This is a genomic window from Halopolyspora algeriensis (genome assembly GCF_003337235.1).
Classification (GTDB): Bacteria; Actinomycetota; Actinomycetes; order Mycobacteriales; family Pseudonocardiaceae; genus Haloactinomyces; species Haloactinomyces algeriensis.
In genome coordinates, this window is sequence record NZ_QPJC01000002.1 from 229,465 (window position 1) to 286,183 (window position 56,719).

Annotated in this window: 54 protein-coding genes (2 of these 54 running past the window's edge); 35 read left to right on the plus strand and 19 right to left on the minus strand. The window is 68.7% G+C overall.

Features of this window, described 5'->3' with window-relative positions:
• Window positions 1-14: the final stretch of a thioesterase family protein gene (locus tag DFQ14_RS04335; RefSeq protein WP_114451754.1), read on the plus strand. Its footprint begins 856 nt before the window's first position; 14 of the gene's 870 nt are visible here — the last part of the coding sequence; its start codon lies off the left edge, out of view; its stop codon occupies window positions 12-14.
• Window positions 15-110: 96 nt separating this feature from the next.
• Here DFQ14_RS04335 and DFQ14_RS04340 read toward each other — a convergent pair whose 3' ends face one another.
• Both DFQ14_RS04340 and DFQ14_RS04345 read right to left on the minus strand, forming a co-directional pair.
• On the minus strand, window positions 111-1,022 hold the full coding sequence (locus tag DFQ14_RS04340) for an exonuclease domain-containing protein (protein ID WP_114451755.1): 912 nt from the start codon (window positions 1,020-1,022) through the stop codon (window positions 111-113).
• Window positions 1,023-1,198: 176 nt separating this feature from the next.
• The gene (locus DFQ14_RS04345) at window positions 1,199-3,298 is read right to left on the minus strand and encodes a sensor domain-containing protein (RefSeq protein WP_246195306.1); all 2,100 of its coding nucleotides are present in this window, start codon (window positions 3,296-3,298) and stop codon (window positions 1,199-1,201) included.
• Between the two features lie 357 nt (window positions 3,299-3,655).
• Between DFQ14_RS04345 and DFQ14_RS21780 the strand changes: the two genes are divergently transcribed.
• The 13 genes from DFQ14_RS21780 to DFQ14_RS04405 all read left to right on the plus strand — a co-directional run bounded on the left by DFQ14_RS21780 (window position 3,656) and on the right by DFQ14_RS04405 (window position 17,888).
• Complete coding sequence (locus DFQ14_RS21780) at window positions 3,656-4,033, plus strand: response regulator (RefSeq protein ID WP_158546654.1); 378 nt, start codon at window positions 3,656-3,658, stop codon at window positions 4,031-4,033.
• A gap of 2 nt (window positions 4,034-4,035) precedes the next feature.
• Window positions 4,036-5,433 (plus strand): ATPase domain-containing protein, encoded by a 1,398-nt coding sequence (locus tag DFQ14_RS04355; protein WP_114451758.1) that lies wholly within the window; start codon window positions 4,036-4,038, stop codon window positions 5,431-5,433.
• Window positions 5,434-5,576: 143 nt separating this feature from the next.
• Window positions 5,577-5,720, plus strand: coding sequence for a hypothetical protein (locus DFQ14_RS21785; RefSeq protein ID WP_158546655.1), 144 nt, complete (start codon window positions 5,577-5,579; stop codon window positions 5,718-5,720).
• A complete protein-coding gene (locus DFQ14_RS04360) occupies window positions 5,717-6,214 on the plus strand; it encodes a hypothetical protein (protein ID WP_114451759.1) in 498 nt (165 codons plus the stop codon). The genes DFQ14_RS21785 and DFQ14_RS04360 overlap by 4 nt, the downstream gene beginning before the upstream one ends.
• 105 nt (window positions 6,215-6,319) lie before the next feature.
• Window positions 6,320-8,146, plus strand: a complete 1,827-nt coding sequence (locus tag DFQ14_RS04365) for an AMP-dependent synthetase/ligase (protein ID WP_246195308.1) — start codon at window positions 6,320-6,322, stop codon at window positions 8,144-8,146.
• 132 nt (window positions 8,147-8,278) lie between these two features.
• Entirely contained in the window at window positions 8,279-9,103 is an 825-nt protein-coding gene (locus DFQ14_RS04370; protein WP_114451760.1) for a TIGR03084 family metal-binding protein, read from the plus strand.
• Complete coding sequence (locus DFQ14_RS04375; RefSeq protein WP_114451761.1) at window positions 9,100-10,815, plus strand: acyclic terpene utilization AtuA family protein; 1,716 nt, start codon at window positions 9,100-9,102, stop codon at window positions 10,813-10,815. The genes DFQ14_RS04370 and DFQ14_RS04375 overlap by 4 nt, the downstream gene beginning before the upstream one ends.
• Complete coding sequence (locus tag DFQ14_RS04380) at window positions 10,812-11,960, plus strand: acyl-CoA dehydrogenase family protein (protein ID WP_114451762.1); 1,149 nt, start codon at window positions 10,812-10,814, stop codon at window positions 11,958-11,960. The genes DFQ14_RS04375 and DFQ14_RS04380 overlap by 4 nt, the downstream gene beginning before the upstream one ends.
• On the plus strand, window positions 11,957-13,555 hold the full coding sequence (locus DFQ14_RS04385; protein WP_114451763.1) for an acyl-CoA carboxylase subunit beta: 1,599 nt from the start codon (window positions 11,957-11,959) through the stop codon (window positions 13,553-13,555). Before DFQ14_RS04380 ends, DFQ14_RS04385 begins: the two co-directional genes overlap by 4 nt.
• Window positions 13,556-13,566: 11 nt before the next feature.
• Window positions 13,567-15,570 carry an acetyl/propionyl/methylcrotonyl-CoA carboxylase subunit alpha gene (locus DFQ14_RS04390; protein WP_246195311.1) on the plus strand — a complete coding sequence of 668 codons (2,004 nt, stop codon included), beginning with the start codon at window positions 13,567-13,569 and terminating at the stop codon, window positions 15,568-15,570.
• 22 nt (window positions 15,571-15,592) lie between these two features.
• Window positions 15,593-16,750 (plus strand): acyl-CoA dehydrogenase family protein, encoded by a 1,158-nt coding sequence (locus DFQ14_RS04395; protein ID WP_114451764.1) that lies wholly within the window; start codon window positions 15,593-15,595, stop codon window positions 16,748-16,750.
• A 93-nt stretch (window positions 16,751-16,843) separates the two neighbouring features.
• A complete protein-coding gene (locus DFQ14_RS04400; protein ID WP_114451765.1) occupies window positions 16,844-17,464 on the plus strand; it encodes a TetR/AcrR family transcriptional regulator in 621 nt (206 codons plus the stop codon).
• A gap of 22 nt (window positions 17,465-17,486) precedes the next feature.
• Window positions 17,487-17,888, plus strand: a complete 402-nt coding sequence (locus tag DFQ14_RS04405) for an MFS transporter (protein WP_179951492.1) — start codon at window positions 17,487-17,489, stop codon at window positions 17,886-17,888.
• 54 nt (window positions 17,889-17,942) lie between these two features.
• Here the strand turns inward: DFQ14_RS04405 and DFQ14_RS04410 are convergent, their stop codons facing one another.
• The gene (locus DFQ14_RS04410) at window positions 17,943-18,641 is read right to left on the minus strand and encodes an IclR family transcriptional regulator (RefSeq protein ID WP_114451766.1); all 699 of its coding nucleotides are present in this window, start codon (window positions 18,639-18,641) and stop codon (window positions 17,943-17,945) included.
• Window positions 18,642-18,773: 132 nt separating this feature from the next.
• On the opposite strand from DFQ14_RS04410, the gene DFQ14_RS04415 reads away from it, so the two are divergent.
• Genes DFQ14_RS04415 through fahA form a run of 5 tightly spaced genes read left to right on the plus strand, consistent with a single transcriptional unit; the run spans window position 18,774 to window position 24,012 of the window.
• Window positions 18,774-20,474, plus strand: coding sequence for an FAD-dependent monooxygenase (locus DFQ14_RS04415; protein ID WP_114451767.1), 1,701 nt, complete (start codon window positions 18,774-18,776; stop codon window positions 20,472-20,474).
• Complete coding sequence (locus DFQ14_RS04420) at window positions 20,471-20,677, plus strand: hypothetical protein (RefSeq protein WP_114451768.1); 207 nt, start codon at window positions 20,471-20,473, stop codon at window positions 20,675-20,677. The genes DFQ14_RS04415 and DFQ14_RS04420 overlap by 4 nt, the downstream gene beginning before the upstream one ends.
• A 52-nt stretch (window positions 20,678-20,729) precedes the next feature.
• On the plus strand, window positions 20,730-21,929 hold the full coding sequence (locus DFQ14_RS04425; protein ID WP_114451769.1) for a homogentisate 1,2-dioxygenase: 1,200 nt from the start codon (window positions 20,730-20,732) through the stop codon (window positions 21,927-21,929).
• Window positions 21,930-21,931: 2 nt separating this feature from the next.
• On the plus strand, window positions 21,932-22,807 hold the full coding sequence (locus tag DFQ14_RS04430; RefSeq protein ID WP_114452116.1) for a hypothetical protein: 876 nt from the start codon (window positions 21,932-21,934) through the stop codon (window positions 22,805-22,807).
• Complete coding sequence (gene fahA, locus DFQ14_RS04435) at window positions 22,804-24,012, plus strand: fumarylacetoacetase (RefSeq protein WP_114451770.1); 1,209 nt, start codon at window positions 22,804-22,806, stop codon at window positions 24,010-24,012. Before DFQ14_RS04430 ends, fahA begins: the two co-directional genes overlap by 4 nt.
• A gap of 141 nt (window positions 24,013-24,153) precedes the next feature.
• Here the strand turns inward: fahA and DFQ14_RS04440 are convergent, their stop codons facing one another.
• On the minus strand, window positions 24,154-24,588 hold the full coding sequence (locus DFQ14_RS04440) for a hypothetical protein (protein WP_114451771.1): 435 nt from the start codon (window positions 24,586-24,588) through the stop codon (window positions 24,154-24,156).
• Window positions 24,589-25,170: 582 nt separating this feature from the next.
• Between DFQ14_RS04440 and DFQ14_RS04445 the strand changes: the two genes are divergently transcribed.
• Entirely contained in the window at window positions 25,171-25,626 is a 456-nt protein-coding gene (locus DFQ14_RS04445) for a universal stress protein (RefSeq protein WP_114451772.1), read from the plus strand.
• Between the two features lie 394 nt (window positions 25,627-26,020).
• Entirely contained in the window at window positions 26,021-26,851 is an 831-nt protein-coding gene (locus DFQ14_RS04455) for a universal stress protein (RefSeq protein WP_114451774.1), read from the plus strand.
• Window positions 26,852-26,929: 78 nt separating this feature from the next.
• Here the strand turns inward: DFQ14_RS04455 and DFQ14_RS04460 are convergent, their stop codons facing one another.
• The gene (locus tag DFQ14_RS04460) at window positions 26,930-27,712 is read right to left on the minus strand and encodes an HAD family hydrolase (protein ID WP_114451775.1); all 783 of its coding nucleotides are present in this window, start codon (window positions 27,710-27,712) and stop codon (window positions 26,930-26,932) included.
• 465 nt (window positions 27,713-28,177) lie between these two features.
• On the opposite strand from DFQ14_RS04460, the gene DFQ14_RS04465 reads away from it, so the two are divergent.
• Entirely contained in the window at window positions 28,178-29,068 is an 891-nt protein-coding gene (locus tag DFQ14_RS04465) for a universal stress protein (RefSeq protein WP_114451776.1), read from the plus strand.
• Between the two features lie 72 nt (window positions 29,069-29,140).
• Here DFQ14_RS04465 and DFQ14_RS04470 read toward each other — a convergent pair whose 3' ends face one another.
• The 4 genes from DFQ14_RS04470 to DFQ14_RS04485 form a co-directional block, all read right to left on the minus strand.
• Window positions 29,141-29,719 (minus strand): universal stress protein, encoded by a 579-nt coding sequence (locus DFQ14_RS04470; protein WP_114451777.1) that lies wholly within the window; start codon window positions 29,717-29,719, stop codon window positions 29,141-29,143.
• Window positions 29,720-29,827: 108 nt separating this feature from the next.
• Window positions 29,828-32,248 (minus strand): glycoside hydrolase family 65 protein, encoded by a 2,421-nt coding sequence (locus tag DFQ14_RS04475; protein ID WP_114451778.1) that lies wholly within the window; start codon window positions 32,246-32,248, stop codon window positions 29,828-29,830.
• A 268-nt stretch (window positions 32,249-32,516) separates the two neighbouring features.
• A complete protein-coding gene (locus DFQ14_RS04480) occupies window positions 32,517-33,764 on the minus strand; it encodes an MBL fold metallo-hydrolase (protein WP_114451779.1) in 1,248 nt (415 codons plus the stop codon).
• A 194-nt stretch (window positions 33,765-33,958) separates the two neighbouring features.
• Window positions 33,959-34,795, minus strand: coding sequence for an SDR family NAD(P)-dependent oxidoreductase (locus DFQ14_RS04485; RefSeq protein ID WP_246195313.1), 837 nt, complete (start codon window positions 34,793-34,795; stop codon window positions 33,959-33,961).
• A gap of 220 nt (window positions 34,796-35,015) precedes the next feature.
• Here DFQ14_RS04485 and DFQ14_RS04490 point away from each other — a divergent pair, with 220 nt between their 5' ends.
• Together DFQ14_RS04490 and DFQ14_RS04495 are read left to right on the plus strand one after the other, a co-directional pair.
• Entirely contained in the window at window positions 35,016-35,933 is a 918-nt protein-coding gene (locus tag DFQ14_RS04490) for an AurF N-oxygenase family protein (protein WP_114451780.1), read from the plus strand.
• Between the two features lie 5 nt (window positions 35,934-35,938).
• Window positions 35,939-37,486, plus strand: coding sequence for an FAD-dependent oxidoreductase (locus tag DFQ14_RS04495; protein ID WP_114451781.1), 1,548 nt, complete (start codon window positions 35,939-35,941; stop codon window positions 37,484-37,486).
• A gap of 294 nt (window positions 37,487-37,780) precedes the next feature.
• On the opposite strand, the gene DFQ14_RS04500 is transcribed toward DFQ14_RS04495, so the two are convergent.
• From DFQ14_RS04500 to DFQ14_RS04505, 3 genes are all read right to left on the minus strand, one after another.
• Window positions 37,781-37,975: a DUF4236 domain-containing protein gene (locus DFQ14_RS04500; RefSeq protein ID WP_114451782.1), complete on the minus strand. Its 195-nt coding sequence runs from the start codon at window positions 37,973-37,975 to the stop codon at window positions 37,781-37,783.
• Window positions 37,976-37,986: 11 nt separating this feature from the next.
• Complete coding sequence (locus tag DFQ14_RS21790) at window positions 37,987-38,157, minus strand: hypothetical protein (protein WP_158546656.1); 171 nt, start codon at window positions 38,155-38,157, stop codon at window positions 37,987-37,989.
• A 141-nt stretch (window positions 38,158-38,298) separates the two neighbouring features.
• On the minus strand, window positions 38,299-39,303 hold the full coding sequence (locus tag DFQ14_RS04505; protein WP_114451783.1) for a LacI family DNA-binding transcriptional regulator: 1,005 nt from the start codon (window positions 39,301-39,303) through the stop codon (window positions 38,299-38,301).
• 190 nt (window positions 39,304-39,493) lie between these two features.
• On the opposite strand from DFQ14_RS04505, the gene DFQ14_RS04510 reads away from it, so the two are divergent.
• The 3 genes from DFQ14_RS04510 to DFQ14_RS04520 all read left to right on the plus strand — a co-directional run bounded on the left by DFQ14_RS04510 (window position 39,494) and on the right by DFQ14_RS04520 (window position 43,100).
• Complete coding sequence (locus DFQ14_RS04510) at window positions 39,494-40,555, plus strand: adenosine deaminase family protein (protein WP_114451784.1); 1,062 nt, start codon at window positions 39,494-39,496, stop codon at window positions 40,553-40,555.
• A 139-nt stretch (window positions 40,556-40,694) separates the two neighbouring features.
• On the plus strand, window positions 40,695-41,375 hold the full coding sequence (locus DFQ14_RS04515) for an HAD family hydrolase (RefSeq protein WP_114451785.1): 681 nt from the start codon (window positions 40,695-40,697) through the stop codon (window positions 41,373-41,375).
• A 429-nt stretch (window positions 41,376-41,804) separates the two neighbouring features.
• A complete protein-coding gene (locus DFQ14_RS04520) occupies window positions 41,805-43,100 on the plus strand; it encodes a YncE family protein (RefSeq protein ID WP_114451786.1) in 1,296 nt (431 codons plus the stop codon).
• 69 nt (window positions 43,101-43,169) lie between these two features.
• On the opposite strand, the gene DFQ14_RS04525 is transcribed toward DFQ14_RS04520, so the two are convergent.
• From DFQ14_RS04525 to DFQ14_RS04540, 4 genes are all read right to left on the minus strand, one after another.
• Window positions 43,170-44,144, minus strand: coding sequence for an aldo/keto reductase (locus tag DFQ14_RS04525; RefSeq protein WP_114451787.1), 975 nt, complete (start codon window positions 44,142-44,144; stop codon window positions 43,170-43,172).
• A 139-nt stretch (window positions 44,145-44,283) separates the two neighbouring features.
• A complete protein-coding gene (locus tag DFQ14_RS04530) occupies window positions 44,284-44,745 on the minus strand; it encodes a hypothetical protein (protein ID WP_114451788.1) in 462 nt (153 codons plus the stop codon).
• A complete protein-coding gene (locus DFQ14_RS04535; protein WP_114451789.1) occupies window positions 44,742-47,222 on the minus strand; it encodes a molybdopterin oxidoreductase family protein in 2,481 nt (826 codons plus the stop codon). Before DFQ14_RS04535 ends, DFQ14_RS04530 begins: the two co-directional genes overlap by 4 nt.
• 175 nt (window positions 47,223-47,397) lie before the next feature.
• Complete coding sequence (locus DFQ14_RS04540; RefSeq protein ID WP_114451790.1) at window positions 47,398-47,799, minus strand: four-helix bundle copper-binding protein; 402 nt, start codon at window positions 47,797-47,799, stop codon at window positions 47,398-47,400.
• Between the two features lie 278 nt (window positions 47,800-48,077).
• Between DFQ14_RS04540 and DFQ14_RS04545 the strand changes: the two genes are divergently transcribed.
• The 3 genes from DFQ14_RS04545 (at window position 48,078) to DFQ14_RS21995 (ending at window position 48,943) form a co-directional block, all read left to right on the plus strand.
• Complete coding sequence (locus tag DFQ14_RS04545) at window positions 48,078-48,350, plus strand: hypothetical protein (RefSeq protein WP_114451791.1); 273 nt, start codon at window positions 48,078-48,080, stop codon at window positions 48,348-48,350.
• A 67-nt stretch (window positions 48,351-48,417) separates the two neighbouring features.
• On the plus strand, window positions 48,418-48,603 hold the full coding sequence (locus DFQ14_RS04550; protein ID WP_114452118.1) for a hypothetical protein: 186 nt from the start codon (window positions 48,418-48,420) through the stop codon (window positions 48,601-48,603).
• A gap of 100 nt (window positions 48,604-48,703) precedes the next feature.
• On the plus strand, window positions 48,704-48,943 hold the full coding sequence (locus DFQ14_RS21995) for a hypothetical protein (protein ID WP_170206297.1): 240 nt from the start codon (window positions 48,704-48,706) through the stop codon (window positions 48,941-48,943).
• A 48-nt stretch (window positions 48,944-48,991) separates the two neighbouring features.
• Here DFQ14_RS21995 and DFQ14_RS04560 read toward each other — a convergent pair whose 3' ends face one another.
• The 3 genes from DFQ14_RS04560 to DFQ14_RS04570 are packed head-to-tail and all read right to left on the minus strand — an operon-like array spanning window position 48,992 to window position 51,313.
• Window positions 48,992-49,903 (minus strand): sucrase ferredoxin, encoded by a 912-nt coding sequence (locus tag DFQ14_RS04560; protein ID WP_114451793.1) that lies wholly within the window; start codon window positions 49,901-49,903, stop codon window positions 48,992-48,994.
• On the minus strand, window positions 49,896-51,116 hold the full coding sequence (locus DFQ14_RS04565) for a cupin domain-containing protein (RefSeq protein ID WP_246195315.1): 1,221 nt from the start codon (window positions 51,114-51,116) through the stop codon (window positions 49,896-49,898). The genes DFQ14_RS04560 and DFQ14_RS04565 overlap by 8 nt, the downstream gene beginning before the upstream one ends.
• A complete protein-coding gene (locus DFQ14_RS04570; RefSeq protein ID WP_114452120.1) occupies window positions 51,113-51,313 on the minus strand; it encodes a hypothetical protein in 201 nt (66 codons plus the stop codon). The genes DFQ14_RS04565 and DFQ14_RS04570 overlap by 4 nt, the downstream gene beginning before the upstream one ends.
• A gap of 310 nt (window positions 51,314-51,623) precedes the next feature.
• Here DFQ14_RS04570 and DFQ14_RS04575 point away from each other — a divergent pair, with 310 nt between their 5' ends.
• From DFQ14_RS04575 to DFQ14_RS04595, 5 genes are all read left to right on the plus strand, one after another.
• Window positions 51,624-52,664, plus strand: a complete 1,041-nt coding sequence (locus DFQ14_RS04575) for a sigma-70 family RNA polymerase sigma factor (RefSeq protein ID WP_114451794.1) — start codon at window positions 51,624-51,626, stop codon at window positions 52,662-52,664.
• Window positions 52,665-52,677: 13 nt separating this feature from the next.
• Window positions 52,678-53,265: a TIGR03086 family metal-binding protein gene (locus tag DFQ14_RS04580; RefSeq protein WP_114451795.1), complete on the plus strand. Its 588-nt coding sequence runs from the start codon at window positions 52,678-52,680 to the stop codon at window positions 53,263-53,265.
• Between the two features lie 117 nt (window positions 53,266-53,382).
• A complete protein-coding gene (locus DFQ14_RS04585) occupies window positions 53,383-54,375 on the plus strand; it encodes an asparaginase domain-containing protein (RefSeq protein WP_114451796.1) in 993 nt (330 codons plus the stop codon).
• 50 nt (window positions 54,376-54,425) lie between these two features.
• Complete coding sequence (locus tag DFQ14_RS04590) at window positions 54,426-55,304, plus strand: polysaccharide deacetylase family protein (protein WP_114451797.1); 879 nt, start codon at window positions 54,426-54,428, stop codon at window positions 55,302-55,304.
• Window positions 55,305-55,538: 234 nt separating this feature from the next.
• A protein-coding gene (locus DFQ14_RS04595) for an acyl-CoA dehydrogenase family protein (RefSeq protein WP_114451798.1) crosses the window boundary here: on the plus strand, window positions 55,539-56,719 show its 5' portion. It continues 769 nt past the right edge of the window; 1,181 of the gene's 1,950 nt are visible here — the first part of the coding sequence; its start codon is at window positions 55,539-55,541; its stop codon lies beyond the right edge, outside the window.

Consider the following 56,719-nt stretch of genomic DNA (forward strand, 5'->3'; position numbering starts at 1 on the left):
CGCAGTCGTCCTGACGCCCCTGAGGTTTTGAGTGAACGGAACTTTCGTTACTTCTACACGGGCGAGAGTTCCGTTCACTCCTCACGGGCGGTGCTGTCTGTCCGCCGCGCTCACGCGGGTTCCGGGGCCGTTCGGCCGAGCAGCCGGGCGAAGGCGTCCTCGGTGACGATCGGGATGCCGTAGTCGCGGGCCTTGCGGGCCTTGACGGACAGCGAGTCGGGGTCGGCGGCGACCACCAGACGGGTTTTCCGCGTGACATATCCCTGGACGGCGAGCCCGGCCGCTCGGGCTCGCTGTTCCCACATCTCGCGGGGTTCGCGGGTTTCTCCGGTGAAGGCCACGAGGTCCCCGGTGGCCGGACACGGAACCTCCCGCGCCGTGGGCGCGATCTCCGCCGGGGCAGAAGGCGCGGGGGCGATGTCGCGACGCAGCACCCGGCTCGTGCCCGCGGGCACCAGTGGCCAGTGGGTGCGGGAGGCGCGGGAGAGGAGATCCGCCCAGGGTGGTGCCGGCCGCGTCCGGCCGAGGAAGCATGTCAGCAACCCGGCAGCGGCGCGAGCGTCGTGCAGCGCCGAGTGCGCCCTGGTCAGCGCGACACCGGCCGCTCGGCAGCACGCGGCCAGCGAGCGGGCCGTGGCGGTCAGGTACCGCTCGGACAGGTCCATGGTGCACAGGCCGGAGTCCGTCGACAGCGGGACGTCGAGACCCAGCCGCGCGTATTCCGCGGCCAGGAAGCTCAGGTCGAAAGGCAGGTTGTGGGCGACCAGGACCCGCCCGGCCAGCTGCGCGGCGAGCTCGGCTGCGATGTCGGCGAACAGCGGGGCCTGTCGTGCCTGCGCGGCCGTGATGCCGTGAATGTGCTGCGGTCCCAGATCCCGTTGCGGATTCACCACGGTGCACCACTCGCCGGTGACCGTCCCCGCCGGGTCGAGCTGGACGACGGCGACCTCGACGATCCGGTCGTGCCCACCCGCGCGGAAACCGGTGGTCTCCACGTCGACAACCGCATACCCGGCCGTCATCACCGATCCTCTCGCCACGCACTGCAGGACACCTGCCTGCGATCATCGTACTGGCGAGCGCGGACGATCGAGGAGCCGCCGAGGTGGTGACCAGCGCGACACGGTCTGCGCACGAGTGCGCGGCAGGAAATCCTCTTCGACAGAACCCGAGGACCACGGTTCGGTGCCGGACTGCTTCAGCTCTCCTCCGGGACAGGAACCGATCCCTGCTCGAGAAGGGCGCGAAAGTCGGCGGCCGGGATCGAGGCCGAGAAGAGAAAACCCTGGAATGCGTCCACACCCAGACTCTTCAGCATGCGGAACTGCTCGGCGGTTTCCACGCCTTCGGCGACGCAGTGGCGCTTCATCCCGAGACTCATCTCCACCACGGCCCGCACGATCGCGAAGTCGGCGGGATCGTGCTCGACGCCGGAGACGAACGCGCGATCGATTTTGAGGACGTGCGTCGGCAGGTCCCGCAGTCGCTTCAACGAGGAGTAGCCGGTGCCGAAATCGTCCACGGCGAACCACACACCCTGCTCGGCCAGCTCGGCCATGTCCGCACGAGGCCGTTCGGTGAGATCTCCCAGGGAGCTTTCCACCACCTCCAGCACGACCCGACTCCCGTCGATGCCGCTTTCCTCGAGGATGCCGGAAACCTCGCTCAGGAAGTGCTCGTCGTCCGGCAACAACCTACTCAGGTTGACCGCGACCCGGACGGGCCTGCCGGACACCGTGGGCCAGTTCGCTGCCTCGCGCAGTGCTGTGCTCAGGACCCAGCGGTCGAGTTGGCCCAGCAGGTTGCCTTGCTCGGCCACGGGCATGATGATGCCCGGGCTGAGGAGCCCGCGGTGGGGGTGTGGCCACCGGACCAGCGCTTCGGCCATGAGCACGGATCCGTCGCAGTCCACGATCGGTTGGTACTGCAATGTCAACCGATCGTTGTGAATCGCGTCGCGCAGTTGCCCCTCCAGCTGCACTTGCTGGCCGAGTGAGTCGATCAGCTCCCGATTGGCGATCGAGACGGAACCGGGGCTGTGGCTTTTGGCCGTGAACATCGCCGCGTCGGCGAACCGCAGCAGGTCCTCGCCGGTCGTGCCCGGGGCCGTGATGACCGCGGCCCCGACCGAGGCCGAGGCAGTGACCAGCTGACCTCGGACCGGGACCACTGTGTGCAGCAGGTTCAACGTCAGCGTGGTGAGCTTTTCGAGTCCGCCGACAGCATCGAGATCGGAGCAGATGATCAGATACTCGTCACCGAAGAGCCGCGCGGCTGTGCACGCGGGCGGCAATCCCGTGGTCAGGCGCCGAGCCAGTGCCACGAGCAGCTCATCGCCGGCCTCGTGCCCGAGTGAGTCGTTGACTCGCTTGAAGTTGTCCAGATCGCAGAACAGCACGGCGATCTGGTCGAGATCACCGTGGCCGAGCAGCTCGTCGAGCCGTTCGCTGATGCCCGATCGGTTGGGTAGCCCGGTCAGCTCGTCGTGCGTGGCCCGGTGCTGCAGCATGTCGGTATGGCGGCGCTGCTCGGTGACATCCTGGAACACCACCTGCCAGAAGGGGTTGCCGTTGTCCTCTGTCGACACTGCGCTGTGTACTTCGCAGGTCAGCTGCCTGCCATCCGAGCGAATCAGCCTTCGTTGGGACACCGGCGCGTGTTCGTGCGGGGAGAGCGATGTGGGTGACTTCGGGATGATGCCTTCCGCGGGATCCTCCGACAGCAGCAGCTCGGAGCCGCTCATCCCGTGGAGCTCGTCCAGTCCGTAGCCCAGCAGCTCGCACAGGGCGTTGTTGGCGTGCAACAGGCGATCGGACTCGTCGAACAAGCCGATGCCCACCGGAGCGAGATCGAACAGGTCGGTGAACCGCCGGGTCGATCGCTGATGGCGAGCTCGCTTCTCGCTCTCGTCCCGAATCACCGTGATGAAGCCGTACAGACTGCCGTCATTCGACCGTTGCGTCGTGATCGCGATATGTGCCCAGAACCGGGATCCGTCCTTGCGCAGGCGCCAACCCTGATCCAGGTAGAAGCCTGCTCGAATGGCTTGGGTCAACTCCCACTCCGGGCGTCCCGCGGCGACCTGGTCCTGCGGGGAGAACACGGAGAAATGCTGCCCGATGACCTCCTCGCCGCTGTACCCCTCGATCTTCGCGGCTTGGTCGTTCCAACTGCGCACGAGCCCCTGCGGGTCCAGCGAGAAGACCGCCTGCTCCGATGTCGCCGCGATCGGGTTCTCGGTGTCCGGAAGCGAGGAGCCGTTGCCCTCTCCGACACCGGACGGGTTCCTGCGGTCCATGTGATCCGACATTGTTCCCCGGGTGTGAACGTAAGTGAAAGTTGCTCACTGACTTCTGCCGCGCTGGACGGAGACGAGCACGGCAGCCTGCATGGTCGCCGGCTGTACGGGACGAGGCGTGGCCTGCGGGGAGGGTGGGGCTCTTGTGTTGCCCGGGCGGCGTGTCCGAGCTTTTGCGCTCATCGTAGCAGCGATGGCCCGTGTCGGGATGCTCGTCGCTGCGGGCCCGCCTGTGGTTGCGCGCTCGTGCCGTGTCGTCAACCCTGGTGGCGGAGTGGTTGGCTTCGGGGTGTGGCAGCAGGCGCGTATCCGCAGGGCGAGCACCTCGCCGGAAGGCGGGGTCGGAGGGTGATGCCCGTGGAAGGCAAGGTGTTGATCCTGTTGGCGGAGCGCGATCCCTACTCTGCAGAGCTCACCGAGCACTTCCTGCGGACCGAGGGCTACGAGGTGGAGGTGGTGTTCAGCGCGGAGGAAGCGCTCGATGCCGCGATCGAGCGCACACCGGACCTGGCGATCGTGGATCTGCTCATCTCCGGGGTGCGGGGTCAACGGTTGTGCTCGCAACTGCTCGAACGCACCGAAACAGCGGTGGTGGCGATCTCCTCGCTGGCCTCGGCCGAGACCGCGTTCGCGGTGGGCGCTTCGGCTTTCCTGCAAAAACCCATCGAGCCGCTACAGCTGGTCAGCACGGTTCAACAGCTGCTGGAACGCGGCGCGTCCCCTGGGACAGAGTGACGATGATAGACCGGATTTCGACTGGCAACGCGCGGCTGGACCAAGTGACCGGCGGCGGCCTTCCCTCGAACGCGATCAACCTCGTCATGGGGCTGCCCGGAACGGGCAAAACGTTGCTGGCTCAGCAGTGCGTGTTCAGCAACGCCGATCCGCAGCGCCCGGCGCTGTACCTGTCCACGGCCTCCGAACCGTTCGAGAAGATCCTGCGCTATGTCCAGGGCCTCTCGTTCTTCGACCCCGCACTCGTCGGCAACGGCGTCGTCTACGACGAGCTCGGTTCGACGCTGCTCTCCCACGGAGTGACCGGCGTGGGAGAGCGCGTCAGCGCATTCATCCGCGAGTACCGCCCGGGGATCCTCGTCATCGACAGCTTCAAAGCGCTGAGCTCCTACGCGACGAGCAGCATCGAATTCCGCAACTTTCTGCACGAGCTGGCCGCGACGCAGAGCGTCTTTCCCGTCACGACGCTCTGGCTCGGTGAGTACGAGGAAGGCGAAATGGCCACCGCCCCCGAGTTCGCCGTCGCCGACAGCATCCTCGAACTGAGCAGCCATCGTTTTCAGAAACGCTCCTCCCGCTCCATGCAGGTGCACAAGCTGCGTGGTGGGGACTTCTTCTCGGGCCGCCACACCTACGGCCTTTCCCGCGAGGGCCTGGAGGTCTACCCTCGTTTCACCGATGTCGGTGATCACCATGCCTACCTGCGTGAACGGGAGCGTGCCTCGTCCGGGATCCAGGCTCTCGACGACATGCTCAACGAGGGGTATCGCGTCGGTTCGTCGACACTCATGGCAGGACCGACCGGTATCGGCAAGACCCTGATGGGCCTGCACTTCCTCTTCGGGGGCGTTCGCCAGGGCGACCACGGGGTGATGGCGACCTTCCAGGAAGACCCCACACAACTCGAGCAGGTCCTGCACGGTTTCGGGTGGTCGTTCAACACCGAGGGAATCACCCTCAAGTACCGGCCTCCTGTCGAAATCAACCTCGACGAGTGGGTGTACGACATTCTGGACACCCTCGAGCGGACCGGGGCGCGGCGATTGTTCATCGACTCCCTCAACGACTTGGAAAGTGTCGCCGAGGATCCCAGCAGGTTCGACGAGTCGCTGTACTCCCTGCTGCACCGGTGTTCCCGGAACAATGTCAGCGTCATGATGAGTTACGAAGTTCGTCACCTGTTCGGGGTGACCAGCCTGACGGACAGGGCTGCCTCCAATCTCGCCGACAACGTGGTGCTCCTGCAGTACGTTCCCACCGAATCCGCCATGTATCGCAGCGTGACCGTTCTCAAAACCCGCGGCAGTACCCACGATCTCCGGGTCCGCTTCTTCGAGGTCGCCTCACGCGGCATCGTGCTCACGGACGATCCCTCTGATCCCGGCAGCACCCCGTCCTGAGCAGGGCAGTGCGGGCACTGCTCGGTGAAGACGCTCTCAAGTTTTCCCGGACAGCCGCCGAAGACTCCGGTGTGCGGTGTGTGCGGGCCCCTGCCGGGGTCCGGGTACCGGCACGGCAGTGACCAGCAGTAACGGAGCGTGGCATGGAATTACTGACCTTCCTGGGCGGTATCGCGGTCCTGACTGGGATCGGGATGTTTCTGGCCTGGCCCCGCGAGGAGGAGCTGGATTCGGCTGAATACCGGGCGGAGTCCGCGCGGGGGCTGCGGCGGAGGGAACGAGTATGAGCGCCCCGGAAGTCGGTTCGTCGCGGGAGCACGCGTGGATGGCCGGGGCCGGTGAATCCGGCTGGCATGCCGTGGCGGTTTCGGCCGGGGGCAGCGCACCGGCGGCGGTCTGCGGGTACCGGCTGGCCGGGCCGGTGCACCGCAGGCTCGGCCAGCGCCCGCCGCAGGACGGCGTTCGCGAGGTCTGTGTGTCGTGCACTCGAGCCATCGGCAACGGCGAGCACCACCGCAGCTTCGCAGACACCGGTTGCCTCCCAGCGGACCCGGACATCCAGTGGCCGACCACCGACCCGGACAGCACGGAAGGCCCCACCCGGCGGCGCCCCACCCTGGATGCGGCCATGGCGGTTCTGCTGACTCCCGACGTGCCCGAGCCCCGCGCGGTCACCGTGAGCGCGGCGAGTGCCGGCGCGGTAGCGCGCAACGTGCCGAGGTTCGTCGCGGAGCCGGGCCGGCCGCGGACCCGCTCCGGCCGGATCCCGGCCGGCCGGTGAGGACACGACAGCGCCATGACCGGGGATGATGCCTTCACTCGACGCTGCCGACCGCCATGAGAGTGAGACTTGTGCCACGAATTTACCCTCCGGTAGTTTTACCGTATGAAGGCCGAGATCACCTCCCCTTACCGGTCCGTGTCGGAGATGCTGCAGCGCCGCGTCGAGGAGTCCGCGGACCGTGAGGCATACCGTTACCCGGCGGGGACCGGGTGGCAGTCGCTGACATGGGCGCAGACGTTCGAGCGCGTCCGCGCGATCGCGCTGGGGCTGCACGCCGTCGGTATCGAAAGTCAGCAGCGGTGCGCCATCCTGGCGAGCACCCGTTTCGAGTGGATCCTCGCCGACCTCGGGATCCTGAGCGCCGGCGCGGCGACGACGACGATCTACCCGTCGAGCACGCCGGAGGAGTGCGCCTACATCATTGCCGACTCCCAGTCGCAGGTCGTCTTCGCCGAGGACGACGAGCAGGTGGACAAGCTGCGCGGGCAGCGGGCGGAACTGCCGGACCTGCACACGGTGATCACCTTCGACGGCACCTCCGACGGCGACTGGGTCCTGCGGCTCGACGAGGTGGAGGAGCGGGGCCGCACGCTGGCCGCACAACAGCCGGAGCTGTTCGACGAACTCCTCGGCGGTATCGAGCCGGAACACCTGGCCACGCTGGTCTACACCTCCGGCACGACCGGCAGGCCGAAGGGCGTGCGCCTGACCCACGCGAACTGGCTGTACGTGGCCGAGTCGATGGACGCCCTCGACGAGAGCATGCTCACCGAGCAGGACCTGCAGTACCTGTGGCTGCCGCTGTCCCACGTGTTCGGCAAGGTCATGGAAATGGGCCAGCTCCGCAAGGGTTTCCCCACGGCGGTGGACGGCAACGTCGACCGGCTCATCGACAACCTGCCGGTGGTGCAGCCGACCATCATGGCCGCAGCCCCACGCATCTTCGAAAAGGTCTACAACAAGGTCGTCACGCAAGCCAAGGAAGGCGGCGCCCTCAAGTACCGGATCTTCCGCTGGGCGTGCGGCGTCGGCGCTCGGGTGTCGCGGCTGAACCAGCGGCACCAGCCGATCGACCTGCGGACCAGGATCCAGTACGCCATCGCCGACCGACTGGTGTTCCAGAAGTTGCGCGCCCGGTTCGGCGGCAGGCTGCGCTACTTCATCTCCGGCAGTGCCCCGCTGTCGCCGGAGATCGCCGAGTTCTTCGACGCCGCCGGGGTGCGCATCCTCGAAGGCTACGGTCTCACCGAGACCTGCGCGGCGACCTTCGTCAACCTGCCCACCGACTACCGCATCGGCACCGTCGGCCGCCCGTTCCCCGGTACGGAGATCTCGTTCGCCGAAGACGGCGAGATCCTCATCCGCAACGGCGCGGTCATGCACGGCTATCACCGGATGCCGGAGGAGACCGCCGCCGCGCTCGACGAGGACGGGTGGTTCCACACCGGCGACATCGGTGCCATGGAGGACGGGTTCCTGCGGATCACCGACCGCAAGAAGGACTTGATCAAGACTTCGGGCGGCAAGTACGTGGCGCCGCAGAGCGTGGAGGGACGCTTCAAGGCGGTGTGCCCCTACGTCGGCAACGTCATCGTCCACGGTGACGAGCGTCCGTACTGCACCGCCCTGGTGACCCTCGACGAGGAGGCGATCGCGCAGTGGGCTCGGGACAACGGTCTCGGTGACCGCTCGTACGAGCAACTCGCCGCCGAGGAGCCGGTCCGGGCGCTGATCGAGTCGTATGTGGACGAGGTCAACGCGGGCCTGGCCCGGCACGAGACGATCAAGTCGTTCGCGATCCTGCCCCGCGACCTGACCATCGAAAACGGCGAGATCACGCCCAGCCTCAAGGTCAAGCGCAAGGTCGTCGAGAACAACTACACCGACCTGCTCGAGGGGCTGTACCCCAACGTCCGGCAGGCGCTGTAGAGCGCCGTTCGGCGGGCAACGGCCGCACCGCTTGCCGAAGTGGTGCGGCCGTTGCCGTGTCCGGAGTGATGCCATAAAAAAAGCAAGCACGATTGCTTGATTATCGTGACGGGCGCTGCCACGATGACGTGCATGGGTGGTGCGCAGCGAGAAGGAACGCACTCCGCAGTGGACCTGACAGGACTGTTGGGGGACCTGCGGGCGGAGAGCGAAGAGCTGGACGGCCTGGTCGCCGACCTCGATGAGCACGACTGGAGGCGCGAGACCCCCGCGCCGGGATGGACGGTCGCGCACCAGATCGCGCACCTCGCCTGGACGGATGAGAAGGCCCTGCTGGCAGCGACCGACCAGGAGGGATTCCGGGCCGAGGCCGAGGCGGCGCCGGCGAACACCCGGGGATATGTGGAAAGAGGTGCCGAGCGAGGTGCTCGGGAAGCATCCGCCGAGCTGCTCGAGCGATGGCGGGAAGGCCGGAAGCGACTGTCGACCGCCCTCGCCGCCACCCCGGAAAGTACTCGCCTGCCGTGGTTCGGCCCGTCGATGAGCGTGGCGTCGATGGTGACCGCGCGGCTGATGGAGACCTGGGCACACGGCCAGGACGTCGCCGACGCTCTCGGGGTGACGCGCACACCCTCGCCCCGGCTGCGTCACATCGCCCGGATCGGCGTGCGCACGCGGGACTTCGCCTACGGGGTCCACGGACTGCAACCACCACCGGAGGAGTTCCGCGTGGAACTCACCGGGCCGGACGGTGACGCGTGGCACTGGGGTCCACCGCACGCGCAGCAGCGGGTGACCGGGCCGGCGCTGGACTTCTGCCTGCTCGTCACCCAGCGCAGGCATCTCGAGGACACCGCGCTGCGCGCTGTCGGGTCCGACGCGCTGCAGTGGGTCCGGATCGCACAGGCCTTCGCCGGGCCGCCCGGGCAAGGTCGCGCACCGGGGCAGTTCGCATGACGGGCGACGAGCCGTTGCGGATCGGCAACGCGTCGGGGTTCTACGGCGATCGACGCTCGGCCGTGCACGAGATGCTCACCGAAGGACCGCTGGATGTCCTCACCGGCGACTATCTGGCAGAGCTGACGATGCTCATCCTCGGCCGGGACCGGATGAAGGATCCCACTCGGGGATACGCGAAGACGTTCCTGCGCCAGATGGAGGAGAACCTGGGCGTGGCGCTCGATCGGGGCGTCAAGATCGTCGTCAACGCGGGGGGACTCAACCCCGCCGGGCTGGCCCGAGCGTTGCGGGACCTGGCCGAGCGTGTGCAGCTCGACGCCGCCGTCGCGCACGTCGCGGGCGACGACCTGCTCGATCGCGCCGCCGAGCTCGGTTTCGGCGAGCCGTTGACCGCCAACGCCTACCTCGGTGCGTGGGGCATCGCCGAATGCCTCCGCGGTGGAGCCGACGTGGTCGTCACCGGCCGGGTCACCGACGCCTCGCTCGTGGTCGGACCTGCCGCGGCGCACTTCGGTTGGGCCCGCGACGACTACGATGCCCTGGCCGGTGCCGTGGCCGCCGGACACGTCGTGGAGTGCGGCGCGCAAGCCACCGGCGGCAACTACTCGTTTTTCACCGAACTCACCGAGGCCGGTCACGACCTCGGCAGGCCCGGCTTCCCGATCGCCGAGGTCCACGCCGACGGGTCCAGCGTCATCACCAAGCACGAGGGGACCGGCGGAGCGGTCACGGTCGGCACGGTGACCGCGCAGTTGCTGTACGAGATCGCAGGTGGGCGCTATGCCGGTCCGGATGTGACCGCTCGTTTCGACGAGATCGAGCTCTCCCGGCTCGGCCCGGACCGGGTGCGGATCAGCGGAACGCGGGGTGAACCGCCACCTCCGGCGCTGAAGGTGGGGCTCAACAGCCTCGGCGGGTTCCGCAACCAGGTCGAGTTCGTGCTGACCGGCTTGGACATCGAGGCCAAGGCCGCACTCGTCCGCGGGCAGATGGACTCGGCCCTGGCGGACACGCCGCCGGCCGAGGTGCGGTGGTCGCTGGCTCGGACCGATCGTGCCGATGCGGAGGTCGAAGAGGAAGCCAGCGCGGTGCTGCGGTGCGTGGCCAAGGATCCCGACTCGGCGGTCGTCGGCCGCGCGTTCAGCGGCGCGGCCGTGGAGCTCGCCCTGGCCGGCTACCCCGGCTTCCACATGACGGCGCCACCGGCCGATGCGGCTCCGTACGGGGTGTTCACCTCCTCCTGGGTGGATGCCGCTGCGGTGGAGCACCTCGCCGTGCTGCCCGACGGTGAACGGATTCCGGTCCCGCCGGCGCCAGAGACCCGAGAGCTGCGGCCGGTGGAAGAGCCGCCGCTGCCCGAGCCGCTGCCGGACGGGCCCACGCGCACGGCACCGCTGGGACGGATCGCCGGCGCGCGCAGCGGTGACAAGGGCGGCAGCGCCAACATCGGTGTGTGGGTCCGCACGGACGAGGCGTGGCGGTGGCTGGCGCACACGCTCACCGTCGCCGAATTCCGCCGAATGCTGCCGGAAACCGCCGACCTGGAGGTCACGCGGTACCTGCTGCCCCGCCTGCGTGCGGTGAACTTCGTGGTGGACGGCCTGCTCGGCGAGGGTGTGGCAGCCCAGGTGCGGTTCGACCCGCAGGCGAAAGCCGTCGGCGAGTGGCTGCGAGCCCGCTGTGTGGACATTCCGGAGGTGCTGCTGTGAGCGATCCGTTCCGCACTCCCGAGCGCGACGAACTGCGCCGGACCGTGCGCCGATTCGTGGAAGCGGAGGTACTGCCGCATCTGGACGGTTGGGAGCGCGACGGCGAACTGCCGCGTGCGCTGCACCGCAAGGCCGCCGAGATCGGATTGCTCGGAGCGGCGTTTCCGGACAGCGTCGGCGGTGGTGGCGGGAACGTCCTCGACATGGTCACGGTGACCGAGGAGATGCACTACGCCGGTGCCTCCGGCGGAGTGATCGCCTCGTTGATGACCTGCGGCATCGCGCTGCCCCATCTCGTCGACGCCGCCGATCCCGCCCAGATCGCCCGGTGGGTCCGGCCGACCCTGGACGGCGAGATGATCGGATCGCTGGCGATCACAGAGCCCGACGGAGGCTCGGACGTGGCCTCGTTGCGGACCACCGCCGAGCGCGACGGGGATCACTACGTGGTCAACGGTGCCAAGACGTTCATCACCTCCGGCTGCCGTGCGGACTTCGTCACCACGGCCGTGCGCACCGGCGAGTCCGGAGCCCACGGTGTTTCCCTGCTCGTCGTCGAGCGAGGCACGCCGGGCTTCGAGGTCTCGAACAAGCTGGAGAAGATGGGATGGCTGTGCTCGGACACCGCGGAGTTGTCCTTCACCGACTGCCGCGTCCCGGCCGCGAACCTGGTCGGTGCGGAAAACACCGGATTCATCCAGGTGGCGCAGCACTTCCTGACCGAGCGGCTCATGCTCGCCGTCCAGGCCTACGCCGGTGCCCAGCGCGCGCTCGACCTGACCGTGGAATGGTGCCGCAACCGCGAGACGTTCGGGCGCCCTCTGATGTCTCGTCAACTCGTCCGGCACACGCTCGTGGAGATGGCCCGCAGGGTCGACGTGGCGCGCAGCTACGTGCGCGCCGTGGCTCGGCGCTCCCTCGAGGAGGACGACCTGGTCGCGGAGGTCTGCTTCGCCAAGAACACGGCGGTCGAAACCGGCATGTGGGTCGTGGACCAAGCCGTGCAGCTGCACGGTGGTGCGGGCTACATGCGTGACTCCGAGGTCGAACGGCAGTACCGGGACATGAAGATCCTGGGAATCGGCGGCGGCACCTCGGAGATCCTCGCCGAGCTGGCCGCGAAGCAAATGGGGTATGTGGCATGACGACCTTGGCATCCACGGTGGACACGAATGCCGACGGGTTCGCGGGCAACCGTGCGGCGATGCTGGACAAGCTCTCGGAGCTGGAGGCAGAGCACGCGAAAGCGGTGGCCGGCGGCGGGCCGAAGTACACCGAGCGCCATCACTCGCGGGGCAAGTTGCTGGTCCGCGAACGGATCGAGCTGCTGCTCGACGAGGACGCGCCGTTCCTGGAGCTTTCCCCGCTGGCGGCGTGGGGATCGGAGTACCAGGTCGGTGCCAGCGTCGTCACGGGCATCGGCGTGGTCGAAGGCGTCGAATGCGTGCTCGTCGGCAATGACCCGACGGTGCGTGGCGGTTCGAGCAATCCCTGGACGACCAAGAAGATTTTCCGGGCCGGCGAGATCGCTCGGAAGAACCGGCTGCCCCTGATCAACCTGGTCGAGTCCGGGGGTGCGGATCTGCCGAGTCAGAAGGAGATCTTCGTCCCCGGTGGCCGCATGTTCCGCGACCTGACGCAGCTGTCGGCGGCAGGCATTCCCACGATCGCGCTGGTGTTCGGCAATTCCACGGCCGGTGGCGCCTACGTGCCCGGCATGTCGGATCACGTCGTGATGATCTCCGAGCAGTCCAAGGTGTTCCTGGGCGGGCCTCCGCTGGTGAAGATGGCCACCGGCGAGGAGTCCGACGACGAGTCGCTCGGCGGGGCGCAGATGCACGCGCGCACCTCGGGTCTGGCGGACTACTTCGCGGTCGACGAGCTCGATGCCCTCCGGATCGGCCGGGACATCGTCGCACGGCTCAACTGGCGCAAGCAGGGGACCGCGCCGAAGCAGGAGGTCACGCCGCCGCGTTTCGACGACGAGGAGCTGCTCGGCATCGTCCCGGCCGAGCTGAAGATGCCGTTCGATCCGCGCGAGGTGATCGCCCGCGTGGTCGACGGTTCGGACTTCGACGAGTTCAAGGCCTCGTACGGGTCGAGCCTGGTGACCGGGTGGGCCTCGGTGCACGGCTACCCGGTCGGCATCCTGGCCAATGCCCAGGGCGTGCTGTTCAGTGAGGAGTCCCAGAAAGCCACGCAATTCATCCAGTTGGCCAACCAGGCCGACACGCCGCTGTTGTTCCTGCACAACACGACCGGCTACATGGTCGGCGCCTCCTACGAGCAGGGCGGCATCATCAAGCACGGCGCGATGATGATCAACGCCATGTCCAACTCGACGGTGCCGCACATCTCGATTCTGATGGGTGCCTCCTACGGTGCGGGGCACTACGGCATGTGCGGGCGGGCCTACGAGCCGCGGTTCCTGTTCGCCTGGCCCAGTGCGAAGTCGGCCGTCATGGGCCCGCAGCAGCTGGCGGGGGTGCTGTCGATCGTGGCCCGGCAGAGTGCGGCCGCGGCGGGCAAGGACTACAGCGAGGAGGACGACGCCGCCATGCGCGAGGCGGTGGAGGCCCAGATCGAGGAGGAGTCGCTGCCGATGTTCCTGTCCGGACGGCTCTACGACGACGGCGTGATCGATCCGCGCGACACCCGCACCGTTGTCGGCCTGTGCCTGTCGGCGATCCACAGTGCCCCGGTCGAAGGCGCCTCCGGCTACGGCGTCTTCCGGATGTGAGGGGAGTTGCAGTGACCAGCAACCCGGCAACGGTGCGCCTCGAGCGGCAGATCTCCTGCCTGCTCGTGGCCAACCGCGGCGAGATCGCACGTCGCGTGCTGCGCACGTGTCGCACGCTCGGGATCGCCACGGTCGCGGTGTTCTCCGACGCGGACGCCGACGCCCCGCACGTCGCGGAGGCGGACGTCGCCGTGCGGTTGCCCGGTGACACGCCGGCCGAGACGTACCTGCGTGGGGACACGGTGATCGAAGCGGCCGTGGAGGCCGGCGCGGACGCCGTGCATCCCGGATACGGATTCCTCTCCGAGAGTGCCGAGTTCGCCCGGGCGGTGCAGCACGCGGGCCTGACCTGGGTGGGACCGCCGCCGGAGGCCATCGCCTCGATGGGGTCGAAGACCGCGTCGAAGCGGATCATGGCCGAGGCCGGTGTCCCCCTGCTGGACGTCATCGATGCCGACGAGGTCTCCGAAGGAGATCTTCCGGTCCTGGTGAAGGCCTCCGCCGGGGGTGGTGGGCGCGGAATGCGCGTGGTGCGCTCCCTGCCGGACCTGCAGGACCGGATCCGGTCGGCGAGCACCGAGGCCGCCTCCGCGTTCGGTGATGCGACCGTGTTCTGCGAACCCTACGTGGAGTCCGGCAGGCACATCGAAGTGCAGGTGATGGCCGACGAGCACGGCTCGGTGTGGGCGGTCGGCGAGCGTGAGTGCTCGATCCAGCGGCGGCACCAGAAGGTCGTGGAGGAAGCACCCTCCCCGCTGGTGGACGCCGGGATGCGCGAGCGGCTTTTCGACGCGGCGTGCACGGCGGCGACGGCGATCGGATATGTGGGCGCGGGAACCGTGGAATTCCTGGCCACCGCAGACGGCCGGTTCTTCTTCCTGGAGATGAACACGCGACTGCAGGTCGAGCACCCCGTCACCGAGTGCGTCACGGGACTGGACCTCGTCGCGCTGCAGGTACGTGTCGCCGAGGGCCGTCGGTTGCCCGACGACCGGCCCGAGCCGCACGGCCACGCCATCGAAGTCCGTCTCTACGCCGAGGACCCGGCCGCGGGCTGGCAGCCGCAGAGCGGAACCCTGCGCCGACTCGAGTCCCGTGACGTGGACGCGGAGTTCGCCGTTCCGGCGAACTACGGGATCCGGCTGGACAGTGGTGTGCGCAGCGGCTCGTTGGTGAGCATGCACTACGACCCGATGCTGGCCAAGGTCGTCTCCTGGGCACCGAGTCGGGAGGAGGCCGCACGTCGGCTGGCCCGTGCCCTGGCCGGAATGAAGATCCACGGGTTGCGTACCAACCGCGACCTGCTGGTGCGCGTGCTCGGCCATCCCGCGTTCCTGTCCGGAGACACCGACACGGCCTTCTTCGACCGGCACGGCCTGGAGGCGCTGTCGACACCACTGGCGGATGCCGATTCCGAGGCGCTGTCGGCGCTGGCAGCCGCCCTGGCTCAGGCCGCGGACAACCGGTGCGGCGCCCGGGTGGCCGGTGGCCTGCCGAGCGGCTGGCGCAATGTGGTCTCGGCGCCGCAACGCAAGCGGTTCACCGGTGTCTCGGGAACCCATGAGGTCACCTACCGGTTGGGCAGGTCGGGGCTGGTCGCCGACGGCCACGACACCGCCTCGCTGGTGCTCGCCGAACCGGAGCGCGTCGTCCTGGACGTCGGACGCGTGCGCAGAACTTTCGCCGTGGCCCGCTACGGGGACCTCGTCTCCGTGGATTCCGCGCTGGGGTCGGTCGAACTGACCCGGTGCGAGCGCTTCCCGGACCCGTCGGCGCAGACCGCTCCGGGATCGTTGCTGGCGCCGATGCCCGGCACCGTCACCCGGGTCGCCGTCGAGCAGGGCGAGGAGGTCGAGGCCGGTCAGCCGCTGCTGTGGATGGAGGCCATGAAAATGGAGCACCAGGTCGTCGCCCCCGTCGACGGTGTGGTCGGCGCACTGCCTGCGGCGGCCGGGCACCAGGTGGCCACGGGCGCGGTGCTCGCCGTTGTCCGCGCCGCGGATTCCGAAGAATAGCCGGGTTCGAGAGGGAGGCACCGTGAGTTTCCGGGAAAGCGAAGAACGGCAGGCACTGCGCACCGCCGCGGCCGAACTGGGCCGCCGCTACGGCTACGAGTACTACGTGCAGCAAGCCCGATCCGGCGGCCACACCACCGAGTTGTGGCAGGAAGCGGGCAAGCTCGGCTACCTCGGGGTCAACCTCCCCGAGGAGTACGGAGGCGGCGGCGCGGGCATCGGCGAATTGTCGACGGTGCTCGAAGAGCTCGGCGCGGCCGGGTGTCCGCTGCTGATGATGGTGGTCTCGCCCGCGATCTGCGGAACGGTCATCGCCCGGTTCGGCACCGACGAGCAGAAGCAGCGCTGGCTGCCCGGTCTCGCGGACGGATCGCTGACGATGGCCTTCGCGATCACCGAACCCGACGCGGGCTCCAATGCGCACAAGCTCACGACCACCGCACGCCGCGACGGCGACGACTGGGTCCTGTCCGGACGCAAGGTGTTCATCTCCGGAATCGATGTCGCCGACGCCGTGATGGTCGTGGGCCGCACCGAGGACGCCCGGACCGGCAAGCTCAAACCCGCGCTGTTCGTCGTGCCCACGGAGGCGCCGGGGTTCGAATGGCAGGGTATCGACATGGAGCTGGTCAGTCCGGACCGGCAGTTCTCGCTGTTCTTCGACGAGGTCCGGCTGCCTGCGGACGCGCTCGTCGGCAGCGAGGACGCCGGCCTGCTGCAGCTGTTCGCCGGCCTGAACCCGGAGCGCATCATGGCTTCGGCGATGGCCACCGGCACTGCGCGCCACGCGCTGGACAAGGCGGTCGCCTACGTCAAGGAACGGTCCGTGTGGAGCACTCCCATCGGCGCCCACCAGGGGCTGTCCCACCCGCTCGCCCAGATCAAGATCGAACTCGAGCTGGCGCGGTTGATGACGCAGAAGGCCGCGTTCCTCTACGACAGCGGTGACGACACCGGAGCGGGAGAGGCCGCCAACATGGCCAAGTACGCCGCGGCGGAAGTGTCGACCCGAGCGGTCGACCAAGCGGTGCAATCGTTGGGTGGCAACGGACTGACCACCGAGTACGGGGTGGCCTCGATGGTCGCGGCGGCACGGTTGGCGCGGGTCGCCCCGGTCAGCCGGGAAATGATCCTCAACTTCGTGGCCCAGAACGCGCTGGGCCTGCCCAAGTCGTACTGAATTCCCGCGGTCCTTGTCGGGCACCGCCGAGTCGCGGTGTCGCGGACACGACATTCTAGGCTGGTCGGGACGGAACCGGAGCGAAGGAGAGTCGTGACCGAGACCGCAGCGCGGGAGCCGCAGCAGGACCGCAGCCGTGCGACGCGACGCCGCTTGCTGGAGGCCGCTGTCGAGTGCCTGGCCGAGCACGGCTGGACGAGCACCACGGTCTCGGTCGTGGCAGAACGTGCCGGGGTGTCGCGCGGTGCGGCTCAACACCACTTTCCGACCCGCGAGGACCTGGTCGCCGCGGCCGTGGATCACGTCACCGATGTCCGGCTCGGAGAGATCCGCCGGGAGGCCGCGGAGCTCCCCGAAGGGGGTGCACGGACCGAGGCGATCGTCGACATGCTGGTCCGCCACTACACCGGCCCGCTGTTCCGTGCCGCCCTGCAGCTGTGGACGGCCGCTTCCTCGGACGAGTCGCTGCGCGCTCAGGTGGTGCCCGTGGAGGCGAAGGTCGGTCGCGAGGCGCACAGGGTCGCCGTCGAACTCCTCGGCGTCGACGAGTCCGTACCGGGAGTTCGCGAGACCGTCCAGGCCACGCTGGACATGGCGCGTGGCCTGGGGCTGGCCAACGTCCTGACCGACGACAGCAAGCGGCGCCGCCCCATCGTGCGGCAGTGGGCCACAACGCTCGATGCCGTGCTCGAGGGCTCGAAGGAGTGTCGATGACTCGCTCGGGGTGCGGACAGCGGTGCGGGGCCGTTCGCTGTCGACCGTCCGGCAGTCGGTGCTGGTCCCGGCCGTGATCGGGGTCGGCATCGGACTGGCCTGCGGGGCCATGCCCGCGCTGATCACGGCGGCCGTGCCCGTGTCCGAGACCGCCGCCAACAGACTCAACACCCTCATGCGCTCCATCGATACCTCGACCTCCAGTGCGGTGGCCGGGGTCGTCCTCGCGCAGATGACCGCCGCGGTCGGCTCCGTGACCCTCCCTTCGCAGAACGACTTCCGCGTGACCATGGCCATCGACGCCTGCGCCGCCCCGGCCGCTCTGGCAATCGCGGCTTTCTTGCCCTGCCACCGCCCGGCGGGCACCACGACGGATTCGCAGACAGCCACCGCGACGTCCGCCGAAGCGCCCGCCACCGGCTGACAACGGCATGTCCGTAGGGAGAAGGTTCAAGTCGTATGCCGCTGCACGGCCGGGTCAGCTCCCGGCGGGTCCCTGCAGGGATCGCGTGATGCGTTCGGTGGCTCGGGTGACCAGGGGGATGGCGCGGTCGGCGATGTCTTGGCGGTGCGTGATGATGTTGACGGCCGCGGTGCGCTCGCCGGGGGGTGTACGGATGGGCGCGGCGATGCCGTAAGTGCCGGACACGACCTCGTTGTGGGTCACGATGTGGCCCGTCCGTCGCGTGTCGCCGACACGCTCGGGTTCGCCCTCCTGCGGTGGTCCCGCGGCGAGCAGAGCGATTCCGGCAGCTCCCCGATCGAGCGGGTCGCGATTGCCGATGCCGTAGGAGAAGCGCGGCCCGGATCCGGGAGGCTCGACGACGGCGATCGCGACGGCGAAGTCGTTCTCGGCGACGACGAGGCAGGCGGTGGCGTCGAGCTCGGCCGTGACCTCGTGCAGGACAGGTTGGGCGATGTCGAGCAGCCTGGGGCGCACCTGCTCGGCCAGGGTGAAGAAGGCCAGCCCGGCGTGGTAGCGGTTCTCCCCGTCCCGGGTGGCGAAGTCCTGGCGCGTGAGCGCCGTCAGTAGCCGGTAGGCGATCGACCGGTGCAGACCCAGGCGCGTGGCGATCTCGCCGGCTGTGAGGCCCTCGGGATTCTCGGCGAGCATGCGCAGCACGAGCAGGCCGCGCTCCAATGTTTGTGAGCCGTCGGCCTTGCGCGCCTCGGCCATGCGTCCTCCGGGGGATATCGGCGGGTTCGCCCGGGCCGAATCGGCTCACGGTATTGACATGAGTCACATCACGGCCCGATAGTGATGCAACATTCGTAACACACCAGCTCGATAATTGCAACAGAGGTTGATGTGTACTTCACTCCGCGCCGCTACGCCTTCACTCCGTTTCCCTCGTCACCGCCGGATGCCGAGCCCGAGACCGCCGTGGTCGTGGGGGCGGGCCCGGTCGGGCTCGCCCTGGCACTGGGGCTGTCCCGGCGCGGTGTGCCGGTGACCGTGCTCGAAGCCGGCGACTCGGTGGTCTACGGCAGCCGCGCGATCTGCCTGTCCCGGCACTCGTTGGAGGTGCTGGAACGCCTCGGCGTCGGCGAGGAGTTCGCCGAGCGCTCGCTGCCGTGGACCTCCGGGCGCAGCTTCCACCGGGACGCCGAGGTGCTGTCGTTCGAGATGCCGCACGTCGACGGTGACGTCCGGACACCGATGGTCAACCTCTCGCAGTCGGTGGCCGAGCAGATCCTGGTCGACGAGATCGGGAGAACCGACAGCTGCACCGTGCGGTGGCAGTGCCGCGTGCTCGACTGCACCGAGCAGGACGGTGTCGTGACCGTCCGGATCGCCACGCCGGAGGGGCAGCGGGAGCTGCGCACCCGATGGCTGATCGCAGCCGACGGTGCCCGCAGCACCGTGCGGGAGTCGCTGGGGTTGCATCTGAACGGGACGAGCTACGAGGGGCGCTACGTCATCGCCGACATCCACTGGCGCAGCCCGCTGCCGACCGAGCGCCGGGTGTGGTTCGACCCGCCCAGCAATCCCGGCTCCACGATCATCCTGCACCGCCAGCCCGACGACATCTGGCGGGTGGACTACCAGCTCGGCCCCGACGACGATCCCGAGGCCGAGATCGCCGAGCAGCGCATCCGCGACCGGATCACCCGGCATCTGGACTGGTTGTTGGGCAACACCGAGCCGTGGACGCTGGAGTGGTCCAGCCTCTACCGGGCGCACTCGCTGTCGCTGGATTCCTACCGGCACGGCCGGGTCCTGTTCGCCGGCGACGCCGCGCATCTGGTGCCGATCTTCGGGGTGCGGGGGCTGAACTCCGGACTGGAGGATGCCGACACGCTCGCGTGGACGCTGGCTTCGGTGGTCGGCGGCACGGCCGACCCCGCCCTGCTGGACACCTACGCGGCCGAACGTCGTGAGGCCTGGCGCCAGAACGTCGAGCAGGCCGAGAAGAGCACGCTGTTCATGACGCCGGGTACGCACGGCTACGCCATGACCCGTGATGCCGTGCTCACCCTGGCCCATCGCCGCCCCGTGCTGCGGCACCTGATCAACCCGCGCCAGTCCAGCGCCACCCACAGCCGGGCCTCGCCGCTGACGTGCGCCGCGACCCGGGACGAATCTCCGGACCCGGTTCCGGGGGACCCGATTCCGGACCGAGCAGTACTCGCCGAATCCGCACCCGGACAGGTGCCGTCCAGTGTGAACATCGAACGCGGTTCGGACTTCACCGTGCTGGGCGTGCGCACCGCGCCGGGCGCGCTCACCGACTTCGCGCAGAGCCTGCGCAAGCGACTCGCCCCGGCCGTGGGAGTCCGCGCGCTGGTGACGCACCACGGCAACGGCCACGAGCGGGCCATCCCGTGTCCGGAGGAGCGGCTGCTCGACGACTCCGCCGGAAACCTGGAAAGCGCCTTCGGTGCCGAGCCCGGTGAGGTGTTCGTCATCCGCCCCGACGGACTGCTGCTGGGACGTTTCCCCGGCCCCGACCACCTCGGTGCTCCCGAGGAGTTGGCCGACCACATCCTGCAGGGAGGGAGTCGATGACCACCGTTGGATCCGCGCACGGGCTCGAGCAGTCCGTCGCCCATGCCGAGTTCGTCTGGCGCACCGTCAGCGAGGCGATCGACACGGTTCCCGAGTCCGACCGGGAAGCCTTTCTGACCCGGTTCGTTCTGCTGGCCGCGCTCGACCACCTCGACGCCGACGAACTCACCGCCCTCATCGCCGAAGCCCGCGAGTCCCGCTGACGGAGTCCGCGAGCGAAAAACACCGTCGGAAACGAGCAGAAGGGAGAGGATCATGGCGTACTACCGCCAGGTGGGGCAGGTGCCGGGCAAGCGGCACACTCAGCACCGCAAGCCCGACGGAGGGCTGTATTACGAGGAGTTGATGGGTGAGGAGGGGTTCTCCTCGGACTCGTCGTTGCTGTATCACCGCAACATCCCCTCGGCGATCGTGGACTCGGCGGTCTGGGAGCTGCCGGAGATGGACACGCAGCCGAATCACCCGCTCAAGCCGCGGCATCTGAAGTTGCACGAGTTGTTTTCCGGTCAGGAGCACAAGAGCCGGGACGTGGTCACCGGTCGCCGGCTGGTGCTGGGCAACGGTGATGTGCGGATCTCGTACGTGGCCGCGGGAGAGACCTCGCCGCTGTATCGCAACGCCGTCGGCGACGAGTGTGTGTATGTCGAGTCCGGCGAGGCCACCGTGGAGACGGTGTTCGGGGTGCTGGCCGCTCGTGCGGGGGACTACGTGCTGCTGCCACGGGGCACGACGCACCGCTGGATCCCGCAGGGCCAGGAGCCGGTGCGGGCGTACTGCATCGAGGCGGGCAGCCACATCACCCCGCCGCGGCGGTACCTGTCGCGGTTCGGGCAGCTGCTGGAACACGCCCCCTACTGCGAGCGGGACCTGCACGGACCGGACGAGCCGCTGCTGGCCGAAGGCACCGACGTGGAGGTCCTGGTCAAGCACCGCGGCTCCCGGGGGATCGTGGGCACCCGGTTCGTGTACCCGCAGCACCCGTTCGACGTGGTCGGCTGGGACGGGTGCCTGTACCCGTACACGTTCAACATCGACGACTTCGAACCGATCACCGGACGGGTGCACCAGCCGCCGCCGGTGCACCAGGTCTTCGAGGGCGACAATTTCGTGATCTGCAATTTCGTGCCGCGCAAGGTGGACTATCACCCGCTGTCGATCCCGGTGCCCTACTATCACTCCAATGTGGATTCCGATGAGGTGATGTTCTACTGCGGCGGCGACTACGATGCCCGCAAGGGATCGGGCATCGGCCAGGGCTCGATCTCGCTGCACCCCGGTGGGCACAGCCATGGCCCGCAGCCGGGCGCGTACGAGCGCAGCATCGGCGCGGAGTCCTTCGACGAGCTGGCGGTCATGGTCGACACCTTCCGTCCGCTGGAACTCGGTGAGGGCGGACTGGCTGCCGAGGACCCGGCCTACGCGTGGTCCTGGTCCGGAAGGGGGCCTGCGTCGTGAGCATGGCGGATCTGTTGCACGGGTTGGTCGACGACGCCGGGTTGTTCCCGCCCACGGCGCTGGACATGCCCGCCGCCGTCGAGCGGCACCGGGCCGATCAGCAGGCCGGTGAACCGATGCTGACCCACCGGTTCCTGTGCCCGGCAAGCCGGCTCGACGAGCTGCGCGGGCAGCTGACCGGCTCCGATCGCTTCCGCCTCGGACTCATCGCCGACCAGGGTGCCGACGGGCTGAGCGAGGTGCTGGACGCGGTGATCCTGGATCATCGACTGTCGCTGGCACTGCTGGAGATCCCGCTGGCGGCCTTCCGGGATCAGCACAGCTCCTCGGGAGTTTCGGCGGCGCTGCGGGAGCTGGAGCGCATCTCGGTCGAGGTGGCGGCCTACTTCGAGCCGGCCACGCTCGACGACGTCGACGAGGTGATCGCCGAGCTGGCCGCCTCGGCCGGCGGTCGGCGCCGTGTGGGCGGCAAGCTGCGCTGCGGCGGGGTGCGCGCCGAGCTGTTCCCCGGCCCGCAGCAGGTAGCGCACTTCCTGCTCACGTGTGTGGGCGCCGGGCTGCCGTTGAAGGCCACGGCCGGGCTGCACCAGGCGGTGCGCCACCAGGATCCCGAAACCGGGTTCACCCACCACGGCTACCTGAACCTGCTGCTGGCCGCCGCCGTCGCAGCGGGTGGGGCCGGGCAGGACGAGGTGCGCACGGTGTTGGAGATCGAGGATTCCGGCGAGCTGGCACGGCGTATCGGTGCCCTCGACCGGGATGCGGCGTTGCGCGCGCGATCGGTGCTGGTCAGCTACGGCTCGTGCAGCACGGGCACTCCGCCGCAGCAGGCACGCGACATACTGGAATCGACACGGGAAAGGAAGGGCGCACAGTGACGGTGACAAGCTGGGTTCCGGTGCCTGCCGGTTCGGATTTTCCGGTGACCAATCTGCCCTACGGGGTGTTCGAACCCGCGGGCGGGCCCGCGCGGGTGGGGGTGGCCATCGGCGAGCACGTCCTCGACCTCGCCGCGGTCCTGGACGAGGAAACTTTCGCGCAGCCGAGCCTGAACACGTTCATGGCCCAAGGCCGCGAGCGGTGGCAGCAGACCCGGGCGCGGGTCACCGATCTGCTCACCGACGAGGCCCATCGCAGCGAGGTGGAACCGGCGCTGTACCGCCTCGGTGACGTTCGGCTGCTGCTGCCGTTTTCGGTGGCCGACTACGTCGACTTCTACGCCTCCGAACAGCACGCGAGCAACATCGGGCGGATGTTCCGGCCGGACTCGCCGCCGCTGATGCCGAACTGGAAGCACCTGCCGGTGGGCTATCACGGCCGGGCGGGCACCGTGGTCGCCTCGGACACGCCGATCGTGCGCCCCAGTGGGCAGCGCAAGCCGCCCCAGGCCGAGGCACCGATGTTCGGCCCGTCGCAGCGGCTGGACATCGAGGCCGAGGTCGGTTTCGTCGTCGGCGCGGGCAGTGACCTGGGCACTGCGGTGTCCACCGAGGATTTCGCCGAGCACGTGTTCGGGGTGTGCCTGGTCAACGACTGGAGTGCCCGCGACATCCAGGCCTGGGAGTACGTGCCGCTGGGCCCGTTTCTGGGCAAGTCGTTCGCCACGTCGGTCTCGCCGTGGATCGTGCCGCTGGAGGCACTGCAGCAGGCTCGGGTGTCCACACCGGAGCAGGATCCCCAGCCGTTGCCGTACTTGCGGGAGAAGCAGCCGTGGGGGCTGGACCTGGACTTGGAGGTCAGCCTCAACGACGAGGTCATCGCCCGGCCGCCGTTCGACGCGCTGTACTGGTCACCGGCCCAGCAGTTGGCGCACATGACCATCAACGGCGCCTGCCTGCGTACCGGTGACTTCTACGCCTCGGGCACCGTGTCCGGTTCGGAGCCCGATCAGCGGGGTTCGCTGATCGAGCTGAGCTGGAACGGCGAGAACCCGCTGACTCTCAAGGACGGCTCCCAGCGGGTCTTCCTCGCCGACGGAGACACGGTGACCATCCGCGCCACCGCCCCCGGGGCCGAGGGCACCCGCATCGGATTCGGCGAGGTCACCGGCACCATCCACCCCGCGCGGGAGGAGCTGTCGTGAGGGACAAGACTCTGGCCACGGCCACCGAGGCGGTCGCAGTCCCGAGGTGAGCAGGCCACGGCGACAGTGCAGTGCGGCCTCTCCACCTGTAGCAGGTGGAGAGGCCGCACTGGATGTTCGGGGCGTGGACCCCTGGGAGCCTCAGAGGGCGAGGTCGGCCTCGCCGGCGAGGTCGGCGCCGGTGCTGCCGCCTGCGGCCTCGAGGTCGGCGTTGCCGAAGCCGGTGTCCGCACCGAGGTCGACGTTGGCATCGAGCGGGGCCTCGACCTCGACCTGGCCGCTGCCCTGGCCACCGACGGCGGTCCCGGAGTTACCGGCGGCGTAGGTCTCACCGACGGCGTCGACACCGGCCCCGGCGGAGCCGGTGCTCGCACCGAAGTCGGCCTCGACGGATCCGGTGTCGGCCTCCAGGCCTGCACTCGTCCCGCCCGTGGCGGCGAGGTCGGCACTGCTCTCGGCGACATAGGCAGCGTTGCCGTTGCCTGCGGCGCTGAAAGCGGCGTCGGCGTCGATGTCGGTGTCGGCACCGAAGCCGCCGCCGGCACTGCCGGAGGCGTTGAGACCGGCTGTGGTCATCGCGTGTACTCCCGTGTGTGCTGTGCGAAACCGGCAAGTCGGGCCGGTGCCTCCCCGCGGACAGCGCGGAGCCCGCTCGCCGAAACTGATCGTTCCGGGCGAAGTCTACACACGTGATGCGCTTGGCATCCACGGCGAAGCCGGCGGAGACGAATGGTGCTCGCGCCGCCGCGATCGGCCACCCTCCCGCACCGAGCACGGCATGTCCCGGCGCGCAAGAGACTCCGGAGGCTCGAGGCGTGTCAGCGGCCGGGATTGCCGGTACGGTGACGTGCTGCTGGATCGGCCCACCTGAGCTGGGCTGATGATTCCCGCATCGGGAGAGGACGCGCAGACCGTCCGTTTTGCTCACGCAGCGTTGTTGTGATCCGTCGTCGTGACTCGAGGGGACGAAGACGCTCAGGTCGGCGACGCGCCGAAGGGCGCTCCGAGCGGCGGTTCGGTCGAGGACGTTGCCGCCCGGCATCGACGTGCGATCTCGGTGGGGGAGGAGTACATGTCGAGTCGTCGTGACCGGTTCTGCGGCGGGCCGTGCCGTGTCTCGAAGAGGTGCTCGGCGTCCGTGCATGTGCAGGGGGAGACATGAGCGAGCAGGAACAACGGATCGTCGTCGGGATCGACGGGTCGGCAGGGTCACGAGCTGCGTTGCGGTGGGCGCTGCGGTACGCGGACAAGACCGGGGAGGAAGTCACAGCTCTGATCGCATGGGCACATCCGACCTACTACGGGGTGGGGGCACCGATGCCCGAAGAGGATCCTGACAAAGACGCCGAACGTGCACTGCGGAAGGCGGTCGAGGAGACCACCTCGCTGCTGGGGTCGCAGGTGTCCGTCCGGCAAGAGGTCGTGCGGGGGCATCCGGCCGAGACCTTGGTGAACGCGGTCCGCAGCAACGACCTGCTCGTGGTGGGAAGCCGGGGACACGGTGGATTCGTGGGAGTGCTGCTAGGGTCGGTGAGTCAGCACTGCGTACACCACTCCCCGTGTCCGGTGCTCGTCGTCCGTCACGAGGAAGAGCCGGAAGGCGGACCCGCGTGAGGGCGTGGAAAACGTCCACGGGGGCGTCATGAGTGGCCGCAGCGAGCCGACGCAGGAACCCGCACCGGGATCGTTCCCGGCTGTTGCCCGTGCTGGATCCGACAGGGCGCGAACTCGTGATGCGTTGTGGTGCGGCGGCCGAGGCCGAGCCCGTCGCGACAACCTTCGCTCGTGAGGAGGGGCCGGGCGGGAACTCGGCATCGCGTTCGGGGCATGGGTGGTTTCCGGTGGGGAGGTGGCTGCCGGTCGTGTCACAGTGCGTCGTGCTGTTCCTCCTGGGCAGCGTGGCGATCGGACGGGCGGTGTAACTCGCTCATGCCTTCGTGGGGTGCTTCCCGTTCGCGAGACCCGGTCGCCGTGCTCCGGGGGCACAGCAGTGAACAGGAGTGGCGATATGGCAACAGCAGTACAGGCGATCACTGCCGGGATCGACGGATCGAACGGGTCCTTCCACGCTGTTTCTTGGGCGGCTGCAGAGGCCTCCCGTCGGCATGCACGCTTGCATCTCGTGGTCGTCGACGACGACCCGCAGCGTGCGGGACACGCCGAGGACGTGATGCGGTACGCCCTCGAGCAGTGCCGCGCGCGGGAACCCGAGGTGGTCGTCACCGATGAGGTCGTCAGCGGTCACCCGGTCGAACAACTCCTGCAGCACTCCCGAAGTGCCCACATGCTTGTCCTGGGTTCGCGCGGACTGGGTGGGTTCGCGGGTGCACTGCTGGGCTCGGTCAGCGCAGCGGTCGCCACGCACAGCAGCTGTCCGGTGGTCGTCGTGCATGACGAGGAGGTGAACCCGAGCGGCCCCGTCGTCGTCGGTCTGGACAATTCACCCGCCAGCGATGCGGCTCTGCGTTTTGCCGTCGAATCCGCCGCTCAGCGACACTGCGAAGTGCTTGCCGTGCAAGCATGGCACGAGGAGGAACTGCTGGCCGTACCATTGCCTCCCTCCGAGCGGGACCAGGTTCGACAACGGATCGAGCACACTCTCGCCGACCAGGTGGCCCGTGTGAGCGAAACATGGCCCGCGATCCCGGTGCGGCGATCCGCGCCTCGTGGCCACCCGGTCGCGGTTCTGACCGATGCGGCGCGCGACGCGCAACTCCTCGTCGTCGGTCACCGAGGGCGAGGCGGTTTCAGCGGTCTGTTTCTCGGCTCGGTAGCCGCCGGTGTCCTCCACCACGCCCGGTGTCCCGTCGTGGTGGTGCGCACGGTAGAAGGGACGTAGTGCTGTCGATCGGCGACTCCCGAACGTGAGCCGCTGATGGTTGGCGACAGCGGTCATGGGGCGAGCTCGGTGCGGTTGTCACGGGTGCCCGGTGTCGGGTGAGGCCCGTGCGCCCGTCGGGCGCACGGTGATGGCGCCGACTCCGGTGACGACGGCGTGCGCGCCTGCGTGCAGCAGCTGCTGCGATGCTCCCGAGCTGTCGATCCCGACAACCAGAGCAAACCCACCCGCACGTGCGGCGATGACGCCGGCTCGGGCGTCGTCGATCACGGCGAGCCGGGAGGGCGGGAGTCCGAGTCGGCGTGCGGCCTCCAGCAGGGTCGCCGGATCGGGTTTGCCGGAGAGACCGAGTTGTTGTGCTACCGCCCCGTCGACGCGGGCGTCGAACAGTGCGACGAGGTGGGCTCGCTCCAGAACGTCGGCGCAGTGACGACTCGCGGAGACGACTGCGGTGGCAAGCCGGTGCCGCCGCAAGTTGACGAGCAGAGCGTGGACCCCCTCGAACACCCGCACACCCTGGTCGGTCAGAGAGTCCAGGAAGAACCGGTCCTTGCGGGCTCCCAGCCCGTGGACGGTATCGCGGTCGGAAGGATCGTCCGGGTGACCGGCCGGGAGCGTGATCCCCCGGGAGTGCAGGAAATCGGCGACCCCGTCCGCGCGCGGCTTTCCGTCGAGGTACTGACGGTAGTCCTCCGCGCTCAGCGAACCGTGATTCTCCCCCGCTCCCGGCGGTCGCTGCAGGAGGTATTCGTCGAACAGGCGTTTCCACGCGCGGAGGTGCACCGTTGCGGTGTCGGTGAGCACTCCGTCCATGTCGAACAGGACTCCCCGGTGGCGGGAGGGGTCGATATTCGCCGTCACCACGACCACCTGCCGGGTGAAGAGAGGTTGCCGGGGGTGTTCTCACCGAGGGTTTCTTCGGTGGTTCGGTGCAGGAGCTCCGTTGCGGTGCTTCGGGACGTGTTTCCTGCGCGAGGTCGGCCGGTGCCGAATTCGTTTCGCTCCGGCGATCCTTCTGCGAGGAGGATAGTCCCGGAATCCCGTCCCGAGAAAATTGATCACGATCTTTCGGCGAGCGATCCGGAGGCGCGTTCGTCGAGCGGTCCGTGATGTCCGGGTCGTGCAGGGTGCGGCCGGCTGCGGCGTCGCCGCGGAGGTGCCATGGTTGTGTGCGTCGAACACGTTGTGCGCGACGGCAGCGTCGACCGGGCGAAGAGGCGAGGCCGTGGGGGTGCGGGAGCCGGTCGGTGTGACCGGCGCGTGGTTGTCGTCGATGGTTCCCCGCACGAGGCGGCTGAGGATCTGAAGTGGGCAGCGAGGTGGGGCATGAGCGCTCGTGGTTCGAAGCCGATCGTGGTGGGCATCGATGATTCTCCTGCCTCCTTTCAGGCGCTGCGGTGGGCGGCGCGTGAGGCCGCCCACCGCAGCGCTCCCTTGCGCGTGGTGCATGGTGACGTGTCCTCGATGACGCATGGCCCCGACATGCCGATGGTGTCCTTTCCCGACACCTACCAGCACGCCGTGCAGCGTCAGGTCGAGCAGTGGCTGCGTAAGGCGGTGGAAGCGGTCGAGGTCGAGGCTCCCGGGGTGGAGGTGGACGTTCAGATGCGGACCGGGTCAGCGCGGACGGTGCTGATCGACGAATCGAAAACCGCGCAGCTGGCAGTGGTGGGCAGCCGTGGATCCGGTGGTTTCGGTGGCTTGGTCCTCGGCTCTGTGGCGGTGGCCCTGTGTCGGCACGGGCACTGCCCGGTCGCAGTCCTGCGTGGGCCTGACAACGGTGCTGCGATCGTCGGCCGTCCCGTGGTAGTGGGGGTGGACGGCTCCCGCGGAGGTGACCCCGCTTTGACGTGGGCCTTCGAGGCCGCCTCGGCGAGGTCCGCGGAACTGGTGGCGGTGCATGTCTGGCATGACCTGGTGGCCGGAGAGATGTGGACGCGGGCGCAGGTCGACTGCACTCGCGACTCGGTGCAGGCCGACGAGGAGCGCTTGCTCGCCGAGGTCCTGGCCGGATGGCGGGAGAGCTATCCGAATACAACGGTCCAGCAGGTCGTCTCCTGCGGAAAACCGGCCAAGGTTCTGCTGGAACGCGCCAACAACGCGCAGCTTCTGGTGTTGGGAGCGCGTGGACGAGGTGGTTTCGCCGGCCTGCTGCTCGGGTCGACCAGTCAGGTGTTGATCCACCACTCACCGTGTCCCGTCCTCGTAGCCCGCTGACAGCGACGGAAAGGCTTCCGGGGCTCGTGGTCGAACTCGGCCGGGTGCCGCTCGAGGAGGCGGAGTTGCCGTTCAACCGTGGAGAACGGACACGGCACAGGGCGCCCGTTTCAGGAGCTCCAGACGTGTCGAACCACGCACGTGATGCTCGGAAGCACTGCGCCCGCCTCCGACAACGACCATTCCGGCGTGCCGGCGGGCGGCCGTGTCCAGAAGGGCGCCCGAGCCGGTGTCGTCGAGGCCCATCACGATCGGTCCGCTTCTCGGTTGCCGAGGACGGTTGTCGGAACCGGTGCGCAGCACGAGTAGGGGGCAGTCGGTTCGGGTCGCCAGTGCGGTGCTGACGGATCCCACCATGAGTCCGGTGAAGCCGCCGGACCCACGATCCGCGGTGACCAGAAGATCCGCGTCGTGTGATTGCGCGAGCAGAGCCGGCACGACCGGCTGCGCGATCAGATGGGTACGCACCGCGCTCTCGGGTGCTCTCCGGTGACAAGCGCGCGCTGCGCGGTGAAGGAGATGTTCACCGCGGTCGCGGTGCAGTCGACCTTCCCGAGCGCCGACTTCGGGGTGGTAGTACGCATGGACGACATCTACGTCACCGGCTCGTGCGGCGGCCTCCGTGGCTGTCCACAGGGCTGCATGCCCCAGGTTTGATCGGAATGGTCGACCCCGACGACCAGGCGGGGCCGTGGTGTTGCGGTGCGCAACTCGGACACCATGCGCGGCTCCTCGAGGAAGGGCGGTTTCGCCGTCGGGTCACGGTCGGGGTCTGCCGTTGTCGAGAGGGAACGTCGCTGTGGCTCCTGAAGCGAGGCGCGCGCTCCGACGGCCGCACCGGATGAGCACGGTGCGGTCCTGCAGAGCGGGCAGGGCGCTGACAGTGACCGAGTGGTCGTCGATTCTGATGGTGACCGGCTGTTGCCGGTACCGGATGGTCAGTTCCAGCGTTCCGAGTTCGGTCGGCCAGAAGGGGTTGATGTGCAGCACGCCCCCACGGGGTTCGATGCCGGCGAAGCACCGCTGCAACAGATCCATGCTGCCCACCATGGCGGCCAGGTGGATGCCCTCCGGTGTGGTGCCGTGCTGGGTGTTGTTGAGGTCGCTGGCCAGCGTGCGTTCGAAGAAGTCGACAGCTCGTTCCCGGTGCGCGCGCGCCAGCACCCAGGAGTGCACCACGGCGCTGAGCGTGGAACCGTGGCTGGTGCGCCGAAGGTAGTAGTCGATGTTGTCCGGTATGACTTCGGGCGTCAGCATGTACCCCAGTCCGCCGAGGATCTCTCCGAGTTCCTCGGCGGAGAAGAGGTAGAACAGCATCAGGACATCGGCCTGCTTGGAAATCTTGTACCGGTTGGGGTCATCCCCTGCGCTCTCGAGGATCCTGTCGAGGCGTTGGACGTCTCCGTAACGTGTGCGGTGTTCCTCCCAGTCGAGCTCGGCGAGCTGCTCGTACCCTTCGAACTGGCTGATGATGCTTCCCTCGTGGAAGGGAACGAACATGCGGCGGGACAGGTGCTTCCACCGGTCGATCTCCTCGTCGCGGATGTCGAGTGCGGTGATGAGTTCGGCGCGGCGCTGCGGGGAGAGAGCGGCCAGAGTGCGAACTGCGGTGCTGCACAGCCAGGCTGTCATGACATTGGTGTAGGCGTTGTTGTCGATGCCGAGCTGTTCCCGCCCCGGGTAGCCGGTGTGGTACTCGTCGGGTCCGACGACGTGGCGGACAACGTACCTTTCCCGGATGGGGTCGTACTGGGCGATCGAGGAGAAGAATCGAGCGACATCGAGGATGATCTCGGCGCCGTAGTTCTCCAGGAAATCCCCGTCTCCGCTGACTTCGCAGTAGTGCCAGACGTTGTGGGCGATGGCCGTCCCGATGTGGCGCTGCAGGTGGGTGGCATCCGGAATCCACCTTCCCGAACGGGGATTGAGGTGGATTCGCTGGCTTTCCTCGCGGCCGTTGCTGCCGCTTTGCCAGGGAAACATGGCGCCGCGGTGTCCGCAGGCGCGGGCGCTCTCGCGAGCACGAGCGAGTCGTCGATACCGGTAGAGCAGCATAGCGCGGGCCACGCGCGGAAGACGCAACGTGATCGTGGGGAGCACGAACAGCTCGTCCCAGAAGACGTGCCCTCGATAGGCCTCACCGTGCAACCCTCGAGCGGGCACGCCCGCGTCGATGTCCACCGTGTGTTCGGAGATCGTCTGCAGCAGGTGGAACGAGTGCAGTCGAATCGCCTGCTGAGTCGGTTCGCTCGTCGAGGGGCTGAAGTGGAAACGCGACCGCAGCCGGTCCCACGCGCGAGTGTGGTCCTCGAGGAGCTCGCCGAAGGCGGGGGAGTTGTGTGCGCTGTCCACGGCTTCGGCGGCGGGTTCGGTGATGGCGACGTCGCGAGACGTGTACAGCGAGACGATCTTTTCGACGCGGACCTCCTCGCCCCGCTCGACCCGGGTGGTGATGTCGTGGGCGATGGTGGCCTCGCGTCGGTGAACCGCGCGTTCCGGGGTCGCGGGGCTCTCGTTGAGCCACATGCGGGTGCGAGCGGCCTGCGCCACGCGGATCCGGGACTGGGAGGTTTGCGCGTGCAGCAGGATCACATCGGGAGCATCCTCGCGTGTGACGTGGTCCGTGAGGTGCTGTCCACCGAGTGCGCTGTAGCGTACGACGCCGCTGTTGGTGACGCCTCCGTCCAAGCCCGCGCGGAAAGTGATGTTGCCGGACCAGTTCTCCGGGTGAAGCGTTGTCTCCAGCCCCGCGACGTGGGGGGAGTCCATGCTGACGAAGCGGCGCTGGGTCAGGCGAGTGGTCCGTCCCGCTCCGTCCCGGAACCGGATCTCGCGCAGCAGCACCCCTCTCTTGAGGTCGAGTTCCTGCTGGTACCCCACTATCGTGACGTTGGTGAGATCGAACCACTCGGCGTCCTCGGCGCGGAAAGTCAGCGGTAGCCAGTTGGGCATGTTGACCAGTGATTCGTTCTCCACTTCTCGCCCGGCAACGCAGGCGGTCAACCGGTTGTAGCATCCCGCGACATAGGTGCCCGGGTAGTGCACGTCGTCGGCGCGGGACTCGGGCGCGGCACCCCGGGTTGCGAAGTATCCGTTCCCCAGCGTGCACAGCGCTTCCCGGCGTCCCTCGTCTCCGGGGACGAAGTCGTCGAAACGAAGATTCCGTGGTTCCGTGGTCACTGGCGATCCCTGCGGTGCTTCTGCGCTCCGGACGGTGCGGAAGAGCTGAAGCGGGGACCATCGGTTCCGGTGGTTGTCACTGCTCTCACCTCGCTGTGGCCGCAGTGCTTCCAGTATGCGGATCCGGACGCCTGATCTCAGTGGATGTGGGCGCGAGCAGCAGCGCAACCGCCGCTTTCGAGTCGCGTGGAAACCTTGAACAGGTCGGCGGGACAGCGGTGCTGCTGTCGGAGCGCACCCGGCAGTCACCCACTGTTGCACGGCAGGCTCAGCGGCCGGGATTGCCGATGCCGAACTCCATGAGGTCGCGGCCGACGACCAGCCGCCCGGAGAAGTGCCTGCGCGCCACGTTCAGGTGCTCGTCCGGAGCATTGCCGGGCACGATGTGGGAGAACACCAGCGTGCCGACCCCGGCTTGCTCGGCGAGCAGACCGGCGTCCTCGGGCAGGGTGTGCGCGCTCAGCAGGTGGTTGCGCAGGGCTTCTTCCGTGGGGGTCAGCGGTGGCGGCATGAGCACGTCGACCCACTGCTGGGTGATCACCTCGTGCACCAGGATGTCGGCACCGCGAGCCAGTTTGACCAGATTGTGGCTCGGTCCGGTGTCGCCGGAGAACACCACGGAGCCGTCGTCGGTGTCGAACCGGAACGCGAAGGCCGGGACAAGCGGGAAATGGTCGACCAGGGTGGCGGTCACCCGGACCTTGTCGTCGCGGTAGACCTCGAACGGTTCCATGCCCTGCGGGGTGTGGTTGTCGTTGGGGTGGTAGCCGATGCCGTCCGGGATGGCGATGTCGTTGATCGTGAAGATCTCCCGCAGGTCGGGATACCGGTTGTCGCGCATCCGGTCGTTGATGTCCAACGCGAAGGCCTGGTACAGGGAGTCGGTCATGTCCACGGTGCCCGGCACCGGATTGTCCGGGTTCTCCACCCGGATGTCGGGAGCGGATTCCCCGGGCTTGGTGAAGATCGGTTCCATGACCACGTTGCCGTGCTCGTCGACCCGCCGGCCGGGACCGAACACCTGGATCGGCTGCTGCGAGGGACGGCTGCGCAGGCCGTTGGTCCAGCCGAGCATGAAGTAGTCGAAGTAGTCCGCCACGTGGTCGGAATGCAGGTGGGTCAGAAACATCGCCCGGATCATTTCCTCGCCCCAGAATCCGCCGGGAGTCCGCATCTCCGGCGGCACCAGTGCGGCCTGCTTGAACCGCTTGCCGGACCCGTCACCGAAATCGACCAGGTACACGTCGCCGTCGACGACCACGGCCGAGCCGATGCCTTCACGTTCCGAACCCGGCCACCACACCGGGCCTCCGCTGGTGCCCAGCAGCGTCAACCGGGACCGGTGGTTGCGCGCCTCGGCGTCCCCGACCGGCTTTCCGGCCGACTCCGGTGGTGCTGCCGCAGCGGTTCCCGTCGCAGCCGTCACCCCGGTCGCCAACGCAGCGGCACCGGCGCCTCCCAGCAGTCGGCGGCGGCTCACTGCCTGCTGCACAGCCTGAGTGACGATCTCGCACATGAACGGCACCTTTCGCAAAAAGGACACGGGGGTTGCGCCGAAAACTAAGCGGCACCGTTCATGAACGGAAATATCGAATCACGGTCGATCGAGAGGCAGTGCCTATCGATTGTGCGGGGTCGAGTAGGTGATGATCACCGCTGACCCGGCCCGGTCACCGGCATGTTGTCGCATGATCCGAAAGGGAGACACATCTACTGCTGCTTGCGGTAGCGCTCTGCGAGATCGGGCACGCTGCCGCGGCGCAGCTCGGCCTCTACCGTGACCAGCCGGTCCACGGCCTGCGCGTCCTCGAGTCCCGGGGCACAGAGAACCTCGCCGTTGTCCAGCGCCACCAGGGAGGCGGTGACCACGTCCTCAGCGCTCATGCCACCCTCGGCGTGGGTGCGTTCCCGCTCACCGGTCACCGGTTCCTCACCTTGGGTGAGGTGGAATTCGGTGGCGGTGAGCCCGGGGCACAGGGCCTGCACCCGGACAGGGGTGTCGGCGAGTTCGGCGGCCAGGGTGCGGCTGAAGGTCACCATGTGGCTCTTGGTGCCCGCGTAGGTGCTGCGGTGGGGCAGCGGTTCGGGCGGCAGCGCACCGGCGAAGGCCAGCAGGGAGGCGACGTTGACGATCGCGCCGCGCTGCTGTTCGAGCATCCCCGGCAGAGCCGCCCGGGCCAGCAGGGTAGGGGCGGTCACGTTGACGTCGATGACCCTGCCGAGCAGTGCGGGATCGACCTGATCGAACGGGCCGTAGCCGTTGATCCCGGCGTTGTTGACCAGCACGGTGACGTCCTGCTGCTGCACGCGTTCGAGAAGCCGCGCGCGATCGTTGCTGTCGGCGAGGTCGGCGACGATCGTTTCCACCGGTGCCGCGGCCGGGCGCAGCTGCCGCGCGAGCTCGTCCAGTCGCTGCTCACGGCGGGCGACGAGCACCAGGCCGTAGCCCCGCTCGGCGAGCCGCCTGGCGAACACGGCGCCGATACCGGAGGACGCTCCGGTGATGACGGCGACCCCTGCACCCGGCTGGTCCTGCTCGGTTCCCACGTGACCCTCTCGCTTCGTGCCGACCCTGGCTCGGCTCCAGGCTATTCGTCAGCCCGCAGCATCGCAGGCAGGCGTGGCGGAGTGGGGATCGTTCGTGCAGAGGAGCAGGATTCTTGCCGACGGTTGGCCCTGAGGTCTTGACCCGGCCGTGCCGGACAGTGCACTGTTACCAGTAGTAACAGTTACCGTTGGTAACCCATCGCCTTGCTGAGGGAGACCCATGGCCAGCGCCACTGCCGGAGCCGACGCGGCACCGACGCAGTCCGACCGTGACGATGTCGCTCGGAGGTTGCTGCACTCGTCCGAGGCTCTTTCCTACGACCCCGCCCAGGAGGTCGACTGGGAGACGCCCCTGGACACGAACCATCACGGTGCGAGTCCGGAGTGGAGCACCCTGTACGGGACGTCGTATTGGGCGGAGATGACACCGGAGCAGCAGCGCGAGCTCACTCGCCAGGAAGCGGCTTCGGTGGCCAGTACCGGCATCTGGTTCGAGATGATCCTGCAGCAGATGATGCTGCGCGACTTCTACGCCAAGGATCCGACCGAGCCCGCGTTCCAGTGGGCGTTGACCGAGATCGCCGACGAGTGCCGGCACTCCATCATGTTCGCGCGGGGTGCCGCGAAGCTCCGCGCTCCCGCGTACCGCCCGCGCCGTCTCGTGGTCGAGCTCGGCCGCGCGTTCAAGACCCTCGCCTTCGGGGAGGCGGCCTACGCCGCGATCCTGGTCGCCGAGGAGGTCCTCGACGTCATGCAGCGGGACTGGATGCGCGACGAGCGGATCGCTCCGTTCGTGCGCACCATCAATAACATCCATGTCGTCGAGGAGTCGCGGCACATGAAGTTCGCCCGCGAGGAGACCCGAAGCCGACTCGCGGGCGCGGGTTGGCTGCGCAGGCAGATCAACGCCCTGGTCGTCGCGATCGTGTCGTACTTCATCGTCACGAGCATGGTGCACAAGAAGGTCTACGCCAACGCCGGTCTCGACCCCGAACGGGCCACTCGGGAGGCGAAGAACAACGAGCATCACAAGTCGCTGCTGCGCTCGAGCTGCTCGGGCCTGATGGAGTTCCTCGGCTCGGCCGGGCTGCTCACCAAGGCCTCGATGTGGATCTACAAGCGCGCGAACCTCCTCTGACACTCATGGCCTACGCGATCACCCAAACCTGTTGCAGCGACGCGTCGTGCGTGTCGGTCTGCCCGGTCAACTGCATCCACCCGAGGCCGGACGAGCCGGACTTCGGCACGACCGAGATGCTCTACATCGATCCGCAGACGTGCATCGACTGCGGCGCCTGCGCGGATGCGTGTCCGGTCGGTGCGATCTTCCCGGCCGAGAACCTGACCGGACCGCTGAAGGCGTATCCCGAGGTCAACGCCTCCTACTACGCGGACCGGGCGCCGACATCGGAGGAGCCCGACCCGGCGCCGAACTTCCACGCCTGGGGTCCGCCGGTGTTCGACCGCACCATCCCCAGCGACTTCGCGCCGCTGGACGTCGCGGTCGTGGGTACCGGCCCTGCGGGCATGTACGCCGTGGAGGACCTGCTGCTGCACACGAACGCGCGGGTCACCCTGATCGACCGGCTGCCGGAGGCAGGCGGGCTCGTGCGCTACGGCGTGGCACCCGACCACGTGTCGACGAAGCAGATCGGCGAGACGTTCGCCCGCTTCCACACGCATCCCCGGCTGACGATGCGGCTGGGTCTCGAGATCGGCAGGGACGTCACCGTCGACGAACTGGCCGAGCACCACGATGCCGTGATCTACGCGGTGGGGGCCTCGTCGGCGCGCCGGCTCGGCATCCGCGGCGAGGACCTGCCCGGCAGTGTTGCAGCGACGACGGTGGTGGCCTGGTACAACGGCCATCCGGACGTTCCGGCCGACGCGATCGACCTGTCGGCCGAGCGCGTGGTCGTGGTGGGCACCGGCAACGTTGCGCTCGACGCGGCCCGGATCCTGACCATGGACCCGAGCACGCTGGAAAACACCGCGATCGCCCCGGCGATCCTGGACAAGCTCCGATCGAGCGGGGTCCGCGAGGTCGTGCTGCTGGGACGCCGCGGCCCCGAGGCGGCGGCCTACACCAGCCCCGAACTGCTCGGGATCGCGCAGCGGGAGGACGTCGAGCTGGTGGTGGACGCGCACGATGCACAAGTCGGACAGACCATCGATGCCGCGGCGTCCGAGGACAAGGCCGGTCTGCTGCGGGGCCTGCCACGCGAGACCGTCGACTGGTCCGCACCGCCGGCGCACGGAGGGCGCCGCATCGTGCTGCGCTTCCACTCCGCACCCCGGGAGATCCTCGGCGACACGGAGGTGCGAGGACTGCGCGCCACCGGCCGCACCGATGACGTGGAGATCGCGGCCGGTCGGGTGATCCGGGCGGTCGGGTATCGCGGGGCTCAACTCACCGGCCTGCCGTTCGACGAGGAGTCCGGGACCATCCCCCATGCAGAGGGGCGTGTGGACGGCCTGCCGGGAACCTACGTCGTGGGCTGGATCAAGCGTGGTCCCTCGGGCGGCATCGGCGCCAACAAGGTCTGCGCCCGGGAAACCGTCGGCACGCTGCTCGACGACGCCATCGCGGGCCGGCTCCCTCGACCGCGCCGAGGCCGCAAGGCCTTCGCCGCGCTGTCCGCGCGCCGCCTGCGGCGACGCCGCAAACGCGCCGCCGGTCGGGCTGTGTGAGCCTGAGCTGAAGGCCCGGTGAGGTGAGCCCGCTCGTCGGTCATCCGGGCCTGCGAAAGCGAGCCCATGTGGGGGCCTTTTCACGTGGACATCGTGGACTGAGCTGCTGGGTCAGGACGAGGCCCTGGCCCAGCTGCCCTGCGATGCGTAGAGCCGTGCCGCTGCCTGCTCGAGACGAATCACAATGATAATTGCCTCGATAACTTCAGTGTTGAATGAAATCAATCCGAAACCGACGCATCCACCTCCGAAGCAGCGGCGAGACAAAGGCCAGGAAGAGGAGTGACTGCGCGGTTACGAGCCGCGGTTGTCCTTGCGGCTGCGGCGGCCGGTCCAGTGCCACGGCCCGGGCAGGTTCACCCGTTGCCTGCGGTGCCGCGAGTTCCAGGACCACGGGCCCAGTTTGATCGACCAGGAGGAGAGCCCACGTTGGGTGACGTGCAGCGTGACCGGGCCGAGCCGCAGCGGCTTGCGGAACCGGAGCCCCATGAACGACCTCCTCAGGTAGGCACAGCGGACTGAGCATAGCGGGCCAGGATGCCGACCTGGTCCAGCAGATCCTGCGGTGCGGCCTCGAGATCCAGCGGGTATTCGACGACGGACACTCCGCATTGCGCAGTGGCATCCTCGGACCACCGCAGCCACGACCGGTTGACCAACGGGCAAGGCATGTGGAGAGCCGGATGCGGGGAAAGCCGCGCGTCCGGTTCGAGCGGGCGGCCTTGAGGGCTGCTGCAGGATCTGACCAAGCAGATCCCACGCCGGCCCGCCTCAGCACCGCGCTTGGCACAGAAGGGCTCGACAGTCCCTGGTCACAGCGCGCTTGCGCGGTGGTCGCACCCGCAGCTGCGTCGGAGGATCAGAGTGGCGGCGGACGGGGCCGGTGATGGGCTGCTGGTGCCCAGCAGCTGATCGACGGCGTGTTCTGCCATGGCGTGCAGGGGCTGCTGAGTCACCGTCAAGGCCGGGGCGGTGTAGGCGCTGTCGGGAGTTCCGTCGAGGCTGATCAGTGCAAGGCGGTCGGGGACGACAAGTCCACCTGCCCAGGCCCCGGCGAGGATCCCGATGGCCTGTTCATCCGTGGCGGTGATCAGGGCACGCGGCATGGTGCCGTCGGTGATGCGGCGCTCGGCCACGGTGGCTGCTGCGGCGCGGGAGTAGTCGCAGCGCAGGAGTTCGGCGTCGGCGACAGCGGCGTGCCAGGCCTGCCGTCGCAGGCCCACGGGCCCGATGTCGTGGGGACCGGCCAAAAACGCGATCCGCTCGTGCCCGTGTCGGCGCAGATGCGCCACCGCCTCGTGCACTGCGGTGCGGTTGTCGGCGGCGATCACGGGAGCATGCGCCTCGGTGGGCTGGTGGTGCACGTACACGGCGGGTACACCGGCCTCCTCGGCGTGGGCCGCCACATCGGCGCCCCCGTCCGCGGAGACGATCACGAGCCCGTCGACCTGGGCCGCCAGGAATCGCTCGACGAGGTCCTGTTGGCGGTCTGCGGCGTATCCGGCGTTGCCGATCAGCGTGAGTTTGCCGCGCTCGTCCAAAGCCCGCTCGATGTGCCCGGCCAACGTGGCGAAATACGGGGTTTGCGCATCAGCCAGCACCAGGCCCACCACGCCGGTCGTGCGAGAACGCAGCGCGCTGGCCACCCGGTTGGGCCGGTAACCCAGTTCGGCCGCCGCGGCGAGCACCCGCTCGCGGGTCTCGGCAGCCACCGGACGGGGACCATTGTTGATCACGTAGCTGACCACGGCGGTCGAGGTCTCCGCCCTGCGAGCTACGTCCGCCAGTGTCACCGCCCGATCCGTTCTCCTGGCCATAGTCCTTGCATTCTGTCATCTAAACGATTAGACAAGAGAGGGGTCCACGAACCACGACCCGGCGGACCTCTGCTTTGCCGCACCGGTCACCACCTCCAGCTGTGCACGAGGGGAGAAGCCACGTCTGCTCTTCGGCACCTGCGCCACGAACCCGCAACCTGCCTGAGCCGACCACCGGGGAAAGACATCGATGACTTCGGACACCGCACCAGCACCCGTGCCGCGCTACGAACTGCACTGCCATCTCGACGGGTCGCTGCGCCCGAGCACGATCGCCGAATTGGCCCGAGAGCAGGGCATCGCCTTGACCGCACCCGTCGAGCACCTGGTCACCGCGCCGGCGGACTGCGGCAGCCTGACCCGGTTTCTGCCCTACTTCGACCTGCCGCTTCAGGTGCTGCAGACCCCGGAGGCGCTGCGCCGGGCCGCCCGCGAACTGGTCGAGGACTTCCACGCCGACGGTGTGGTCCACGGCGAGGTGCGCTTCGCGCCGCAACTGCACGGCCACCGGGGCATGACCCAGGACGAGGCGGTGTCCTCCGTGGCCGAAGGACTGACCGCAGGTCGGGGCGCCACGGGGGTTGCCACCGGGCTGTTGCTGTGCTGCCTGCGACACCAGACACCGCAGGAGAGCCTGGCGGTCGCCGAGACCGCGCTGCGCCACCGGGGCGTGGTGGCCGGACTCGACCTGGCCGGTGACGAACAGCTCTATCCCGCCACCCCGCACCGGGGCGTGGTGGCCGGACTCGACCTGGCCGGTGACGAACAGCTCTATCCCGCCACCCCGCACCGGGGCGCTTTCGAGCTCGCCCACGCCGCGGGGCTCGCGTGCACGGTCCACGCCGGTGAGGCGGCCGGCCCAGCCGGCATGTGGGAAGCCATCGACGTGCTCGGCGCCCGCCGCATCGGCCACGGCGTCCGCTGCGTCGGCGACCGTGCCCTGCTCGACCGACTGCGGCGCGAGGGCATCGCCCTGGAGATGTGCCCGACCAGCAATGTCCAGACCGGAGCCGTGGCCGGCCTGCTCGACCATCCCGCCACCGCCCTTCTCGGCGACGGACTGTCGGTCACCATCAACACCGACGCCCGCACCACCTCGGCCACCACCCTGGGCCACGAGTTCCGCATGCTGCGCGAAGCGGCCGGGTGGACCACCGAGCACGAAGCACGCGCTCAATCCCACGCCGCCGAGGCGGCCTTCACCCTGCCTGCAGCCATCGAACCATCCCGAGCCCGTCGGCGAGAGCAGTGACCTCTACCTGGGTCCAGCGCCATTGCGAAGCACATACACGAGGGCGTCGACCACCTGCACCCCGCAAGGTGTCCACGGCCTCTCCCCGGCGACGGCGGCGCCGGGGGCGGAGCATCCCCTCACAGGAAGGACGCAAGCATTGCCGCACAACCTCGTCTTCGACGCCGACGACACCCTGTGGGAGAACAACGTCCTGTTCGAACGCGCCGTCGAGCTGTTCCTCGACCACGTCGCGGGATCAAGCTTGCCCCGCGAACAGGTCCGGGCCCGGCTGGACGAGATCGAGAAGGTCAACAGCCATCGGTACGGCTACGGCGTCGACGTCTTCGAGCGCAGTCTCGGCGAGTGCGCAACCGAGTTCCGAGGTCTGCTCGGCGAGACCGACCGCCAGGTGCTCCGGGTCGCGTGCGCACCGATCCGCGCCCAAGAGGTGGAGCTCATCGACGGGGTTGTCGACACGCTGCGCGCGCTGTCCCAACGGCATCGGCTTTTCCTGCTCACCAAGGGAGATCACACCGAGCAGACCGGCAAGATCGAGGCCTCGGGCCTGGCCGGGTTCTTCACCGACATCACGATCGTCCGGGAGAAGGAGACCCCGGTCTACCGGGACTTCCTCGCTCGGCGCGGCCTGGCTGCCGCCGACACCTGGATGATCGGAAACTCGCCGCGCTCGGACATCTGGCCCGCACTGGAGGCCGGGCTCGGCGCGGTCCTGGTGCCGCATCCGATGACGTGGTCGTTGGAAAGCCGCGATCTGCCCGACGGACACGCGAAGTTCCACACCGTCAGCCCGTTCGCCCAACTCGGACGGCACTTCTGAAGCAGCACTCGGTGGCTCTCGACCCGGTCCGCGACCGTGCGCGGGAGTCCACACGAGACGTCCCGGGGCGTTCCTCCGGTGGGGACAGTGCGCCGAAGAGAAAAGCCTCCCCGCGCTGTGCTTGGCGGCCGCGCGGGGAGACATCCCTTACCAGCGATTTTCGTCTGATAGGGACCTTTGATGCTAGCTCCTCACCCGGAGGGGGCGACATACCACGATCCGGTGATCCGCAAGCGCCACCGCCATGTGGCCACCGTGGCGATCCAGCACGGCAATGCGCATCGGGATGGCCCGCGCCCGGTTGTGCCGCGCCACAGTGCTCTCTGCTTTTTCGGAAATCACCGTTGCGGCAGCGCGGTGTGCTGCAGCATGCTAAGCAGATCAACTTACTCGCCGGTAACGAGAGTGCCCCGGAAAGCGAGGACGGATATGAGGTGGCGGAGTGGAAGGCCGTCGAGGACGAGAACGAGAATCGTCACCGCCATCGCCGCGGTGATGCTGGCCGGGGCTTCCGCGGTGTCGCCGGCGCCGACATCGGTCGCCGACGGTGCTCACGAGGGCAGGGACCTGCGCGAGGTGCTGTTCGTCGGCAACAACTGGGACGGCACCGTGGACGTGATCTCCCAGGACGGGCAGTTTCGGCACCTCGGACGGATCAACGTCGTCCCGGACCTCGACGAGCGGATGCGCGAGATTCACACCGATCCCGTCCGCCTGGGTTACTACCTCGGTATCCGGGCGCTGATCGGTGAGGGCCACGACCAGTACGTCGACGACATGTACACCAGCCCCGACGGCCGGCTGCTGATCGTGTCCCGGCCGAGCCTGGCCGACGTGGTCGCCATCGACATCGCCACCGGCGAACTCGTCTGGCGCTTCCGCGTCGACGGTCAGCGCTCCGACCACATGGCGCTCTCTCCCGACGGACAGCACGTGGCCGTGTCCGCCTCGACCGGCAACGTCGTGCACATCCTCGACATCGACACCGGCAAGGAGGTCGGCAGGTTCCCCTCGGGCGACTCGCCCCACGAGAACGTCTACTCACCCGACGGCGAGAAGATCTTCCACGCCAGCATCGGCTACGTCTACACCCCGCTGGACCGACCGGCCCTGGACTCCACCAAGGGCAAGCGCTACTTCCAGGTCGTCGACGCCGACACCCACGAGATCCTCGAGCGCGTCGACATGGGCACCAAGCTCGACGAGGCCGGCTATCCCGACCTGAGCGGGGCCATCCGGCCGATGACGTTCTCCCCCGATGGGCGCTACGTCTACTTCCAGGTGTCGTTCTTCCACGGCTTCGTCGAATACGACCTGCGGCAGGAGAAAGTGACCCGGGTGGCCAAGCTGCCGATCGCCGACCATGTCGAGGACACACCTCGCGAACAGTATCTCCTCGACTCCGCCCACCACGGCATCGCGATGAATCCCCAAGGGTCGAAGCTGTGCGTGGCGGGCACGATGTCGGACTACGCCACGATCGTCTCGCCGAAGACCTTCCGGCACCAGGAACTCGTCCGGGGCGGCAAGAAGCCGTACTGGGCCACCGAGAGCAGCGACGGGCGCTACTGCTTCGTGTCCTGGAGCGGCAGCGACCGGATCTCGGCCATCTCCTACGCCACCGGCGAGGAGGTCGCCCGCGTGCCGGTGGGTGACCACCCGCAGCGGATGCGTCTGGGCCACGTGTCCGCCGACTGGATCGGAAAGCAGCAGAACAGCGGCTGAGCAGCGGGCGCGGCGGCTCTCACCACCCGGCAGGGGAGAGCCGCCACGTCGTGTCCGGGGTGTCCGGGTTCAGACGACGCCTTCGGGGGTGGCTCCCTCGATGGAGACGCCCTCGGCGGTGATCCGCTCGATCTCGGCGAGGTCGTCGTCCGAGAGCCGCACATCGGCGGCGGTGAGGCTGTCCTCGATGTTGCGGCTGCTGCGCGCGCCCACGATGGCCGCGTGCACGCCGGGCTGGGCCAGCGTCCAGGCGATCGCGAGCTGGCCCACGGTGATGCCCCGCAGGGCGGCGAACTCGGACAGCTGCTCGACCACCGCGAGGTTGCGGCGCAACGTCTCGCCCCGGAACGCCGACGAGTGGGCCCGCCAGTCGTCTTCGGCGAACGTGGTTTCGGCGTTCATCGTCCCGGTCAGCAGCCCGCTGGCCAGCGGACTGTAGACGAGAACACCGATGTTGTGCTGCCGCGTGTAGGGCAGCACCTCCTGCTCGATGCCGCGTCGGAACAGATGATACGGCGGCTGCAGGGTCTCGACCGGCCGGGTGTGCTCGAACTCGGTCATGTGGGCGACGTCGTAGTTGGACACGCCGACATGGCGGATCTTGCCCTCGTCGACGAGCTCCTGCAGGGCTTCCGCGGTCTCCTCGGCCGGGGTCTGCTCGTCCGGCCAGTGCACCTGGTAGAGATCGATGTGGTCGATGCCGAGGGCGCGCAGGCTCTGCTCCACACCCGAGCGCAGGAAGTCCCGGCTCGCATCCCGGGAACGCTCGGCGCCGGGATTGACGCCGCCCTTGGTGGCGATGACCAGTGCATCCCGGTCGCGTTTGAGCTCGTCGGCCAGTGCTCTGCCGAGGACGCCCTCGGAGCGGCCGAACCCGTAGGCCTGGGCGGTGTCGAAGAAGTTCACACCGAGGTCGCGGGCATGGCGGATGGCACCGATCGCGGCGTCCTCGTCGAACACGCCCCATTCGCCGCCGAGCTGCCAGGTGCCGAACGCGATGCGTGACACCTGCAGTCCCGTCCTGCCCAGGGTGGCGGTCTGCATGGACCAGGCCCTCCTCAGTCCTGCGAGATGCTGCTCGGTCGTGTCCAGGGTAGTCGGATTCTTGATCGATCGAGGGCGGGTCGGGGCGGGTGGCTCCGTCGAGAGCGGATGACGTGTCGCTCGAAGAGGGCCCTTCCGATCACTGCGCCGCGATGAGGGCCTGTGGAGCGGTCTGTTCCATGCGAGTTTTCAACCAGTCCAGATGCGTGCTCGTCTCCTTGTGGCAGCGGGCGACGAGTTCGAGCAGTTCACGGTCCCGCAGTGCCTCGGCTGCTTGTCCGACCAGCTTCCAGGTGATCTCCACGACGGAGGCGAGCATGTAGACGTCCTGGAGGTCACGCAGCAGTCCCACGGGTCCGCTGCGGATCCGGCCGAGCCCTTCGGCGTGCAGACGCTCCGGTTCGTCTTCCTGACGAGCTTCGCCATAGCGCTGCACGATCGGGTCCAGTGCTTCGTAGTGCGCCAGGCACTGCTGAGCCAGTGTGTGGGACAGGAAGTGAACGTCGGGTTCCGCGGCGTGCCCGTCGGCAACCTGCCGGAAAGACTCGGCGAGGACACGTTCGGCTTCGCGCAGTAACCCCAGGTAGACGGGCAGCTTCATGGATGCTCCTCCCGCGTGGCGACGGCGGGCGGTTCGACGGGGGCGATGCGCTCGTCGGCCATGGCCTCGCTGCCACCGACGGTGGGTCGCACCGTGCCCGGCCGAGCCGGGCGCGAGGCCGCCGTGGTGGGGGCCGGAGCCGGACCGTCACCGGTGGCGACTTTGTCGACACGAACGGCGGCGACCTTGTAGACCGGCTGCTTGGACACCGGATCCCATTCGGTGATCGTCAACTCGTTCGCGCTGCGCGGGTGCTCGCCGGGGCCGACACCATCGGTGTCCCAGTAGCCGTAGTGGAAGGGCGCGAAGACCACACCCTGCCGGCCTCGGCCGATCCGCGCGGCGACGACGATCTCCCCGCGGCGCGAGGCGACGCGGACGATGTCGCCTTCGATGACACCCAGCCGCTCGGCGTCTTCCTCGGCCAGTTCCACCCACGCTTGCGGTGCGGCTCGGTCCAGCGGCTCGGCACGGCCGGTTTTGGTGCGGGTATGCCAGTGGTACACGGTGCGGCCGCTGGTGTAGCGCAGTGGGTAGTCCTCGTCGGGTTCCTCGTGCGGCGGTTGGTAGGGCGCTGCCTTGAGCAGTGCCCGCCCGGCCGGGTTCATGGCGCGGTAGGCCTGTTCACCCACGACTGCCCCGGTCACGAGGTCGTGACCGTAGGTTTCGCAGTAGTCCGGATCGGTGGGGAAGACACCGTCCTCGTAGAGACGCACGGTCCCGTCGGGATGCTCGTCATTGCAGGGCCACGGGATGCCACTACCTCCGCGGAACCGTTCGTAACTCAGTCCCGTGTAATCACACGGCCGACCGCGGGTGCACTCCCGCCAGGCATGGAACGCTCCTTCGGGGTCGGACCAGGGAACGAGCGGATTGCCGTCCCGGTCGCGGAAGTCCATGCGGTGGGCGTAGTCGAGGAAGATGTCCAGGTCGCTGCGCGCCTCGCCGGGCGGTTCGACGGCCTTGTCGCTCAAGTGCACCGTGCGGTTGACATTGGTGAACGTTCCGGTTTTCTCGCCCCACGCAGCGGCGGGCAGGACCACGTCCGCCAGCTGCGCGGTCTCGGTGAGATAGAGGTCCTGGACGACGAGGAACAATTCCTCGCGGTGCAAAAGCTCGCGGATGCGGGCCAGCTCCGGCAGGGACACGGCGGGGTTGGTCGCCTGAACCCACAGAAAATTGATCGAGCCCTGCTCGGCGTAGCGGAAGATCTGCATCGCATGGGTGGGCGGGGCCCAACTGGGAATGTCGAGCGGGTCGACGTTCCACACCCGGGCCAGTTCGGCGACATGGTCGGTATTGCCCCAATTGCGGAACCCCGGCAGGTCTCCGTCCGCGCCGGTCTCCCGGGTGTTCTGTGCGGTGGGCTGCCCGTTCATCTGCAGAATGCCGCAACCGGGACGGCCGAGCAGACCGCGCAGCAGATGCAGATTGTTGACGTTGCACGAGGCCGCGGTGGCCTGATGGGACTGATAGAAACCCTGCAGGACGGTGGACAGCACCCTTTCGGTGGTGCCGAAGATCTCGGCGGTCCGACGCACGTCGTCGGCGTCGACACCGCACACCTCGGCCACCCGTTCCGGCGTCCACGGCTCGACCACGTCGCGCAGCTCGTCGAAGTGCAGAGTGTGCGCGGCGACGTAGTCCTCGTCCATCCAGCCGTTGACGATCACTTCGCGGACCAGCCCGTTCATCAACGCCTGGTTGGTGCCGTTGCGGACGGGAAGGTGCACGTCGGCGTGGCGGGCGACCTCGGTCTCGCGCGGATCGACGCACACCACTTTCGGCGGGTTCTGACCGGCGAGTCGGTCCAGTACCCGCATCCACAGCACTGTCTGAGTCTCGGCCATGTTGTGGCCATAGAGAAAAATCGCGTCGCATTCGTCGATGTCGACGTAGCTTCCCGGCTGCCCGTCGGAGCCGAAGCTTTCCTTCATCGACGCGGCAGCCGTCGCCGTGCACAAGCGTGTGTTGCCGTCCATGTGCGGTGTCCGGATGCCGGCTTTGCCCACAACCGACAGCGTGTAGTACTCCTCCAAGAACAGCTGCCCGCTGGTGTAGAACCCGTGCGACAACGGTCCTTTCTCCTGCAGCAGTCGCCGGCTGTTGTCCACCACGCGCTGCATCGCGGTATCCCAGTCGGTGGCGACCAGGCGGCCGTTCTCCCGCACCAGGGGCCGGGTCAATCGGTCCTTGTTGTCGACACCTTGCCAGCTGCCGAACAGGCCCTTCGGCCCCAGGCGACCGTGGTTGACGATGTCGGTGGCACGTCCCCGCACACCGACCATCCGCCCGTCCTTGACCGCGATATCGCAACCGCACCCGTTGCTGCACAGCACGCAGGCCGACTGCACCCACCGGTCGACATCGTCGTCACCCACCCCCTCGGCCAGCTTCTGGTCGACACGGACGGGCCAGCGCTGATCCTGCTCGTACGGGGTCCGAGTACCCCATACCTCGGCGATGCGGTCGATCATCCACAGTCTCCCGTGAGCGTGCGGGCAGTGACAGCATTCGATGTGCGGTCGTGTTCTTTTCGGGGCGGGACGCCTGCCGGCGGCAGTGCCGGGTCGCCGGCTGTGCTGCTGTCCGGACGCTGCTGCGCAGCGTCCGGAACCGAGTCGACGTTCCGGTGCCCGGCCGGGATCGAAATCAGCCGATGGCGTGCAGCAGGGTCTGGCAGGTGTCGGCGCAGCGCCGGCACTCCTCGGCGCAGATCCGGCAGTGCTCGTGCATGCTCGCGTGCTGGTGGCACTCGCTGCCGCAACTGGTGCAGGCCTGGATGCATGCCTGCAGCTGCGCGCGGGTGATGTTGGCGTCGTAGCCGGTGTGGCGGGACAGCACACGGGCGGTCGTGTCGCAGATGTCGGCGCAGTCGAGGTTGCTGCGCACACACTTGCGCAACTGGTCCACCGACTGCTCGCTCAGGCACGCGTCCGCACAAGCGGTGCAGGTCTGGGCACATTGCAGCGTTGCCTGCACCGCGTCGGCGAGCAGACCCCGATCCAGGTTGATCGTGGCCGGGTAGCTGTCCATCATCTCTCGAACGGGCATGCGTTCCTCCTGACTTTCGGTGGCCTCTCGTCCATACCCGCAGCAAGGCGCCGGTATTCAGTGGTGCCACCCGTCGGGAGCGCGCGCATCGATGCCTCGCCGCTGGACGGGTGTTTGAGCTGGTGAGGCGTTTGGGGGCGGGGATCGGCGGGTAGGCATCCCGGCGTGATGGGAAAAGTTCCGCACGCGCGGTCGAGCGGCATGCCGGTGCCGGGACACGGCGGGGGATGCCGACAGCGTGCGGTGACCGCGGGGCCGTTGTCGAGGGGATGGATCGAATGAGCAGCCCGGGAGCGAACCGTCCTTCCGCCCGTCCTTCCGCGAGCGCTCGGGGCGATTACGACAGTGCTGCGGTCGAGTACGTCCTGCGGGACCGCCGGTGGCAGGGCTGGAGCGAGCTGCTGGAGTGGCTGCGTGCCGAAGGGGTCAACGATCCGCACCTGGCACAGGGCGAAGTGCAGGCACTGCGCCAGGACGCCGAAAGTGCGGCCGCGCGCGATGCTCCCTTCACCAACGATGCCGACCGGTTGTGGCGGGAGTTGAAGCAGTGAGCAGCCCCGGAACCCGCGGGTGGATGCCTTCCGCAGAGCACGGTGCGCGCCGAGCGGGGAGGTCATGATGAGCGAGCGCGATCGCAAGCAACGATTCCCGGTCGAGGACGAGCCCGACTTCGCCGAGGAGCACACTCGGTCCACCTACGCCGAGGAGAACGCCGAGTCCCCCGGCATGTCCGAGGACGAGGCGGTTCCCGAGGACGAGAACACGGGCGGGCAGACGACGAAGGAGCCGAAACGGCCGCTGTGAGGCTGCCGCCGCTTCGATGCCCGGTGACGGAGCACCAGCCTTCCGGGGATCGGCGGTGTGTGGAAAAAGGACGGACAGGCAGGAAGCGAGGTGACCCACCGTGACGGATCGGGAACGCTCGCCCGGTGTGGACCGGGAGTCCACCGGGGAACCGGTCGAGCCCGGCACAGTCCGGCAGCCCGCTTCGGACGAGGCGGAGGACGAGGGCTACGACGAGGGAGCCGGGGACCGGATCAGCCCGGAGGACACCCGGGAAGACGGGCCCGAGACGCCGGAGGAAACCCGGCAGGTGCCGCCGTCGTCGACCCGGCACCTGCCCGAGGACATGCCGCCGGAATGAAAGGGGTGCGCGGACCGGGGTCGCTACCCGGGCCCGTCTGCGCTCTGCTCACCCCCGCTCGTGGTGCAGCTCCACGAGTCGATGCTCGGACGGGACGGACGGCTGGTCGGCGTGGCAGGTCAGCCTGCGTTCGGGGTGAGAGGGAACCGAGCGCAGGCGCACCCGGTAGTGACCCCCGTCCGGGGCGGTGAACGTCGCCTCGACCTCGTCGCCCTCCCGACGGGAGGAGATCAGCGGCAACTCGTCGACACCGCAGATCTCGGTCTCCTGCCGCAACAGGCACTCGGCGGCCTGCGTGGCGAAACCGTAGGCAGTGCGCCCCCGTAAATACCTGGTGTCGAGCTCGCCTCGCGCATAGGCCTCGGCGAGCGGGACGGCATCGTCGGAAGGAACCCGCCCGAAGTAGAACCCGTGCGGCAACGCGAGGAGGTTGCCCGCGAACCGATCCCCGCCGATGTGCGAGACCTCCCAGGTCTGTTCCGGAAAGTGCTTGCTGAGCGCTTCGGCCACGGGTCGGCCCTGCTCGGCGCAGCAGGGATCGTGCCGTCCGTGGGTGCAGACGAAGTACAGCGGGTCCGGCACGGGCTGCAGCCCGGGGCGATCCCCGCGGGCCAGCCCCTCCAGGTCGAGGTCGAAGACGTCGGCGGGACCGTCGAGCACGGCCTGCTCCACCCAGCCTTCACCGAGGCCGGTGCGGGCGAGGAAGCAGTGCCGTTGCCCGGAACCCTGGCCCTGGCGCCGTACCCGCCGGATGAGTACCACGCGCAGCCGCAGTCTGCGGCAGATCTCGTGCAACCTCGTCGACACGTCCGCATCGAGTCGGCTGTCGCGCAGCGCGTCCACCCCCCACGGCCCTGGTTCTTCGAGCAGCACCCAGCCGCGGACCGTGGAGGCGGTGCCGTGCAACGGTTCGTGCAGGGAGCGGCTGCGCGTCTGGCAGCGTGCCCGCGCTTCACCCATCCGTGACCTCGAGCAACCCCTCTCGGACGAGCCGCCGCAGGAGAACGAGACGGCTGGCAGGATCCAGGTGCGACGCGAGATCGCGGGCGGTGAGAGTGCTCCCGGCGGCGATCTCGCGCATCGCCGGTTCGACCCAGCCGGGCACGCGCAACTCCCGGTCGCCGAGCAACACCCGCACCGGATCGGTGCCGCCGGAGCGGATCTCGCACACCGCACCCGGGCGCCGGCGCAGCCGGGTGTCGTCGTCCAGCGTGGCCAGGCGCATGCGGTCGACCAGCCCACCGTGCAGCAACGAGGGGCGGCCGGTGAGGAAGCGGTCGGCGAGATCGTCGGTGACGTCGCGGGCGTCCAGCTTCTCCAGCCGCGTGCCCAGTTCCTCGAGCCGTTCGCCGAGCTGTGTGGCCAGCGCTTCGGTGTCGCGGTGGAACCCCACCGGTAGTGGGGCCTCCAGCGCCGGGTCGTCGAGGAGCTGGGTGAGTGCCCGTTCCAGCACCTGCCGCCACCGCGTCGGGTGGATGCCGACCGTGAGGTGCCCGGACAGGGTGTGCTGCGTTCGCGCGGCGTGCCGAGTGCCGGTCGGCAGGTAGACGGCGGTTCCCGGCACCAGCTCGACGTTGTCGGCCGCGTGCTCGTCGGCGGTGCCGTCCTCGTCGGGGCCTTCCCCCGTGTTGCCGCTCCCGCCGTGCTCGGCCGGGGCCGGCCAGATCTGCCAGGTCTTGCGCCCGAACGCCTGCAGCACGAACACGTCGTGGGTGTCGCTGTGCGGATGGAAGCCCTGCGAACCCGGTGGAGTGAGATAGGCGTTGACCTGGCACGAGTGGCCGAGGGCGAGCTCCAGCGACCGGCAGAAGCGGGTCAGGGGCGGCCAGTAGCGCTGCAGCCCCTGCAGCACGAGGGTCGCTCCCTGTTCCACGGCGCTGAACACCCGGGCCGGATCGGCGATGCCGCTCATCGGCGCGTTGCCGATCCGGGCCGACTGCGTGTACTCCGAGGACGGAAGGACCCGGCCTTCCCGCACGAGCCGGAAAGCCGGGGTGCGCAAGCCGTATCCCGACAGCAGCCGGTCGACGTCGTCGAGGCCGAGCAGGTCCTCGAATCCGTCCGGCGTCGGGCCGTGCACCATGACCCGTCTGCCCCACACCTGCTCGGCGAAACGGTCGGGGTCACCGACGCAGCGCCGCAGGGATTCGGTGTCCACGTCCGGTGCCGTCACGAGTCCCGCGAGTCGCTGTCGGAGTCCTGGGTGTCGGCGTCGTCGGACTGATCGGTGCCGTCGGCGTCCTGCGTGTCGGCGTCGTCGGACTGGTCGGCGTCCTGCGTGTCGGCGTCCTTGGTGCGGGCGGCGATTCCGCCTGCGCCCACGGTTTCCATGTCCTCGTCGCGCAGCGGGCGGTTCGGGTCCTGCTCCATGGTGGCCTCCACATTCTCGAGCGCTCGTGCATTTCTCGCCGGTGCGGGAGTTTTCCACGCCTCTTCTCGCCCTGCCGCCCGGAAAGCGAGGCAGCGGCACAGTACTGCCCACCCGGGTGAATCCGGCTCCCGCGACGGTGGTTCTCATGGTCGCCGAGGCGTGGTGCGGCCGCCCTGCGCTGCCGGTGGCACATTCGTCGTCTCGGGCGCGATGAGTTTTCACCGCCGACGTTGTCGATATCGGCGAGGCGGTCCACGCGGGCGCCTCGATGACCTACAGTTGGTTTTTCGGGTGGGAGGGGTGAGGAGCATGGCCACGGTCAGCAAGCCGGCCGGCACCGACAAGCCGGTCAGCACGGGCAGCCCGGTCGACGGGGATTTCCTGCGAATGGCCGACCCGTATCGGCGCGAGTTGCTCGCGCACTGCTACCGCATGCTCGGCTCGGTGCACGACGCCGAAGACCTGGTGCAGGAGACCTACCTGCGCGCGTGGCGCTCCTACGACCGCTTCGAGGGACGATCCTCCCTGCGCACCTGGCTCTACCGGATCGCGACCCGCACTTGCCTGACCGCGCTGGAAAGCCGCGGGCGGCGTCCACTGCCCACCGGCCTCGGCGGGCCCGGTTCCGACGCCGCCGACGACCTGGTGCAGCAGCCGGAGACGCCGTGGCTGGAGCCCATCCCCGACGGCATGGTCGATGACGAGCGCACCGACCCCGCCGCGATCGTGACCTCGCGCGAGAGCATGCGGCTGGCCCTGATCGCCGCCATGCAGCACCTACCGCCCCGGCAGCGTGCCGTGCTGATCCTGCGCGACGTGCTGCAGTGGCGGGCCGCCGAGGTCGCCGAAGCATTGGACACCTCGACCCCCGCCGTCAACAGCATCCTGCAGCGCGCCCGGGCCCAGCTCGAACAGGCCGCGCCGAAACCCGAGGAGGTCGTCGAACCGGCCGGCTCGGAGCAGCGTGCTCTGCTCGACCGCTACGTCGCGGCTTTCGAGGACAAGGACGTCAGCGCCATCGTGGAGCTGTTCACCTCCGATGCCGTCTGGGAGATGCCGCCGTTCACGGGCTGGTACCGCACACCGGAGAACATCGGTCGCCTCATCGACACGCAATGCCCCGCCGGGCCGGGTGATATGCGACTGGTGGCCACCGAGGCCAACGGCCAGCCCGCCTTCGGGGTGTACATGCGCGGCGACGACGGGGTGTATCGGCCGTTTCACCTGCAGGTGCTCACGCTGACCGCCGCGGGCGTGGCCCATGTCGCCGCGTTCTTCGACCACCGCCTGTTCGCCACGTTCGGCTTGCCGGAAACCGCCCCCGACCGGCCGCTGCGGCCGGCGCACTGACGCGGGCACCACGATGTCTCGCGAATCCGCGACGGCACCGCTGATCGGCGGTGTCGGGCTGCTCGAACGAGCAGTTGGCTACACCCTGGGCAGTCTCCGGCTCATCACGCAGGAAATGCTGCCGTATCCCACGCCCTGCCGGGAGTGGGACCTGCGCACGCTGCTGGCGCATCTCGACGAGTCCCTGACGGCGCTGCACGAGGGACTCGACACCGGGCATGTCGACCTGGGTGCGGGTGGCGCGGGCGGTGCTCCGGCCACCGACCTCGTCACCACGGTGCGCACTCGTGCTCACCTGCTGCTCGGGGCCGGAGCTCGTGCCGACAGCGACGAGGAGATCTCCATCGCGGGCTCGCCGTTGGCGACCAGCATTCTGACGAGTACCGGAGCCGTCGAGATCGCCGTCCACGGGTGGGACATCTCCCGGACCTGCGCAGAGCATCGGCCGATACCGCCGCCGCTGGCCGAGGAGCTGCTCGAACTCGTACCGCTGTTCGTCACCGACACCGACCGCCCCGCACGTTTCGCCGCGCCCGTGGACGTGCCGCCGCAGGCCGGTCCGGAGGAGCACCTGATCGCCTTCCTCGGCAGGAATCCCTGACGGTTCCGAGGCTCACGCGGTCGTGTGCTCGCTGCGACCGTGTGCCGCACATGCGGGCGGGCCTGCCGGGCACGCATCCTCGGGACGGTTGCCCGCTGCATCCGAGGGAGGTCTGCGATGGGCAGGATCCGGTTGCTGGCCACCGGAGGAACGATCGCCAGCCGCTCCGGCGCCGCCGGGCGGGTGGCCGCGGCCACCGGGGCCGAGCTGCTGGCCCGGGTACGGGTGCCCGATCGTGTCGAGGTCGAGCCCGTCGACGCGGTGACCACCGGCAGCTTCGCCCTGCAGTCGACCGATCTGGAAGCGCTGCTGCGCAACCTGGCCGCGGCGCTGGAGGAGGGCATCGACGGTGTCGTGGTCACCCACGGCACCGACACCATGGAGGAGGTCGCCTTTCTGGCGGGTCTGCTGCACGCCGATCCGCGGCCGGTCGTGTTCACCGGAGCGCAGCGCCCTGATGACGATCCCGCCCCGGACGGGCCTGCCAACCTTGCCGACGCGCTGAGACTGGCGGCCGATCCGCACGCCCGCGACCGCGGGGTGCTGGTCGGTTTCGACGGGTACGCCTATCCCGCGCGCGGCGTCGCCAAGGCCGACACCCTGGGCGCGCATGCCTTCACCGCTCCCGGGCGGGGCCCGGCCCTGCGCGTGGCCGAGGACCGGGTCCGGTCGCTGACTCCGCCGTCACCGCCACCGACGTTGCCCGTCCGCCCGGGCGAGCTGGTCCTGCCGCGGGTCGACGTCGTGCCGCTCTACGTCGGTGCCGACGCCGCGTTGCTGCACGCCGCGGTGGCGGCCGGGGCGCGGGGACTGGTGCTCGCGGCGTTCGGAGCGGGCAACGCCACTCCCGCCGTGGTCGATGCCGTGCGGGACGTGGTGGCCCGTGGTATGCCGGTGCTGGTCTGCTCCCGGGTTCCCGCGGGCCCTGTGGCACCGCTCTACGGCCATGGCGGCGGAGCGGATCTGCAAGCCGCCGGAGCACTCTTCGGCGGGGACCTCAGCCCCTGGCAGGGCCGGATGCTGCTGGCCACGGCCCTGGCCTGTGCTGCCGAAGAACCCGCGGTACTGGTGCACCGCTGGCTGGAGGCCGGTGGCGACGGCGAGAGCTGACGGTGCCGCACGGAATCGGCACGGTGAACCGTCGACGAGCAGGAGGAACCATGAGCAAGGACATCCTCGTCTCCTACGGAGTGGACGTCGACGCCGTCGGCGGTTGGCTGGGCTCCTACGGCGGGCAGGATTCCCCGGACGACATCTCCCGGGGGATGTTCGCGGGCGAGGTCGGGGTACCTCGCCTGGTCGAGCTGTTCCGTCGCCACGGGATCACCCAGAGCTTCTTCTGGCCGGGGCACTCGGTGGAGACCTTCCCCGAGCAGTTCGACGCCTGCGTCGCGGCCGGCCACGAGATCGGCGTGCACGGCTACAGCCACGAGAACCCGATCGCGATGAGCCGTGAGCAGGAAATCGAGGTGCTGGACCGCTGCGTCGAGCTGATCGAGCAGCGGTCCGGCAGGCGCCCCACCGGCTATGTGGCGCCCTGGTGGGAGTTCAGCCCGATCACCAACGAGCTGCTGCTGGACCGCGGCATTCGCTACGACCACTCGCTGATGCACCACGACTGCCTGCCCTACTACGTGCGTACCGGGGACAGCTGGACGAAGATCGACTACGAGCGGCCCGCCCGGGAGTGGATGCAGCCGCTGGTTCGCGGTGAGGAAACCGACCTCGTCGAGATCCCGGCGAACTGGTACCTGGACGACCTGCCGCCGATGATGTTCGTCAAGGCCAGCCCCAACAGCCACGGCTTCGTCAATCCGCGCGACATCGAACAGCTCTGGCGGGACCAGTTCGACTGGATTTACCGCGAGCACGACTACGCCGTGTTCACCATGACCATCCATCCCGACGTGTCCGGCCGGCCCCAGACACTGCTCATGCACGAGCGGCTCATCGAGCACATCAACGCCCACGAGGGCGTTCGCTGGGTGACCTTCGACGAGATCGCCGCGGATTTCGCCCGTAGGCAACCGCGCCACTGACTCCGGCACTTCTGCTGCCGGGCTCCTGTCGCCGGGCCCGTCGACGAAGCCCGTCCCGCACCGACCTCCGGTCGGGTGAATGTCCCGGGCAGGCTCCGTGCTGGCACCGCAACGGGCTGTCACTCGAACGGCGGGGAATCCGTGCGTTCCCGGAGGTGGGCGCGAGCAGCGCGGTCGCGCAGGTTACCAACCAGTAGTAGCGTGAGGTGACCCCAGGATTACAGGAGGTCAGCGATGACCGCAGTGGATCCGAATCGCACGGCTCAGCCGCAGCAGCGCTCCGTCGATGAGCGCGAGGCCAGGCAGGTCGCAGAGCAAGCCCGCGAAACCCGATGGGACAAACCCAGCTTCAGCAAGGAGATCTTCCTCGGCCGGTTCCGGCTCGATCTCATCCACCCCTATCCGGAAGGGGACCAGCAGCATCGCGAGCGCGACGAGGAGTTCCTCGCCCGGCTGCGCCAGTTCTGCGAGGAGAAGGTCGACGGTACCGACATCGAGCGCAACGGGGTCATCCCGGATGAGGTCCTCGCCGGGCTCAAGGAACTCGGCGCGCTCGGCATGAAGATCGGCACCGACCACGGCGGGCTCGGCCTGTCCCAGGTGTACTACAACAGGGCGCTGGCGATCGCGGGCTCGGCGCATCCGTCACTGGGCGCGCTGCTGTCGGCGCACCAGTCGATCGGGGTGCCGCAGCCGGTGAAGCTGTTCGGCACCGCCCAGCAGCGCGAGGAGTTCCTGCCGCGCTGCGCGCGCACCGACATCAGCGCCTTCCTGCTGACCGAACCGGACGTGGGCAGTGATCCCGCGCGACTGGCCGCCACCGCCACCCCGACCGAGGACGGTGACTACCTGCTGGACGGGGTGAAGTTGTGGACCACCAACGGCGTGATCGCCGACCTGATGGTGGTCATGGCCAGGGTGCCGTCCGCGGAAGGTCGCCGGGGCGGGGTCACCGCCTTCGTGGTCGAGGCCGACAGCCCCGGGATCACGGTGGAAAACCGCAACGCGTTCATGGGGTTGCGTGGTATCGAAAACGGCGTGACCCGGTTCCACCGGGTGCGTGTTCCGGCGAAGAACCGCATCGGTGCCGAAGGGGCCGGTCTGAAGATCGCGCTGACCACGTTGAACACCGGCAGGCTCTCGCTGCCCGCGATGTGTGCGGGTACGGCCAAGTGGTGCGCGAAGATCGCCCGCGAATGGTCGGCGGCGCGGGTGCAGTGGGGCCGGCCGATCGGCGAGCACGAGACGGTCTCGGGCAAGATCGCTTTCATGACGGCCACGGCGTTCGCGCTGGAGTCGGTGTCGGAGCTGTCCAGTGAGATGGCCGACGAACAACGGCACGACATCCGCATCGAGGCCGCCCTGGCCAAGCTGTACGGCTCGGAGATGGGGTGGTCGATCGCCGACGAACTGGT

Coding starts and splice junctions, on each gene's coding strand:
- DFQ14_RS04340 (WP_114451755.1), bottom strand. CDS start 1,022: ATGACGGCCGGGTATGCGGTTGTCGACGTGGAGACCACCGGTTTCCGC.
- DFQ14_RS04370 (WP_114451760.1), top strand. CDS start 8,279: ATGGGTGGTGCGCAGCGAGAAGGAACGCACTCCGCAGTGGACCTGACA.
- DFQ14_RS04360 (WP_114451759.1), top strand. CDS start 5,717: ATGAGCGCCCCGGAAGTCGGTTCGTCGCGGGAGCACGCGTGGATGGCC.
- DFQ14_RS04545 (WP_114451791.1), top strand. CDS start 48,078: ATGAGCAGCCCGGGAGCGAACCGTCCTTCCGCCCGTCCTTCCGCGAGC.
- DFQ14_RS04570 (WP_114452120.1), bottom strand. CDS start 51,313: ATGGAGCAGGACCCGAACCGCCCGCTGCGCGACGAGGACATGGAAACC.
- DFQ14_RS04375 (WP_114451761.1), top strand. CDS start 9,100: ATGACGGGCGACGAGCCGTTGCGGATCGGCAACGCGTCGGGGTTCTAC.
- DFQ14_RS04480 (WP_114451779.1), bottom strand. CDS start 33,764: ATGTGCGAGATCGTCACTCAGGCTGTGCAGCAGGCAGTGAGCCGCCGC.
- DFQ14_RS04520 (WP_114451786.1), top strand. CDS start 41,805: ATGAGGTGGCGGAGTGGAAGGCCGTCGAGGACGAGAACGAGAATCGTC.
- DFQ14_RS04575 (WP_114451794.1), top strand. CDS start 51,624: ATGGCCACGGTCAGCAAGCCGGCCGGCACCGACAAGCCGGTCAGCACG.
- DFQ14_RS04540 (WP_114451790.1), bottom strand. CDS start 47,799: ATGCCCGTTCGAGAGATGATGGACAGCTACCCGGCCACGATCAACCTG.
- DFQ14_RS04550 (WP_114452118.1), top strand. CDS start 48,418: ATGAGCGAGCGCGATCGCAAGCAACGATTCCCGGTCGAGGACGAGCCC.
- DFQ14_RS04510 (WP_114451784.1), top strand. CDS start 39,494: ATGACTTCGGACACCGCACCAGCACCCGTGCCGCGCTACGAACTGCAC.
- DFQ14_RS21785 (WP_158546655.1), top strand. CDS start 5,577: ATGGAATTACTGACCTTCCTGGGCGGTATCGCGGTCCTGACTGGGATC.
- DFQ14_RS04445 (WP_114451772.1), top strand. CDS start 25,171: ATGAGCGAGCAGGAACAACGGATCGTCGTCGGGATCGACGGGTCGGCA.
- DFQ14_RS04455 (WP_114451774.1), top strand. CDS start 26,021: ATGGCAACAGCAGTACAGGCGATCACTGCCGGGATCGACGGATCGAAC.
- DFQ14_RS04530 (WP_114451788.1), bottom strand. CDS start 44,745: ATGAAGCTGCCCGTCTACCTGGGGTTACTGCGCGAAGCCGAACGTGTC.
- DFQ14_RS04440 (WP_114451771.1), bottom strand. CDS start 24,588: ATGACCACAGCCGGTCTCAACGCCTCCGGCAGTGCCGGCGGCGGCTTC.
- DFQ14_RS04385 (WP_114451763.1), top strand. CDS start 11,957: ATGACGACCTTGGCATCCACGGTGGACACGAATGCCGACGGGTTCGCG.
- DFQ14_RS04345 (WP_246195306.1), bottom strand. CDS start 3,298: ATGGACCGCAGGAACCCGTCCGGTGTCGGAGAGGGCAACGGCTCCTCG.
- DFQ14_RS04585 (WP_114451796.1), top strand. CDS start 53,383: ATGGGCAGGATCCGGTTGCTGGCCACCGGAGGAACGATCGCCAGCCGC.
- DFQ14_RS04500 (WP_114451782.1), bottom strand. CDS start 37,975: ATGGGGCTCCGGTTCCGCAAGCCGCTGCGGCTCGGCCCGGTCACGCTG.
- DFQ14_RS04535 (WP_114451789.1), bottom strand. CDS start 47,222: ATGATCGACCGCATCGCCGAGGTATGGGGTACTCGGACCCCGTACGAG.
- DFQ14_RS04430 (WP_114452116.1), top strand. CDS start 21,932: ATGGCGGATCTGTTGCACGGGTTGGTCGACGACGCCGGGTTGTTCCCG.
- DFQ14_RS04420 (WP_114451768.1), top strand. CDS start 20,471: ATGACCACCGTTGGATCCGCGCACGGGCTCGAGCAGTCCGTCGCCCAT.
- DFQ14_RS04425 (WP_114451769.1), top strand. CDS start 20,730: ATGGCGTACTACCGCCAGGTGGGGCAGGTGCCGGGCAAGCGGCACACT.
- DFQ14_RS04355 (WP_114451758.1), top strand. CDS start 4,036: ATGATAGACCGGATTTCGACTGGCAACGCGCGGCTGGACCAAGTGACC.
- DFQ14_RS04495 (WP_114451781.1), top strand. CDS start 35,939: ATGGCCTACGCGATCACCCAAACCTGTTGCAGCGACGCGTCGTGCGTG.
- DFQ14_RS21790 (WP_158546656.1), bottom strand. CDS start 38,157: ATGCCTTGCCCGTTGGTCAACCGGTCGTGGCTGCGGTGGTCCGAGGAT.
- DFQ14_RS04560 (WP_114451793.1), bottom strand. CDS start 49,903: ATGGGTGAAGCGCGGGCACGCTGCCAGACGCGCAGCCGCTCCCTGCAC.
- DFQ14_RS04490 (WP_114451780.1), top strand. CDS start 35,016: ATGGCCAGCGCCACTGCCGGAGCCGACGCGGCACCGACGCAGTCCGAC.
- DFQ14_RS04365 (WP_246195308.1), top strand. CDS start 6,320: ATGAAGGCCGAGATCACCTCCCCTTACCGGTCCGTGTCGGAGATGCTG.
- DFQ14_RS04590 (WP_114451797.1), top strand. CDS start 54,426: ATGAGCAAGGACATCCTCGTCTCCTACGGAGTGGACGTCGACGCCGTC.
- DFQ14_RS04525 (WP_114451787.1), bottom strand. CDS start 44,144: ATGCAGACCGCCACCCTGGGCAGGACGGGACTGCAGGTGTCACGCATC.
- DFQ14_RS04505 (WP_114451783.1), bottom strand. CDS start 39,303: ATGGCCAGGAGAACGGATCGGGCGGTGACACTGGCGGACGTAGCTCGC.
- DFQ14_RS04580 (WP_114451795.1), top strand. CDS start 52,678: ATGTCTCGCGAATCCGCGACGGCACCGCTGATCGGCGGTGTCGGGCTG.
- DFQ14_RS04465 (WP_114451776.1), top strand. CDS start 28,178: ATGAGCGCTCGTGGTTCGAAGCCGATCGTGGTGGGCATCGATGATTCT.
- DFQ14_RS04410 (WP_114451766.1), bottom strand. CDS start 18,641: ATGGCCGAGGCGCGCAAGGCCGACGGCTCACAAACATTGGAGCGCGGC.